At 59.4% G+C, this 41,491-nt stretch carries 38 protein-coding genes, 1 pseudogene and 1 riboswitch; of the genes and pseudogenes, 17 read left to right on the top strand and 22 right to left on the bottom strand.

The genetic code is table 11. From position 1 onward, the window contains the following. Positions 1-88: 88 nt before the first annotated feature. Entirely contained in the window at positions 89-484 is a 396-nt protein-coding gene (locus PDO_RS29450) for a hypothetical protein (RefSeq protein WP_007603029.1), read from the bottom strand. A gap of 240 nt (positions 485-724) precedes the next feature. Here PDO_RS29450 and PDO_RS14530 point away from each other — a divergent pair, with 240 nt between their 5' ends. The 5 genes from PDO_RS14530 (at position 725) to PDO_RS28640 (ending at position 6,202) form a co-directional block, all read left to right on the top strand. Beyond that, positions 725-1,390 (top strand): DUF3450 domain-containing protein, encoded by a 666-nt coding sequence (locus PDO_RS14530; protein WP_007603027.1) that lies wholly within the window; start codon positions 725-727, stop codon positions 1,388-1,390. A 7-nt stretch (positions 1,391-1,397) separates the two neighbouring features. Next, a complete protein-coding gene (locus PDO_RS14525; protein WP_007603025.1) occupies positions 1,398-4,055 on the top strand; it encodes an OmpA family protein in 2,658 nt (885 codons plus the stop codon). 15 nt (positions 4,056-4,070) lie between these two features. Further along, entirely contained in the window at positions 4,071-4,562 is a 492-nt protein-coding gene (locus PDO_RS14520; protein ID WP_007603017.1) for a Rab family GTPase, read from the top strand. Positions 4,563-4,565: 3 nt separating this feature from the next. Next, positions 4,566-5,636, top strand: a complete 1,071-nt coding sequence (locus PDO_RS14515; RefSeq protein ID WP_007603015.1) for an adenylate/guanylate cyclase domain-containing protein — start codon at positions 4,566-4,568, stop codon at positions 5,634-5,636. Positions 5,637-5,812: 176 nt separating this feature from the next. Next, positions 5,813-6,202, top strand: a complete 390-nt coding sequence (locus tag PDO_RS28640) for a hypothetical protein (RefSeq protein WP_007603014.1) — start codon at positions 5,813-5,815, stop codon at positions 6,200-6,202. Here the strand turns inward: PDO_RS28640 and PDO_RS29445 are convergent. From PDO_RS29445 to PDO_RS14470, 9 genes are all read right to left on the bottom strand, one after another. Next, the gene (locus PDO_RS29445; protein ID WP_007603013.1) at positions 6,123-6,410 is read right to left on the bottom strand and encodes a transposase; all 288 of its coding nucleotides are present in this window, start codon (positions 6,408-6,410) and stop codon (positions 6,123-6,125) included. The genes PDO_RS28640 and PDO_RS29445 overlap by 80 nt on opposite strands. A gap of 182 nt (positions 6,411-6,592) precedes the next feature. Next, a complete protein-coding gene (locus tag PDO_RS14505) occupies positions 6,593-8,044 on the bottom strand; it encodes a M20 family metallopeptidase (RefSeq protein WP_007603011.1) in 1,452 nt (483 codons plus the stop codon). A gap of 109 nt (positions 8,045-8,153) precedes the next feature. Then, positions 8,154-9,698: an ABC transporter substrate-binding protein gene (locus PDO_RS14500; RefSeq protein ID WP_007603008.1), complete on the bottom strand. Its 1,545-nt coding sequence runs from the start codon at positions 9,696-9,698 to the stop codon at positions 8,154-8,156. A gap of 37 nt (positions 9,699-9,735) precedes the next feature. Then, entirely contained in the window at positions 9,736-10,611 is an 876-nt protein-coding gene (locus PDO_RS14495; RefSeq protein ID WP_007603007.1) for a serine hydrolase, read from the bottom strand. Positions 10,612-10,613: 2 nt separating this feature from the next. Continuing rightward, positions 10,614-12,242, bottom strand: a complete 1,629-nt coding sequence (locus tag PDO_RS14490) for an ABC transporter ATP-binding protein (protein ID WP_007603005.1) — start codon at positions 12,240-12,242, stop codon at positions 10,614-10,616. Then, positions 12,239-13,057, bottom strand: coding sequence for an ABC transporter permease (locus PDO_RS14485; RefSeq protein WP_007603004.1), 819 nt, complete (start codon positions 13,055-13,057; stop codon positions 12,239-12,241). The genes PDO_RS14490 and PDO_RS14485 overlap by 4 nt, the downstream gene beginning before the upstream one ends. Beyond that, on the bottom strand, positions 13,054-13,998 hold the full coding sequence (locus tag PDO_RS14480; RefSeq protein WP_007603003.1) for an ABC transporter permease: 945 nt from the start codon (positions 13,996-13,998) through the stop codon (positions 13,054-13,056). Before PDO_RS14480 ends, PDO_RS14485 begins: the two co-directional genes overlap by 4 nt. A gap of 178 nt (positions 13,999-14,176) precedes the next feature. Continuing rightward, positions 14,177-15,082, bottom strand: coding sequence for a LysR family transcriptional regulator (locus PDO_RS14475; RefSeq protein ID WP_037074279.1), 906 nt, complete (start codon positions 15,080-15,082; stop codon positions 14,177-14,179). 55 nt (positions 15,083-15,137) lie between these two features. After that, positions 15,138-16,043, bottom strand: coding sequence for a LysR family transcriptional regulator (locus PDO_RS14470; RefSeq protein ID WP_007603000.1), 906 nt, complete (start codon positions 16,041-16,043; stop codon positions 15,138-15,140). 112 nt (positions 16,044-16,155) lie between these two features. Between PDO_RS14470 and PDO_RS14465 the strand changes: the two genes are divergently transcribed. Together PDO_RS14465 and PDO_RS14460 are read left to right on the top strand one after the other, a co-directional pair. Then, on the top strand, positions 16,156-17,565 hold the full coding sequence (locus PDO_RS14465; RefSeq protein WP_007602995.1) for an MmgE/PrpD family protein: 1,410 nt from the start codon (positions 16,156-16,158) through the stop codon (positions 17,563-17,565). 253 nt (positions 17,566-17,818) lie between these two features. Continuing rightward, positions 17,819-18,442: a pyridoxamine 5'-phosphate oxidase family protein gene (locus PDO_RS14460; protein WP_007602992.1), complete on the top strand. Its 624-nt coding sequence runs from the start codon at positions 17,819-17,821 to the stop codon at positions 18,440-18,442. A 125-nt stretch (positions 18,443-18,567) separates the two neighbouring features. Here PDO_RS14460 and PDO_RS14455 read toward each other — a convergent pair whose 3' ends face one another. Genes PDO_RS14455 through thiC form a run of 5 tightly spaced genes read right to left on the bottom strand, consistent with a single transcriptional unit; the run spans position 18,568 to position 23,016 of the window. Beyond that, positions 18,568-19,191: a thiamine phosphate synthase gene (locus PDO_RS14455; protein WP_007602990.1), complete on the bottom strand. Its 624-nt coding sequence runs from the start codon at positions 19,189-19,191 to the stop codon at positions 18,568-18,570. Continuing rightward, positions 19,188-19,964, bottom strand: a complete 777-nt coding sequence (locus PDO_RS14450; RefSeq protein ID WP_007602989.1) for a thiazole synthase — start codon at positions 19,962-19,964, stop codon at positions 19,188-19,190. Before PDO_RS14450 ends, PDO_RS14455 begins: the two co-directional genes overlap by 4 nt. Before the next feature lies 1 nt (position 19,965). Beyond that, positions 19,966-20,163 (bottom strand): sulfur carrier protein ThiS, encoded by a 198-nt coding sequence (gene thiS, locus PDO_RS14445; RefSeq protein ID WP_007602987.1) that lies wholly within the window; start codon positions 20,161-20,163, stop codon positions 19,966-19,968. Next, positions 20,160-21,182: a glycine oxidase ThiO gene (gene thiO, locus PDO_RS14440; protein WP_007602983.1), complete on the bottom strand. Its 1,023-nt coding sequence runs from the start codon at positions 21,180-21,182 to the stop codon at positions 20,160-20,162. Before thiO ends, thiS begins: the two co-directional genes overlap by 4 nt. Before the next feature lies 1 nt (position 21,183). Further along, positions 21,184-23,016, bottom strand: a complete 1,833-nt coding sequence (gene thiC, locus PDO_RS14435) for a phosphomethylpyrimidine synthase ThiC (protein WP_007602981.1) — start codon at positions 23,014-23,016, stop codon at positions 21,184-21,186. 93 nt (positions 23,017-23,109) lie between these two features. After that, positions 23,110-23,232, bottom strand: a riboswitch (TPP riboswitch). Between the two features lie 149 nt (positions 23,233-23,381). On the opposite strand from thiC, the gene PDO_RS14430 reads away from it, so the two are divergent. From PDO_RS14430 to PDO_RS14385, 10 genes are all read left to right on the top strand, one after another. After that, positions 23,382-24,530 (top strand): HPP family protein, encoded by a 1,149-nt coding sequence (locus PDO_RS14430; RefSeq protein ID WP_007602980.1) that lies wholly within the window; start codon positions 23,382-23,384, stop codon positions 24,528-24,530. A gap of 122 nt (positions 24,531-24,652) precedes the next feature. Next, positions 24,653-25,399, top strand: a complete 747-nt coding sequence (locus PDO_RS14425; protein ID WP_052023459.1) for a FadR/GntR family transcriptional regulator — start codon at positions 24,653-24,655, stop codon at positions 25,397-25,399. 36 nt (positions 25,400-25,435) lie between these two features. Beyond that, positions 25,436-26,410 (top strand): sialic acid TRAP transporter substrate-binding protein SiaP, encoded by a 975-nt coding sequence (locus PDO_RS14420; protein WP_007602977.1) that lies wholly within the window; start codon positions 25,436-25,438, stop codon positions 26,408-26,410. A 61-nt stretch (positions 26,411-26,471) separates the two neighbouring features. After that, positions 26,472-27,044 (top strand): TRAP transporter small permease, encoded by a 573-nt coding sequence (locus tag PDO_RS14415; RefSeq protein WP_007602975.1) that lies wholly within the window; start codon positions 26,472-26,474, stop codon positions 27,042-27,044. Between the two features lie 3 nt (positions 27,045-27,047). Further along, positions 27,048-28,454, top strand: a complete 1,407-nt coding sequence (locus PDO_RS14410; RefSeq protein ID WP_007602974.1) for a TRAP transporter large permease — start codon at positions 27,048-27,050, stop codon at positions 28,452-28,454. Positions 28,455-28,467: 13 nt separating this feature from the next. Beyond that, positions 28,468-29,511 (top strand): L-idonate 5-dehydrogenase, encoded by a 1,044-nt coding sequence (locus tag PDO_RS14405; RefSeq protein WP_007602973.1) that lies wholly within the window; start codon positions 28,468-28,470, stop codon positions 29,509-29,511. An 11-nt stretch (positions 29,512-29,522) separates the two neighbouring features. After that, a complete protein-coding gene (uxuA, locus tag PDO_RS14400; RefSeq protein ID WP_007602972.1) occupies positions 29,523-30,719 on the top strand; it encodes a mannonate dehydratase in 1,197 nt (398 codons plus the stop codon). 2 nt (positions 30,720-30,721) lie between these two features. Continuing rightward, positions 30,722-32,131, top strand: a complete 1,410-nt coding sequence (locus tag PDO_RS14395) for a mannitol dehydrogenase family protein (RefSeq protein WP_007602971.1) — start codon at positions 30,722-30,724, stop codon at positions 32,129-32,131. Positions 32,132-32,353: 222 nt separating this feature from the next. Continuing rightward, positions 32,354-32,830 carry a chemotaxis protein CheW gene (locus PDO_RS14390; RefSeq protein ID WP_007602970.1) on the top strand — a complete coding sequence of 159 codons (477 nt, stop codon included), beginning with the start codon at positions 32,354-32,356 and terminating at the stop codon, positions 32,828-32,830. Positions 32,831-33,052: 222 nt separating this feature from the next. Next, entirely contained in the window at positions 33,053-33,262 is a 210-nt protein-coding gene (locus tag PDO_RS14385; RefSeq protein WP_007602969.1) for a hypothetical protein, read from the top strand. Between the two features lie 11 nt (positions 33,263-33,273). On the opposite strand, the gene PDO_RS14380 is transcribed toward PDO_RS14385, so the two are convergent. The 7 genes and pseudogenes from PDO_RS14380 to PDO_RS28375 all read right to left on the bottom strand — a co-directional run. After that, positions 33,274-34,362 (bottom strand): alginate lyase family protein, encoded by a 1,089-nt coding sequence (locus PDO_RS14380; protein WP_007602968.1) that lies wholly within the window; start codon positions 34,360-34,362, stop codon positions 33,274-33,276. A gap of 4 nt (positions 34,363-34,366) precedes the next feature. Further along, a complete protein-coding gene (locus tag PDO_RS14375; RefSeq protein ID WP_007602967.1) occupies positions 34,367-37,114 on the bottom strand; it encodes a tetratricopeptide repeat protein in 2,748 nt (915 codons plus the stop codon). Between the two features lie 27 nt (positions 37,115-37,141). Beyond that, positions 37,142-37,777 (bottom strand): alginate O-acetyltransferase AlgF, encoded by a 636-nt coding sequence (locus PDO_RS14370; RefSeq protein WP_007602966.1) that lies wholly within the window; start codon positions 37,775-37,777, stop codon positions 37,142-37,144. Next, positions 37,774-39,138, bottom strand: coding sequence for an alginate O-acetyltransferase AlgX-related protein (locus PDO_RS14365; RefSeq protein WP_007602963.1), 1,365 nt, complete (start codon positions 39,136-39,138; stop codon positions 37,774-37,776). Before PDO_RS14365 ends, PDO_RS14370 begins: the two co-directional genes overlap by 4 nt. Next, positions 39,135-39,908, bottom strand: a complete 774-nt coding sequence (locus PDO_RS14360; RefSeq protein ID WP_007602961.1) for a hypothetical protein — start codon at positions 39,906-39,908, stop codon at positions 39,135-39,137. The genes PDO_RS14365 and PDO_RS14360 overlap by 4 nt, the downstream gene beginning before the upstream one ends. Next, positions 39,901-41,049 (bottom strand): alginate O-acetyltransferase, encoded by a 1,149-nt coding sequence (locus PDO_RS14355; RefSeq protein WP_007602959.1) that lies wholly within the window; start codon positions 41,047-41,049, stop codon positions 39,901-39,903. Before PDO_RS14355 ends, PDO_RS14360 begins: the two co-directional genes overlap by 8 nt. A gap of 13 nt (positions 41,050-41,062) precedes the next feature. Beyond that, a pseudogene (locus PDO_RS28375) lies at positions 41,063-41,491 on the bottom strand (MBOAT family O-acyltransferase); the annotation flags it as partial.

Below are 41,491 nucleotides of genomic sequence, written 5' to 3'. Positions count from 1 at the left end.
GTTCCAGCGTAAATCAATAACCGCTCCCATCTGATGGGGGCGGTTATTGCGTTTCCGAGAGCGGCTAAGCTGGAAGAAATGCAGGGGCTCAGGTCACCTGTGACCTGAGCCCCAATCTCCCTCCAGTTTTCGAGAGAGTCTTGGGCACAATAGAAAAGCCCGCTGTTCGATTAAATAAGTAGGTCTGCTGCGTGGTAATGCGCCGGCAGTGAATGAAGTCGTTGTCTACAGCCGTCACTAAGCAGATGAGGCTAGCGTTGACGCTATTCCTGGCGTGGACTAGATCCCCTTCTGCAACCCAGTCGCGCACGATCTGAACCGTCACGCGACCGAGCCGAACTGCATCGCTGCGTGAGCCACCATCATAGATCGATGCGGGCGAAACAAGCCGCCGCGCCTGATCGGCATCGCGTGTCTGGCGAGCTAGGCGCCGTAACCTGGCCCCCCCGTCGAAATCCGACCGCAATGAAAGCGCCGAACCCATCGCAAACCTCCTGTTTGCGCCAGAGGTTCAGATTCGTCGGCCGTTGGGAATCCCCATGAGGCCACACTTACCGACAGCTGGTATGAGCGCTCGACTGCGTCGCGAATCGGCTTGAAGGGGCTGCAATATGAATCAGTCTAGGTCAAGATGATTCCGGCTTGTGGGCCAGCTGTTTTGCTGACATTCTTCCCTGTGAACGGGGTTGCACTGTGGCACGTGTTCAAATGGAGGGATATAGGCATGGCAAAGGAGCCTTCGATTACCGCTTCTTCTACGAGTAAGGCGGATGAAAGTCTGATAGGTACTATTGAGGGAAACGGGCTGAACTTCATGGCGGCCCAAGCCCGCGAGGGCGGGATCTCCGGTGACGCTGTAGGTGTCGACAAGATACGCGATCTGCTGTTCGGCAACCAGATGCAGGACTATGACCGCCGCTTTTCCAAGCTTGAAGAACGGTTCCTGCAGCGCTTCAAGGATGTCGAATCCGAAGCCAAGCGCAATCTTGAAACCTACGAGTCAAATGCAAAGAAGCAGGTCGAGTCGCTCGCGGCGCAATTGCGGAGCGAAAAAGATGCGCGAGCCGAGGCAGACAAGGAGATTGACCGAAATCTTCGCGAGCAAAATCAGGCACTTGAAAAGCAGGTGCGCGCGTTGTCGGATCAATTGAGCGAGCTTGAGCGTGACGTTGCGGACCGGATGAATCGCATCGATCATTTGCTGCGTGAGGAAATCAAGCAAAAGAACGAAAGCATTCAGATGCTTATGGAGAAAATGTTCTCCGATCTCAATCACGTCAAGACCGACAGGAATCTTCTGGCTGGCCTGTTTGTCGAGGTTGCAAAATGCATAAATCAGGATCACGGCGGCAGCAATGGCAACTCGGAACGTAGCTGGAAAGTGAGTTGATAGGAACTTGACGTCGAGCCTCGACCCAATCAGGCTTCCTCAAAGCGCCGCCTCGATCGATACCGAAATCGATCGCGCGGCTCTGGCCCTTCTTTTGGTCGAAATTGCCCGGAACGTCGATCCGGAACATCATGCGCGTTTCGATGATGTTCCAGCCTCCGACCATCGCATGGAAACGCTGCGCCAGTTGCTGGTCGGCCGCGAAATTTCTGAGCTTTCACGCGTTACGCATCTGCTGGGCGAAGCTGAGCAGTTTGCGGACGCAGTGGGCGGCGTTCTTCCCAGTGCAACCGCACGGGCGCCTCATGTGCAACTCGGCGAGGCCCTTGCGCCAGCCGTAGAGAGGGCTGTGCAACGGTCGATCCAGAAGAGCCCGGGTACGCTGACGGATATATTGTACCCGGTGTTTCTGCCGGCAATTCGCAAGTCGATCGGGGAAAAGATCGACCAGACCTTTCAGTCCCTGAATGAAACTTTAAGGCATATATTTACCTGGCATGGACTGAAGTGGAGATTTGAATCCTGGAGAACTGGTGCCAGCTTCTCGGAAGTCGTCCTGAAGCATTCCCTCGTCTATCGGGTAGAACATGTCTTCCTCATCAACCGAAAATCGGGGCTTTTGATCGCGCATGTAACTGCCGATAATGCAACGAGCGAGGATCCCCAACTCATTTCCTCGATGCTCAGTGCCATTCAGGACTTTGTGAAAGACTCATTTCACGAGAAAGAACAGAGCGGCCTGGACACGATCCGCTTCGGGGAGCTTCGTCTCTGGTCGGAAGTGGGACCGTTTGCGACCTTGGTTGCGGTGATCCGGGGAAATCCGCCAGAGGAACTGCATGAAATAGTTCGCGATGTGTTGCTTCGAATCCATGATGAATACGCGCTAGCTTTGGAGCAGTTTGACGGCGACAACTCTCAGTTGGTTGGCATAGAAACACGGCTGCAGACCTGCGTTGACATGAAGCAGGAGGACTCACAGCAGGGATTTCCGTGGCTGGTGGTGGCTGCAGTCCTGCTGGTTTCGATCCCGGCTGCCGTTTGGCTCTTTCTTTCCTGGCAATCCGGGCAGCGCTGGCAGGCCTATGTGTCGCGACTGGAGGCTCAGGCGGGCATTATCGTTGCCGAACAAAAGGTGTACGGCGGCCAATTCTACATTTCCGGCCTGAGAGACCCGCTTGCCACCGACCCGCAGTCGTTGTTGTCCGGAACGCAGGTCGATCCCGCCCAGGTTCATTCGCAATGGCAATTCTATCAGAGCCTTGAGCCGGAGTTCGTGTTGAAGCGGCTGACGGCGTCGCTGGCTCCACCCGGATCTGTTCTGCTTTCGATCGTCGAGGGTCGCATCGTTGCCGAGGGCGAGGCTCCCGATACCTGGATAGAACGGGCGCGTGCTGCGGCCCGCCAGCTTTCGGCAGGCGGACCGGAATTCGACATCTCCAAGGTACGTGACGTGAGCCCAGAAGCCCGCGCGGCGGAGCGCTGGCAAGCCTATGTGTCGCGGCTCGAGGCCCAGCCCGGCATTATCGTTGCCCAACAAACGGCGAGGGGAGGACAATTTTACGTTTCCGGCCTGAGAGACCCGCTTGCCACCGACCCGCAGTCGTTGTTGTCCGGAACGCAGGTCGATCCCGCCCAGGTTCATTCGCAATGGCAATTCTATCAGAGCCTTGAGCCGGAGTTCGTGTTGAAGCGGCTGACGGCGTCGCTGGCTCCGCCCGAATCTGTTCTGCTTTCGATCGTCGAGGGTCGCATCGTTGCCGAGGGCGAGGCTCCCGATACCTGGATAGAACGGGCGCGTGCTGCGGCCCGCCAGCTTTCGGCAGGCGGGCCGGAATTCGACATCTCCAAGGTTCGTGACATGAGCCCAGAAGCCCGCGCGGCGGAGCGCTGGCAAGCCTATGTGTCGCGGCTCGTGGCCCAGCCAGGCATCATCGTCGCTGAACAAACGGCGAGGGGCGGCCAATTCTACATTTCCGGCCTGAGAGACCCGCTCGGCGCCGACCCGCAGTCGCTGCTATCAGGAACGCAGGTCGATCCCGCCCGAGTTCATTCGCGATGGCAATTCTATCAGAGCCTTGAACCGGAGTTCGTGTTGAAGCGGCTGACGGCGTCGCTGGCTCCGCCCGAATCTGTTCTGCTTTCCATCGTCCAGGGTCGCCTCGTTGCCGAGGGTGAGGCCCCTGCCAACTGGATCAACCGTGCGCGGGCCGCCGCGGAGCAACTTTCGGCGGACGGCGTGGTTCTGGATGTCTCGCAACTGCGTGAGTTGAACCTTGCAGAACTCAATTATTTGAGAGAGGCCATCCAGGCGACCGATATTTTCTTCTATTCCGGCAAGGCTGTGCCGGGACCAGAGCAGACGCCGGTCCTCGACAGGTTGGCGGATCAGATAAAGGAATTCGCCCAAAAGGCCCGAAAGTCAGGCGCAACAGCGCGGTTCATGTTGACCGGCCATGCGGACGCCACGGGCCGTGAGACGGCCAACGTGTCGATCAGTGCTTCCCGCGCCGAGACGGTTCGTGCGCTGCTCAACAAGCGCGGTGTCGCGCCGGAGCTGCTGGTGGTTCGGGGTGCTGGCACTTTTGAACCGGTGGTGCCTGAAAATAGTCGAACGGGGAGCTCCACCAATCGCCGGGTTTCGATTACGATAAGCTTGGAGTAGTGCGGAGCTGGGAAGTTGCAAAAGAAGATCTGCATGTTGGGTGGCTTCTCCGTCGGAAAGACGAGTCTGGTGCGCAGATTTGTGCAAAGCATCTTTTCAGATACCTACTTGACCACGGTGGGCGTGAAAATCGACAAGAAGAGTGTCGCACTCCCGAACAGAACCGTGGATCTGATTTTGTGGGATTTGGCCGGCGAAGACGACATCGGTTCCTTCCGCGTCAGCAATGTGAGGGGTGCGACCGGGCTTGTGCTTGTCGCCGATGGCACCCGCGCCGCAACTCTTGCGGTGGCGCTCACTCTGCGCGAGCGGGTCGAGGCCGAATTCGGCGCCATGCCGTTCGTACTGCTGTTCAACAAATCCGACCTGAGAGATCGGTGGGCAATATCGGATCGTGAGATTGACGAATTCAGGCAACTTGGATGGCAAATCTATCTGACAAGTGCGCTTTCGGGTGAACATGTTGATGATGCGTTTCATCAGCTTGCCTCGATGGTCACCGCATAGACCATGCGTAGATTGCCAAGAGAAGTCGGAAGCTGGATTTATGATTTCTTCTATAATGAGCACTCTGTCGCATATCTGAAAATTGACGCCCGGCTTTGCATAGCTGCCAAGGGCGGAAATGTTGAACATTACGGGCTCTCATCGCTTTGCATTGGCAAGCCTGTTGCCGATCAGCTTGAATTCATGGAAGGTTTGCTGCCTTGCCCGGAGCTCCCATGTCATATGGCCATGGTCGAGCTGCCCAACGGGCGTGTCGCGGACCTTCATCTTTTTACCGGCAATGCCTGCGTGTGGCTGCTCTTTCTTGACACCACTGCCGAACGCGACAACAAGCAGCGGCTTCAACAGAAGGCTTATGAAATGACCCTCCTGGAAGAGAGGGAGCGTCAACTCAACGAGAAACTGCAATCGACGAACGAGGCGTTGAGGAAGAGCCAGGAGGGACTGTCGCGTGAATACCAGCGCGCCGAATCCCTACTCCTCAACATCCTTCCGGCGTCGATTGCGGAGCGGTTGAAGGCTAACAAGAAAATTGCCGACAACCACGCAGAGGTGAGTGTGCTTTTTGCCGACATCGTCGGTTTTACGGAAAGAACGCGGAGCGTCGGAGCCGTGACAACGCTCGCCATGTTGAATTACTTCTTCAAGACGGCGGATCGGCTATCGGAACGATACGGCTGTGAAAAGATCAAGACAATCGGCGATTGTGTGATGGTGGTCGCCGGGCTACCCCTCGCACGATCCGATCACGCAAATGCTCTCGCGCGCTATGCACTCGAACTGCGCAAGGCGGTTAAGCGCGAACGCTTCGCAGGAGAACCGCTAAGACTCAGAATTGGAATTCACTCCGGACCAATCGTCGCTGGCGTCATCGGCAAAAGGCGGTTCGCCTACGACCTTTGGGGCGAGACCGTTAATCTCGCCTCACGCATTCAAACGTCCGCGGAGCCCGATGAGATCCGTATTTCGGATGCAACTCACCAACTGCTTGGACCAAAATTTGTTTGCGACCCTCTCGAGGAAACGGAATTGCGTGGCACAGGTCGTGTGCGGATGTGGAGGCTCTCGGCCTAGACGCGCCGTGCCGCAGCTGAATTCTCACGGAGGCGCCTTGGGATTGGTGTTCTGACCCAACGACGCTTGCAAGTTGATAGGCATCGCAATCTGCTGATTTCAGAGTTTCCGCTTTTCATGTAAAATTCCAATGCTGCCATAAGTTTTATTGTCATTGATGCAGCGGTTCGCAGCATATGCCTTTGTTCAGATATCTGGGTGACGATGCCTTTCTAATTTTTTCACGCAAGCATCGCTACCTTTATGAGGCGGCACTGCTCGACGTCTATGATCGCTTCTTCTCCAGCGGGGCGGTGTTTCCTATGCCGCAGGAGCTGGTGCACGCCATCTACAATCTCATTGCCCGGCGGCCGGATTTGCTGGCCGATGCGGAGGATCCAGTCGAAGGATTGCCGGAGGTGGTTTCGAAGGGGCGTCGCCGGCTGAAATTCACCGGTAATGGTGACGGGGCGGCCGATCGGGCGCTGAAGGTGGCGCACAGGTCTATCAGGGGCTGGTCCGCACCGGCTGGCTTGAAGGCTGGGCTGCCGGTGCGGAATCCGACACGACAACCCGCACCAAGGTAGTGGTGGACCGTTTCGCGGCCTCCTCGATCTGGCATAGCTCCTTGCGCCAGCGAAAGAGTTGACTGACCTGGATTCCGGCCGCGCGGGCAATCTCAGAGATAACCCCGTCCTGCTCAAAGCACGCCGCGACGAGGCGTTCTTGGTCTTCGCATGACCAGCGCCGACGGCGCTCTACGGACGTGATCACCTCAATTGGATGCTTCGTCATATGACTACTCCTAGTGTTGCCACTAGGACTGGCAGTCAACAGCCCATCATCGCAAGACGGCCTTCACCGTGGGCTTACGCGTTCTCCGGGAAAGACCGAGAGTCTGATCTATAGATTCGGATACATGCACCCACGCATCGGCACCCAGACGCAGGAAAAGACGATCCGCATCGGCAGAAAGCTTATGCATACACTACCGTGTCCGGCATGACAGATTCCGGTATAGGGCAGATGTAGGGCTGATCACTGATTTTCTCGAGCCACTCCGCTTTCGCGTTGGCCAGCAATTGCGGTGACGTTGCGAGGTCAAGCCCGGTTGCAGCCATTGCTTTTGCCGCATGGATCATCGCCTTGTGGGCGGCGGGGCTCCGGCCTTGTGCAACCACCTGCCAGGTATGCGGATTGGTGCCGATCGCCCAGGCAGGCGCCCAGCATTGCGCGGTCGGCGTGACGCGGCTGACATCGCCGACATCGGTCGAGCCGGCGCGGAAATGCGACTGACCCTCGAAATCACGCAGGCCCAGATGCAGCGGTGTCGAGCCATCGATCTTCTCGTTGGAAAAGACATCCTTCTTGATCTGGTAAAGCCGGATGCTGCTGCGGATCGCTTCGCCAGAAAACGTCGCCTGGATCCTGGCCGCAAAATCGATGTCCTTCTGGTCAAAAGGCACAGGGCCGATCGAAACCAGATTGTCATGGATGGCGTTTTCAAGCGTCAGATTGGGCAGGAGATTGGTCGCGGCCGTGTCGAAGACGATCTCGACTTCGGTTTCGGTCATCATCGCGGCTCCACGCGCGACCTTGTCGATCCGCTCGGCCAGTGCCAGGGCTTCTGACATTTCCGGTGCGCGCACCAGATAGAGAACCTCTGCCTTGGCCTGCACGACATTTGCGGCGCGTCCACCTGCATCGGTAATGGCATAATGCACGCGGCAATCCTGCGGCATGTGCTCTCGCAGGAAGTTGACGCCGATATTCATCAGTTCGACGGCATCGAGTGCAGAACGCCCGAGATGGGCGGCATTGGCAGCATGGGCAGCCACACCCTTGAACTGATAGTAATATTCGAGAACGGCGAGATTGTTGGTCGAACGCACGCCGTTGAAGGGGGCGGGGTGCCAGGTGAGCGCCGCATCGACATCGGCAAAGGCACCAGCCCGGACCATGAAGGTCTTGCCGGAGCCGCCTTCTTCGCCTGGGCAACCGTAATAACGGACAGTGCCCGGCAGGCCATTGGCTTCCAGATGTTTGGCAAGTGAGATGGCTGCCAGCATCGAGCCGCTGCCGAGAAGATTGTGGCCGCAGCCATGGCCGCTGGCACCCGAGGCCAGTTCTTCCTGTTTGGCAACGCCGTCCTTCTGGCTCATGCCGGCCAGCGCGTCATATTCGCCGAGAAAGGCAATGACCGGCTTGCCTTTGCCATATTCGCCGATGAAGGCGGTCTTCATGCCGGCAATGTCCTGGCGCACCGAAAAACCGTTCTGCTTCAGCGTGTCGATCAACAGATCCGAGGATTGGACTTCCTGGAACTTCAGCTCGGCGAATTCCCAGATCCTGTCGCTGAGCGTCGTGAATGTCGGCGCAAGGTGATCGATGGCCGTGGTGAGCGATTGCAGGGCGGCGGTATCGGGCATGCTATGTCCTCGGGAAATCAGGTCTGTGGCGCAGGAATTGATGTCCGCTGATTTTGACTGCGGACGAGCGGGTGGCGCGGCGTCAATGGACGCGCCACCCGGCTTCACTTTACTTGTCGAGCGAAACTTCCCAGAGGCGGGCATTCGACTGCCAGACCGGCTGACCCTTGAGTGCCTTGGTCGCGCCCCAGACGTCGATCATGTCGTAGAGGAAGATGCCGGGCATTTCCTGGAGCATCAGTTCGTGGAATTCGTCGAAGATCGCCTGACGCTTGGTCGTGTCGATTTCCGCATAGGCCGCCTTCATCAGGTCTACGGCCTTCGGGTTGTCCCACATCAGCGAGGCATTCTTGTCCTTGTCGCCGACATAGAAGCTGTACATCAAAGCCGGGTCGAGGCGCGGTGCCACGGACTGCGAGATGATCTGGTAGTTGCCGGAGCGACGGCGGTCGACCTGGGTCGCATAATCGAGCACCTCTATCTGCACGTTCAGACCGATCTGCTGCAGCATGGCCTGGGCGATGACGGCGGCCGGGAAGCTCGGCACGTTGCCGCGCTTGTTGGCGATGATGCTGATCGGTTCGCCCTTGTAGCCAGAGTCAGCCAGTTCCTTCTTGGCGGCCTCCAGATCGTAAGGCAGGCGCTTCTGCTGGGTATCGCTGAAATACACCGAGTCCGAGGCAACCATCGAGCCGTTTGCCTTGCCGGTGCCGTTCGAGGCTGCGGCGACCAGTTCGTCGAGATCGAGTGCCATGGCCATCGCGCGGCGCACGCCGGGCTTGCCCATGATCGGGTCGCGGGTCTGGATATAGAACAGGTTCTTGCCGTTGTTCTGCGAGATGATGACCTGCGCGGTTTCGCTCTTTTCGAATTCAGGGATCAGGTCGGGCGAGATTTCGGCAGTGTCCAGAACGCCGGACTGCAGGCCGGCCTTCACCGTCGAGGCATCCGGAATGACCATGAACTTGATGCCGTCGACCAGCGGCCGCTTCGAGCCGACCATGCCATCGGGCGTGCCGTCATTGGTCGGGGAGACATAACCGTCGAACTTGGCGAGATGGATATATTCACCCTTCTTCCATTCGTCCCACTGGAACGGACCGGTGCCGATCGGCTTGTCGAAGGTGCCGTCGGCAGCCACGGATTCAGGCGAGATCATGCCGGTATAGCCGCATTCCGGGCGCGACATCAGTCCGAGGAAAACCGCCGAAGGCTTGTCGAGCGTCATTTCGACGGTGGTGGTATCGGTTGCCTTGACGCTCGTGACTTTCAGGGTGGCGCTGCCATCGAAATCCTTCAGGCAGGTCCATTTGGTTGCGGGGTCGAGATAGCGGTTCCAGTTCCAGACGACGTCTTCGGCGGTCAGGGTCTTACCGTTGTGGAATTTCACGTCCGGGCGCAGCTTGAACGTATAGGTCAGGCCATCGGCTGACATGTCGACGGACTGGGCCAGAAGTGGCTTGACCTCGCCATTGTTGGCATAGCCGACAAGGCCTTCGACGATATGCAGGATCACGCCATCGGTATTGCCGTCGCGGTTGACGCCGGGATTGCTGCTGCGCAGATCGGAGCTCTGGGCGATGACGATATCGCGGGCGGTGGAAACACCGGCAAGCGACATCAGGATCGTTCCGGCCAGGAGAATGGTCTTCATGTTCTACCCTCTTTTTTGTTGAAGTTTATCAGTGTGTTCAGGCTTGGAATTCGTCCCAGCAGGCGCGTGACAGCCTGCCGATGGTTTCGAGCGACATCGTGTAGCCCGGCGTGCCGTCGGGCATTTCCTGCGGCACCTGATCGGTGAAGGCAGCGATGATGTAGAAGGGCTTGCCGTCGCGGTAGACGATGCCGGCATTCATCCGTCCGCGTTTTCCGGTCCCGCCCTTGTGGGCGACGACGGTGCCGAATGGCAGTCTTGAGGGAATGGCATACCGCAGGATCTGGCTCTTCAGCGTCTGCAGCGCATAGGCGCATAGCTCCTGCGAGCAGCCGAGTTTTGCCGCTTCCTCCGGCGATGTCTGGGCATCAAGGATAGACTGCAGCAGAAACGCCTGATCGCGCGCCGTTGTCGTGGTGACGGATTTCAATGTGTGATCCGGCGACAGGGCCAGCGGTGGAATGAGGAAACGGTGATGCGTGCCGCTCATGCCGATCGACTTGCAGTAGCTGTCGACCTCTTCCAACGTCAGCCTTTCGAAGACCATCTTGGTGCAGACATTGTCGCTCAGCACCATCATGCCGGTGATGGCGTCACGCAGCGAGATGACGATACCGGGCGTCATGTAGCGGAACATGCCGCTAGCGACTTCTTCGGCAAAGCGCGCCTCGTAGGTGATCTGCTCGTCGAGATCGAGCCGGCCTTCATGCACTGCCTTGAGCGCTGCCATCATGATCGATGTCTTGCGCGTGCTGGCAGATGGTGTCTCCTCATCCGCACCACGATCGAAAGTCTCGCCACTCACTAGGTTACGGATGCTGAAGCGCGTGATGAAACTCTGTGCGTCGCAGACGGCGTTGAGGCGTTCGGCCGTTGTGCCGGCCGGCTTTTGAATTGTCGTGCTGTTGGTCATTTTCAATTCTCCAGGCGCCATTTCAGTTTGACGCCGCCGGTCTCGTTCAGATCGAGTGCGGGGATGGCCGAGAGCAGGCGCCGCGTATAGGCCTCCTTCGGCGTGTCGAAGATCGTGTCGCGGTCGCCCTGTTCGATGATCCGGCCGTCCTGCATGACGACGACACGGTCGGCCACCTGCTCAACGACGCCGAGATCGTGGCTGATGAACAGGCAGGAAAAACCATAGCGCTTCTGCAGGTCGGAAAAGAGCGTCAACACCTGCGCTCGCACGGTGACGTCGAGAGCGGAGACCGGTTCGTCGGCAATCAGGAAGCGCGGCCGGCGGGCAATCGCACGGGCAATCGCCACGCGCTGCCGCTGGCCGCCCGACAGTTCGTGCGGATATCGCGGTGCATATTCCGGCCCGAGACCGACTTCCTCCAGCGTTTCGTAGGCACGCTTGGTCTTGGCAGCGCGGTCGATGCCGGGCACCAGCCGCAGCGCTTCCTCGACCAGCGCCAGAATGGTCATGCGCGGATCGAGCGATGAATAGGGATCCTGGAATACCATCTGGCAGTTCAGCCGGTAGTCCTGCCAGTCGGCATCGCGCTTGCGCCCCTTAAACAGGATCTCGCCCTCGGTTTCCTTGACCAGTCCGGCAATAGTCCGCCCAAGCGTTGTCTTGCCCGACCCAGAGCCGCCGACCAGCGCCACGACTTCACCTTCGTGGATGTCGATCGAGACGCCGTGCAGGGCGCGTTTGGGGACGCCCTTCTTCAGCAGGGATTTGCGGCCGGGATAATCGACGACGATGTCGTGGGCAGACACCATTGGTGCCGACGTGGCGTCGATCGTGCGAACCTCGCCGCGGATCGGCAAGGATGAAAGCAGCTTGCGCGTATAGGCATGCTGCGGCGTCTCGAGGATCTGCTCGGTGGTTCCGGCCTCAACGATCGCGCCTTTTTCCATCACGACGATGCGGCTGGTATAACGTGCCACCATTGGCAGGTCGTGGCTGATCAGAAGGACGGCCGTGCCTTCCGCCTTGGTCAGTTCGACCATCAGTTCCATCACGTCGCGCTGGATGACCGCGTCGAGCGCTGTTGTCGGCTCGTCGGCAATCAGCAGGGCCGGCTTCAGCAGCATGACCGAGGCCAGCATGATGCGCTGGCGCATGCCGCCGGAAAACTCATGCGGATAGGCGCTCAACGCCCGTTCCGGCTCGCGGATGCCAACCCGCTCCAGCATAGCGAGGATCTTTTTGCGCCGTTCCGCCGGTGTGTCGTTGGTATGCAGGGTCAGACCTTCCTCCAACTGTCGGCCGATGGTCATTGACGGATTGAGCGATGTCATCGGCTCTTGGAACACCAGGCCGATCTCGGCACCGCGCATCCGGCGCAGATCCGCTTCGCTCATCGATGTGATGTCGCGCCCCTTGTAGATGACCTGACCCGCGATCTTGCGGATGGCCGGTGGCAGAAGCGAGATCAGCGCGCGGGTGGCAAGCGACTTGCCGGAACCGCTTTCGCCGACGATGCCGAAAATTTCACCCGCCTCGAGGTCGAAACTGACATCCTTGACCACTTCGACACCGCGATGCGCGACCTCGAGCGTCAGATTGCGCAGGCTGAGAAGTTTTTCCTGTGTCATTTCAGACCTCGCATGCGGGGATCGAGTTTGTCGCGCAGTGCATCGCCGAGCAGGTTAATGCCGAGCAAAGTGAGGGCGATGCAGAGACCGGGGAAAAGCCCGAGCCAGACGGCCTGTTCGATGAAGGGGCGGCCGGCGGCCAGCATATTGCCCCAGGTGGGAGCCGGTGGCGGTACGCCGAGGCCGAGGAAGCTGAGGGCGCTTTCCGACAGGATCGCCCAGCCGAACATCGAGGTGGAGAGGACCGTGATCGGTGCCAGGCAATTCGGCAGGATATGCCGCAGCATGGTGTAGATCTCGCTATTGCCCATGATCTTCGAGGCTTCGATGAATTCGCGTTCGCGCAGCGACAGAACCGCACCACGAACGACGCGGGCCATCGATGGCGTATAGGCGATGCCGAGCGCGAAAATGATGCCATACTGGTTGGCGCCGAACACCGCGAGCAGGCCGAGCGCCAGCAGGATGCCTGGGAAGGCCAGCAGCGCATTGTTGATCGCCATGATCACGCCATCGATCCAGCCGCGGGCGTAGCCGCTGATCATGCCGATCAGGGTGCCGACGATGGTGGCGAAGCCGACGGTCAGGCAGCCGATCCAGACGCTGGCGCGCGCGCCGATCATCAGGCGGCTGGCGACATCGCGGCCGAATTCGTCGGTGCCGAGCCAATGGGCGGCGCTGGGGGCTGCAAGCCTTGCGGTGAAGCTCAGCTTCATCGGGTCGTACGGCGTCCAGATGAGGCCGATGGCGGCGACAGTCAGCAGGATGGCAACGAGCACGCCGCCGATCAGGCCGTTGAGGGTAAAGTGTTTCATTCGGCCACCACACGCGGATCGAAGAGGGGATAAAGAAGATCGACGATCAGGTTGACGACCACATAGGAGAGCGCAACGAACAGCAGGCATCCCTGGATGACCGGGTAGTCGCGCTGGAAGATGCTGTCGACCATCAGGCGGCCGAGGCCGGGGATGGTGAACACGGTCTCGATGACGGCGATTCCGCCGAGCAGGTTGCCGAGGATCAGGCCGATCATCGTCCAGGTCGGGCCGAAGGCATTCTTGAAGGCATGCTTCCAGAGAACGGTGCTTTCCGACAGGCCCTTGGCCCTTGCATGGGTGATGTAGTCCAGGCGCAGAACTTCGAGCGTCGAGGCGCGGGCCATACGAATCAGAACACCAGCCTCATGGATCACCAGCGTCATGATCGGCAGGACCAGATAGAGCAGGCCGCCGACCAGATTGTCGCTGATCGAGACATAGCCGAGCACCGGCAACCAGCCGAGCTTCAGGCCGAAGAAGAGTAGAAGCAACAGGCCGAGCCAGAAGGTCGGGATCGACAGCAGGACCGTTGCGGTGCCGACCAGCGCCAGATCGGTTATGCTGTTCTGCCGCCAGGCGGCAATTACGCCGGCCGGAACCGCGATCAGGCTGGCGAGGATCACCGCGATGATGACGATCTCGGCAGACACCATGAAACGCGAGACGACCAGCGGCAGGATTTCCTCGTCATTGACAATTGAGCGACCGAAATCGCCGGTCAGCACATTGCCGCTCCAGACGAGGAACTGCTTCGGCATGGATTTGTCGAGACCGAGTTCGGTGCGCATTTCGGCGATCTGCTCGGGCGTCGCCATGTCGCCAAGCATGAGGGCTGCCGGGTCACCCGGAATGAAGCGGATCAGCGCAAAGACGGTGATCGACACGATCAAGACGGTCGGCAGCGCCATCAGCAGACGGTTGAGTATGAATCTAATCATCGGTTCCCCTGAACGCGATTGTCGGGGCCGGATCTCGAAGTCACCGGCTGTTTATGCGGCGACTATGAGTGATGTAAAAATATTGCGCAATATTATGCAGTTTCATCATAGTCTTATGCAGATCGTGCTCGCCGTCAGGCGATACTGGATGCCTGGATTGGCATTCATGTTTTTGTTTCTATTCGACTTTCTGCGATCTTTCGATCTGGCGCTTCAACGCGGCCATCAAGGCTTTTGCGGCAAGTGACGATGGAGCGGCCGCCGGCTTGGCCAGGCCGAAATCCTGTGTCGTGACCGGAACGAAAGGTCGCTGCACGATCGGCAGGTGCCGATAGAGATTGGCAAAGAAGCTGCTCAGGATAGCAATGCCGAGCCCATGCGCGACATAGGCGCAGGCCGAGCTGTTGGTATGTGTCTCGATCTTTACATTCTGCTTCACGCCGGCGCGCTGGAACGTCTGGTCGAGCAGCATGCGGGTCGGCCGCTGCCGGCCGATATGGATCAGCGGCAGGCCGCGCAGGTCTTTCGGTGCGATTTCAGAAAGGGCGGCAAGCGGGTGGCTCTCGGGCAGAACGCAGACGCTGGTGCCTGTTGCCACCTTTTCCATTTCGACACCCGGTCCGATCTGGCCTTCATAGCGCAGGAAGCCGAAATCGATCACCTGCTGTTCGATAAGCTGGGCGATCACTGATGTTGTTTCGAAAAACGTCTCGATTCGCACTGTGGGAAATTCCCGCGCATAATCGACCAGCATGGCCGGTGCAAAATTCTCCCACATGCTGTTCGGCAGGCCGATGCGCACCACTTCCGGGCCGGCTGCACCGCTGCGCAGATCCTCGGCCAGCCCGGAGAACCGGCTCAGCCCGAGCAGAATGTTTTCCGCGTCGCGTGCCAGAATGCTCGCTTCCGGTGTTGCAATGAGCCGTCCTTTGTCGCGGTCGAACAAGGTCAGCGACAGATCGGATTCGAGCTGTTGCAGCAAACGACTGACGCCGGACTGGCTCAATCCCATGCTTTTGGCCGTTGCGATGGTCGAGCCGGTTGCAAGCAGGGTCTTCAACACTTCCAGCTGTTTGAAGTTGATCATCGGTGGGTGTGGTCCTGTGGCCAGTCGTGGCGGAGAAACAGCATGTCGCCTCTCATGTCCACTCCGCCAGATAGCGCAAAATGGGGCCCGCGGATTTTGGTAGCGGCACACGGTCGGAACTGACAATTGCATAATCGACGCTCAGGACCGGTTCGAGCGGCACGAAGGCCAGCGGCATCGTCCGGTATTCCAGCGCGAGCAATTCGCTGACGATGGCGATGCCCAGGCCCTCCGCCGCCAACGCGCAGGCGCAGCCGACCGAATGTGCCTCTATCGACGGTCGCTGGCGCAGCCCCTGCTGGTAGAACAGCGCTTCCAGTTCATGCCGGACCGGCCGTTCACGGTTCAACAGGATCAAATCCTGCGCTTTCAGGTCGGGCACAGTCAGTATCGGTTTTCCAGCCAATGAATGGTCGCGGTGCATGACGCAGATATTGCGCGACGACAGCCGGTGTTCCTCCCGCAGTCCGGGTGTTGGCGACGGCAGGCGGGTGAAACCGAGATCCGCATGACCGTCCGCGACCATGCGCTCGATCGCAACGTAGTTGCCGGAGGCGACCTCGATGCGGACAGGCCCGTTCTCGGCGAGGAAGCGCTTGATCAGGCGGGGCACCAAAGTCACAGAGAGGCTGGCCGGGAAGGCGAGGCGCAGCGGGATCTCAAGAGATCGACCATTTTCGAGCTCCAGTGCCGTCACTTTCAGCGCGGTCAGGCGGTCGGAGATCGCCCGGATTTCGGGGCCGAGCTGCAGGCCTTCTCGGGTGGCCGAAAGCCGGTTCTTGTCGCGGTCGAACAGGCGTACGCCAAGATAGAGTTCCAGCTGGTGCAGCAGGCGGCTGGCATTGGATTGGGAAATGCCCAGATCGGCAGCTGCTGCAATGGTCGAGCCGGTGGCGGCGATCGCGTCATAGGCGTGGATGTGCTTGACGCTGATCGTGATCTCGTTGCCCTGCGTCATTCTTTCTCCCAAAAACGAATAGAACCACCCGCAAACTGCATAAGATTGAACGACAGGTCTGAGCCTTCCATTATTGCAGCCAGTCTCAAAGACATTGCAAGGGTATTGGTGAATGGCAACAGTATTGGAAAGAATCGCAACACAGGTGGATTCAAGAACGACCTTTTCAGGTCTCGCCACAACTCGCGCTCAGCAGGCCATCATCGATACGATCGGCTGTATGGTGGCAGGAGCCTTTGATCCGACACCTCAATCTGCCGCGAAGGCCTTTCCCAACGAAATCGGTTCAAACGGGGTCTCGCTGGTGTTCAGCGGTGGGCGGGCATCGCCCTCGATCGCCGCTTTGGTCAATGGAACTGCTGCACATTGTCTGGATTTCGATGATAATTTCCATCCCGCCCGTGCCCATGCATCGGCGGTGCTGGTGCCAGCATTGCTGGCTATCGCATCGGCTGACGGTGCCATATCCGGTCATCAGCTTGTCCGGGCCTATCTTGCCGGCCTGGAAGCGCAGGCCGCTGTCGGTTTCGGCGTCAACCCGTCCCACTACAACAAGGGATGGCATGCGACCTCGACAGTCGGTTGCATCGGAGCGGCAGCTGGCGTGGCAGTTCTGCTTGGTCTCAATGACCTAGGTGTGGCGCAGGCCATGAGTATAGCGACCAGTTTTGCAGGCGGTCCGAAGGGCCAGTTTGGAACACCTGTGAAGCCACTCCATGCTGGAATTGCAGCGCGCAATGCGGTCGATGCGGCGTATCTTGCGCGCGCGGGGATAACCGGCAAACTGGACATCCTGGAGGGCTCACAGGGATTCCTTGGTCTGTTTGGTGGCGCGGAACAAGCGGGATGGAGTGCGCTCTCCTGGGACGAGAGCCATATTATAGAAACGCGGGGATTGGTGACCAAACTCCATCCTTGTTGCGCCTCTACGCATCGTGTGATCGACGCTGCCCGCGATTTGCAAAAGGAGCACGGATTCGTGCTCGATGATGTGCGGCGTATCGATACGAAGGTGGGTCGGTCTGCCGTCGACAATCTCGCTTATCCAGATCCCGCGGATGAAATGCAGGCACGGTTCTCGATGCAATATTGTCTTGCCGCTGCTCTTCTTCAAGGCAGGCTTTCTCTTGCGGATTTCACGCGAGACGCAATTTTCCGACCGGAGATCCGCCGCCAGATGCCAAAGATTTTTATGAGTGCCTTCAGCGTAGAGGAAGAGCGCGGCGTTGAACGTGTTGCGCACCAGGTTGCCGTGACACTGCTTGACGGGCGGACGGTACGGACCGAGCGACTTCATGCCAACGGTGCCATTGCGATGCCTCTGACGGACGCTGAACGCCAGTCAAAATTTTTGGATTGTCTGCGTTGGGCCGGCATAGAGGACGACCGTATCGCGGGAGCTCTGGCGGATATCGGATGTGTCACTTCCGTCAGGGAGAGGCTGGCATCCCTGGCAGATCTACTGAGAGCACGCCAGAGGCCTGCCAGTTCTCCATTACCCGCTTCGCACGGGGCGATCTGAAACTCATCAAGGCCAATGCTGTGGTGTGGGAACTGCATCACATATGGGCTGCGTCCAGAGGCCGCTGAGCTTGGCCAGTTCTACAGACTGGTTGCCCTCAAATTATGATGCGGTGATGGAACGTTAACAGCGTGCGCAGCAAGCCCACGAGGTGCTGGCTGAGAGTATTTGCGGCATGGCCTCGGATGCTTGGAGCATGATATGACACTGCAGCCAGCAGACTTGTGTCCTAAACGGTGTAGGGAGAAAATCAGTGCCATACCATTTTCTGGAGGTGGCTGTGACCCCGAGCGTTCGGGCAGCGCAGGCCGACATGGGCGCCGACCAGATCTGGCTGGGGGACCACGATCGTCCCTCCGATCGCTTCACGGAAAACGAGGTCGCCTTTATCGAGCAGCGTGACAGCTTCTACATCGCCTCCGTTTCCGAAACGGGTTGGCCCTATGTCCAGCACCGTGGCGGTGCGCCCGGTTTCCTCAAGGTCATTGATGACCAGACCCTGGCCTTTGCGGATTATCGCGGCAACCGCCAATATATCAGCACGGGCAATTTCGAGGAAAATGATCGTGCCTGCCTGTTTCTGATGGACTATCCGCGCCGGGCTCGTCTCAAGATGTACGGGCATGTCGAACGGCTGGCGCTCGATGCAGACCCGGCGCTGACAGAGCGTGTTCAGGATACTGGCTACAAGGCAAAAATCGAACGGATCTTCAAAATCCGTCTCGAAGCCTATGACTGGAACTGCCCGCAGCATATCACCCCCCGCTACACACAGCAGGAGGTCGAGCAGGCGGTTGATCCGCTGCGGCAACGATTGGCTCAGTTGGAAGCGGAGAATGCAATTTTGCGCTCACGGCTGGAGGGCAATGAAAAATGATGGCTGCAGCGCGACCACTCCCGGCTCCATGATGCGCGGCGGCTTCTGTTGTCCACAAGGCCTCAGGTCTCCGTGGGACGGCCATAGTCATTTTGCCGATTTCAACCGATCGTTCCTCACTGTCATCATTCCGGTCCGCTATTCTGCCGAATGGCCGAGGTCTGCTCGATCCATCGTTTCGTTTGCGCTTTCGGATCCTGGTTTTGCGTGATGTCGGTCACAACGGCGGCGATATCCGCGCCGTTTGCAAACACACCCGCAAGCCGATCGACGCGCAAGCCGCCGATTGCGACAAGCGGCATGGTGCCGATCCTGCTTTTCCACCGGGCGAGTTTTTCCGGACCTTGCGCTGACCATTTCATCTTTTTCAATATTGTCGGATAGATCGGTCCAAGTGCGACATAGTCGGGGGCAAGGGCCAGCGCGGTTTCCAGCTCAACCTCGTCATGGGTCGAAATGCCGATTTTCAGGTTGGCCTTGCGGATCGCGTTGATGTCTGCGCCGGCCAGATCTTCCTGGCCGAGATGGATGAAGTCGCATCCTTCGTCGATGGCAGTCTGCCAATAATCGTTGATGATCAGCTGGCAACCATGCCGCACGCAGATTTGCCTGGCGCGGCGGACATGATCGATTAACGTGGGCGGATCGATATTTTTCATGCGCAACTGCACGAGTTTCACGCCGCAGGGCACCAGCCTTTCGATCCAGTCGGCGCTATCGACAATCAAATAGAATGGGTCGAGCTTCACGCAAATACTCCCTTGCCGATGACCGGGGTCGAGGGAACGGCCATGTCGCGCGGCTCCAGCATGCCCGCCTGATAAGCTTTTTGCCCGGCAGTGATCGCTCCCGCGAAGGCCTGTGCCATCATCGGGGGATCCAGTGCGCCTGCGACCGCTGTGTTCAGAAGCACGGCGTCATAGCCAAGTTCCATGACGGTTGTCGCATGGGAGGGCCTGCCGATGCCGGCATCGACGATCAGCGGGATATCGGGAAACTCGGCCCGCATGGCCCGCAATGCGGTCTTATTTTGCGGCCCCATGGCGCTGCCGATCGGTGCGCACCAGGGCATCAGGACGCTGCAGCCGGCGGCCAGCAGTTTCTCCCCGACGACCAGGTCGTCGGTCGTGTAGGGAAAGACCTGGAAACCTTCCTGGTTGAGGATGCGTGCAGCGTCAACCAGGCCGAAGACATCGGGCTGCAGCGTGTCCTGGTGGCCGATGACCTCCAGCTTGATCCAGTTGGTGGAAAAGATTTCACGCGCCATTCTTGCTGTCAGCACGGCTTCTGATGCGCTGTGGCAGCCGGCGGTATTCGGCAGGACATGCATACCCAGATCCTTAACCAGCTGGAAGAATGCGCCGCCCGCCTTGCCGCCGGCCGTTTCGCGACGAAGCGATACGGTGAGGATCTCGGTGCCGGATCGGCGGATTGCCTCGGCGAGAATGGCCGGCGATGGATAGCGCGCCGTGCCGAGCAGCAGGCGCGATGAGACCTCAATGTCGTAGAGTGTTAGGGGCATGTCACCCTCCCTGCATCGGCGAAAGGATCTCGATCCGGTCGCCTTGCTTGAGTTGGTGTCGTGGCCGATCCTCGCGATGGACAAGGTCGCCATTGACCGCGGTTGCCAGCCAGTCGCCTTCGTATTCGAGTGCGATAAGCAGTTCGGCGAGTGTTGTGGCCGGGCAGTCCTCCGGCTCGCCATTGACGATCAGCATCATGCGATTTTCCTTTCCACGCTGGTGTGGCGGCGTTCAAGCCGATCCGCGACCTCTTGTGCCATGGCGGGTGCCAGCAGAAAGCCGTGGCGATGCATGCCGGCAACGGCCAATCCCTCCGGTGTTTCGAAAATGCGAGGGATATTGTCTGGTAAGGCGGGACGGATGCCCGCGCCTGTTTCCGTGACACGCGCCTCGCCGAATGCAGGGTGCACGGCATAAGCCATGTTGAGCAGTTCCATCAGCGATCGGACAGTTATGGGACCGCTGTCTGCGGCCTCGATCATTGTTGCGCCCAACATGAACAGACCGTCGCCGCGTGGCACCACGTAGAGAGGATGGCGCGGATGGAGGAGGCGTATTGGCCGCGACAGGGTGATATCCGGAGTGTGCAGATAGAGCATCTCGCCGCGCACGCCGCGCAGGCCGTCAATGGTGCCGATGGCTGCTGCACCGGTGCAGTCGACAATACAACTGCCGGTGTGGCCGAGGGTGCCGTCGCCGGTACACTCGGGTGGGGGAGGCGCCATAACGTCATCATATGAGAGACGGAATACGGCGCCGTGTTTTTCCAGGGTCTCATGCAGTCTTCGCATCACCCGGCGTGGGTCCAGATGCGCCTCGTCGGCAAAGAACAGGCCCTTTTGGAAACGTCCCGCCAGGGCTGGCTCAAGGGTGGCGATGGCTTCAGCGTCGACCCATTCATAGGCTCGCGTGCGCGCTGCAAAGCGGCTGAGTTCGGCCATGTCTCTCGGCTGGGCAAGCACGAGCGTGCCCTTGTTGACCACCTCTGAGGGCAAGGTCTTTCGCCACCACTTCAGGCCCTGAAGCCCCAGCTGCAAAACTTGTTCCGGCGCGGCCTCCCGCTCGCAATAGGGCGCAAGCATGCCGCCGGCGTAGTGGGACGCGCCTTGTCCGACAGCATCGGCGCGCTCGTGCACTTCGACGGAAAAGCCACGGCTCACCAGTTCATGGGCGGTGACGAGGCCGGCAATGCCGGCCCCTCTTATGACAAGGCTCATGTCACTCTCCCGCCTTTGGCTGTGCCGTATCGTCCAGCGGCATGTAGAGCTGGCCACCCTGTCGAAACTTCTCCGCCATCGCGGCCAGGCCTTCCTTCTGCGCTTCCGCGCGGATGTCATGCGAGATCCGCATCGAGCAGAATTTGGGGCCGCACATCGAGCAGAAATGCGCGACCTTGTGTGCCTCCTTCGGAAGCGTCTCGTCGTGGAAGGCGCGGGCGGTATCGGGATCGAGCGACAGGTTGAACTGATCCTCCCAGCGAAACTCGAAGCGGGCGCGCGACAATGCGTCGTCGCGAACCTGCGCTGCCGGATGGCCCTTGGCGAGATCGGCGGCATGGGCCGCGATCTTGTAGGTGATGACACCGACCTTCACATCGTTGCGGTCCGGCAGGCCGAGATGTTCCTTCGGCGTAACGTAGCAGAGCATGGCCGTGCCGAACCAGCCAATCATGGCGGCACCAATGCCGGACGTGATGTGGTCATAGCCGGGAGCAATATCGGTGGTCAGTGGTCCGAGCGTATAGAAGGGGGCCTCGCCGCAAGTCTTCAACTGCTTGTCCATGTTTTCCTTGATCTTGTGCATCGGCACATGGCCGGGGCCTTCGATCATCACCTGGCAATCCTTGGACCAGGCGATCTGAGTCAGTTCCCCCAGGGTTTCCAGTTCGGCAAACTGGGCGGCGTCATTGGCGTCGGCGATCGAACCGGGACGAAGCCCGTCGCCGAGCGAGAACGACACGTCGTAGGTCCGGCAGATGTCGCAGATTTCGGCGAAATGCTCGTAGAGGAAGCTCTCCTTGTGGTGATGCAGACACCACTTGGCCATGATCGAGCCGCCGCGGCTGACGATGCCGGTGACGCGATTGACGGTGAGCGGAATGTAAGCGAGCCGGACGCCGGCATGGATGGTGAAATAGTCGACGCCCTGTTCGGCCTGTTCGATCAGCGTGTCGCGATAGACCTCCCAGGTCAGGTCCTCGGCAATGCCACCGACCTTTTCCAGCGCCTGGTATAGCGGCACCGTGCCGATCGGCACCGGAGAATTGCGGATGATCCAGTCGCGGATGTTGTGAATGTTGCGGCCGGTAGACAGGTCCATGACGGTGTCGGCGCCCCAGCGGATCGCCCATACCATCTTTTCAACCTCCTCCGCCATCGAGGAGGTGACCGCGGAATTGCCGATATTGGCATTGATCTTGACGAGGAAATTGCGGCCGATGATCATCGGCTCGAGTTCCGGATGGTTGATGTTGGCCGGGATGATCGCGCGGCCTGCGGCAACTTCCTGGCGGACAAATTCCGGCGTGACATAGTCTGGAATGTGGGCGCCAAAACTTTCGCCGTCCCGAACCATTGGCTCGCTGGCCGCCTTGCGGCCAAGGTTTTCGCGGATTGCGATAAATTCCATTTCCGCCGTGATGATCCCGGCCCGGGCGTAGGCGAGCTGTGTGACCGCTTTGCCGTCGGTTGCACGCAAGGGCGGGTGGCGCACGGGAAATTCCGGGGTCAACCTGTCGCCGGAGACGAAGCCGTTGTCTTCCGGCTTGATATGCCGGCCGGCATAGATTTCGACGTCGGAGCGGCCGGTAATCCAGGCGGCGCGGTTGCGGGGAAGGCCTTTGTCAATCGCAATCGTCGTCGCCTGATCGGTATAGGGGCCGGAGCTGTCATAAAGGTTGACGGGCGGCTCGCCCGAGGTCGGATGAAGCGCGATCTGGCGCATCGGCACGCGAATGTCCGGGTGGACTTCGCCTTTCAGATGGATCTTCGTCGAGGCCGGAAGTGGGCCGGTCGTGACTTCGGGTTTGGCAAAATTTTGGGCAATGTTCATCGTGAGGCTCCAAGTTTGATTTGGAGACCCAGTCATGTCAGCCGGAAAGATGGATAGACGCCTGCCGCACGCCCATTCAGATGGACTCGTGGCATTGCAGCGCTCGCACCGTCCCTACGCCAGTATGAACTGGATCAGGTTCAACGGGTCACTGCGCTGCTTTCGAAAAAGCTCAGCAGACTCTCAGCCCCTTGCGGGACCCCCCTGGTGAATGCGCTCAGGTTACGAAGATATAGCTTGCCGCGTCAAGTGCCGATCGGACGTGCGTTTGGAGGGTGCCAGATCAGCCACGCCTTTGGCAGTGACGGTGGAGGCTTGTCTGTGCTAAGCGCGCGACGGTTCCTCTCGTTTGTACCGGGCACGTCATGGCGCAAGAGCATCACTGGTTAATTCGATTGATCCCCGAAGCGGTGACCGTCAGCTACCGGGAGCGGGCGCGGGCGGTTGCCGGCGCATTTATCGGCATCCTGGTGACCGGTCTTATCGGCCATTTTTTCGTCAATGGAAGCCCAGGTCTGCCGGCGCTGATTGCGCCGATGGGGGCATCCGCGGTGCTGTTGTTTGCCATACCATCCAGTCCGCTGGCCCAACCGTGGTCGATCATGGGTGGCAATATTGTCTCTGCACTTCTAGGCGTCACGGTGGCCAAGCTGGTGGCAGATCCTTATCTCGCCGCTGCCTTGGCGGTCGGCCTGGCGATCGCGGCCATGATGGCACTGCGCTGTCTGCATCCGCCGAGCGGCGCCATTGCCCTCACTGCCGTGCTCGGGGGGCCGCTTGTACAGGGCCTGGGTTATGAGTTCGTCGTCTGGCCGGTCGCCGGGAACTCGTTGCTCTTGTTGTTGCTGGCGCTTGCATTCAACAATCTGACCGGCCGCCGCTATCCGCATATGCCGAAGCCGGCGGTGTCCGAACACGGTACGTCCGATCCGCCGCCGGCCGAGCGCATCGGCTTTACTCGCGCCGATCTCGACGCGGTGCTGCGGGACTACGACGAATTTCTCGATATCGATCGGGACGATCTCGAAAATATCATTCGGCGCACGGAACTCCGCTCCTACCAGCGGCGGAGCGGCGATACCGTCTGTGCGCAGGTCATGTCGCGTGACGTTATTGCCATTGCGCCGGATGCCTCCTTGCAGGAGGCTTTGACGCTGTTGCGCCGTCACCACATCAAGGCTTTGCCGGTTACCGACGACAATGCCCGGGTCATCGGCATAGTCACGCAGACGGATCTGCTCGACAAGGCCGAATGGAGCAAGGGGCGGCCGGTCATCGGCTTTCGCCGGCGACTGCGTCTTGCGCTTTCCGGTGCTTCCGCACCAAACGGCACGGTGCGCGATATCATGACCACGCCGGTCCGTACGGTTCTTCCCCAATCTCCGGTTTCGGCGGCGATTGTCACATTCGCCGAGGAAGGTCTGCACTATTTGCCGGTGATCAATGGCGGAAACCGTCTGGTCGGAATCATTTCGCAGACGGATGTCCTGGTGGCCATGCTGGCCGACAAGTAGGCTGTTGCTGACTTGCGCGGAAACTGGACTGGAATGCGATTGACAGCTATCGGGTCGCGGGTGTACGACTGACTAAATTGGTATGACCACTTGGCCACCTGTCCAGAAGGCACATGCAGACCATGATTTTTTCTGCCGTGGAATCGCGCCGCCTGTATCGCCAGGTGGCGGACCAGATGCGAGGCCTGATCGAACGCGGCGAATTGCCGGCGGGATCCAGGCTGCCGGCCGAGCGTGATCTGGCGCAAAAGCTCGGCGTCTCGCGCCCGACCATTCGCGAGGCATTGATCGTGCTGGAAGTCGAAGGTTTCATCGATATCCGCATGGGCTCCGGCATCTATGTGACGGCACGCAAGGTGCCGCCTGCCGATTTGCCGCCGGAAGATTTCGAAGGGCCGTTCGAATTGCTGCGTGCGCGGGCCGTAGTCGAGTGCGCTGTGGCAGAGGAAGCCGCAAGGCTGGCCAAGCCCGAGCATATTCTGGTGCTCGACGACAATCTCGCACAGATGGCGGCAGCGCTGGATGATCGTCGCCTCGCTCTGGCGCTTGATCGCGATTTCCATGTGATCGTGTCGGGTATCATCGCGAATGCCACGCTGAACCGTTTCGTCGGCAGTATTCACGATATGCGTATGACGCCGTATTTCGAAAAGCTCGCCAGCTATTTCGAAAATAGCGATACCTGGCGGGCCGCGATGGAGGAGCATCGTGCCATTCGGGATGCGATTGCAGCCGGTGATCCTGTCGCAGCCCGGGCCGCCATGCGTGCCCATCTTGATCAATCACAGCTTCGCCTGTCGGAAAGTTTCGAGGAGGAAACGACCGACGGTTCGATACCGGCCGCATGGAGGCGTGCCGGCGGCGTCTAGCCGATCCACTGACTTTCAACCTGGGAGGAGAATGAAATGAAGTTCAGACTGAAAATGCTATTGGGCGCGACCGCCGCCGTTCTGGCCACTGCTTTCACCGCACATGCGGAAACCGTGCTGAAGTGGGCGCATGTCTACGAGACGTCGGAACCGTTCCACACCGAATCCGTCTGGGCGGCCGAGGAGATCGGTAAGCGCACCGAAGGACGCTACAAGATCGATGTCTTCCCGGCATCGCAGCTCGGCAAGGAAGCCGACCTCAACCAGGGCCTGAAACTCGGCACGGTCGACATCATCATTTCGGGTTCGAGCTTTGCGGCGCGCGAATATGCACCGATCGGCGTGACCTATTATCCCTATACGTTCCGTGATCCGGCACATCTGATCGCCTATACCAAGAGTGATGTGTTCAAGCGTCTTGCCCAGGGCTACGAAGAGGCGTCCGGCAACCACATTGTCGCCGTTACCTATTACGGAACACGCCACACCACCTCGAACAAGCCGATTGCCAAATGCGCCGACATGGCCGGCCTGAAGATCCGCGTGCCGGACGTGCCTGCCTATCTCGCCATGCCGCGTTCCTGCGGTGCGAACACCACACCAATCGCTTTTGCCGAGGTCTATCTTGCCCTGCAGAACGGCACGGTCGAAGCGCAGGAGAACCCGCTGACCACGATTGAAGCGAAGAAGTTCTACGAAGTTCAGAAGCACATCGTGCTCACCGGCCACATCGTCGATCATCTCAACACGCTGATTTCGAAGAGCCTGTGGGCGCAGCTCTCGGATGCCGACAAGCAGATCTTCACCGAGGTGATGCAGCAGGCGGCCGAACGCAGCACCAATATCATTGCCGAGCGCGAGCAGGCGTTGGTGGCGACGTTCAAGGAACGTGGGATCGATGTTGCTGAAGTCGACAAGACCGACTTCGAAAAGACCGTGATGGAAAAAGCGGCCATGGAAGATTTCGGCTATGTCAAAGCCGACTGGGAGGCGATCCGCGCCGTCAAGTGATCCGTGCGCCGGCTCTTCCAAGGATGAGCCGGCATCTCTTCCTCTTTCGCGGATGTCTGTCATGTCAAAAGAAATCCATACGCCGATTACAGCGGAGGAACTTGCTCATTCCTTCGATGAAGCTGCACCCGATATCGATATCTCGCATTACGCTATCGAAGACTGGGTCACGCTTGCCATTTTCTGGCTCATGGCGGGGTGCGTCTTCCTGCAATTCTTCACCCGCTACGTGCTCAACAATTCCTACGCCTGGACGGAAGAAATTGCGATCAATTGCTTGATCGCCGTGGTCTTTCTCGGGGCAGTGATGTGTGTGCGTGTGTCGCGCCATATCCAGGTGGACGTGCTCTATCACTACGTTCCGGTGAAGGTGGCTCGGGCGCTTGCGATCTTTGTCGATCTCGTGCGGATCGGTTTCTTTGTCTACGCCTGCTGGCTGATGTGGCGCTACGTGTCGATTGTCGCCGACGAGCGCATGGTCACCGTCAACCTGCCGCGCAACATCGTCTTCTACAGCGTGATGGCCGGCTTCGTGCTGATGTTGTTCCGCTCCATCCAGGTATTCATTGCCAATCAGCGGCGCGGCTATTCCGTGCTCGAGCGGCCGGAAGAATTTCAGAAGATCGAGGATTGATCCATGCTTCTGCTCGTTGGTTCCTTTCTTGTCCTGATGGTCGTGGGCGTGCCCGTCTCCATCTCCATGGCTGTCGCCTCCGTCCTCTATCTCGTCTTTTATAATGTCGCGCCCGATATCATTGCCGCGCAGCGGATGATTGCCGGCGTCGAGAGCTTTCCGCTGCTCGCCGTCCCCTTCTTCATCCTCGCCGGAAACCTGATGAATTCCGCAGGCGTCACCGGCCGCATCTACTCCTTCGCGGTCGCGCTTGTCGGCTGGATGAAGGGGGGGCTGGCGCAGGTCAACATTATCGGCTCGGTGATCTTTTCCGGCATGTCGGGGACCGCTCTGGCCGATGCCGCCGGCATTGGCACAATCGAGATCAAGGCGATGAAGGATCACGGCTATCCGGTCGAAGTCGCCGTCGGCGTGACGGCCGCGTCGGCCACCCTTGGCCCGATCTTTCCGCCGTCGCTGCCCTTCGTGATCTACGGCATGATGGCTAATGTCTCCATCGGCGCCTTGTTCATGGCGGGTATCGTACCGGGTGTCGTTATGACGGTGTTGATGATGATCACCGTGGCGATTTTTGCCTATCGGCGGGGATGGGGTGCCGACACGCCTTTCGAAATCAAACGACTGCTTTCGGCATCCGTCGAGGTGATGGTGGTGCTGGCCGTGCCGTTTTCGATCTATGTGCTGATGCTGGCTGGCCAGTCGATGAACGTGGCGGTGGCCGTTGCACTCGTCGTGTTGCTGGCAGCAGACTGGTATTTCGATTTTTCGGCCGTCATGGCGCTGATGACGCCGGTCATCCTGATCGGCGGCATGACCATGGGGTGGTTCACGCCGACGGAGGCGGCGGTCGCGGCGGTTCTGTGGTCACTGTTCCTTGGCTTGGTGCGCTACCGGACAATGACGCTTAAGTCACTGTCGCGTGCGACCTTCGACACGATCGAGACAACCGCATCGGTCCTGTTCATCGTCACGGCGGCATCGATCTTTGCCTGGCTTTTGACGGTCAGTCAGGCCGCACAGATGTTGTCCGGTGCGATGCTGTCGATCACCGACAACAAGTGGGTGTTTCTCATCCTGGTCAACCTGCTGATGCTGTTTGTCGGCTGCTTTCTCGATACGATCGCGGCGATCACCATCCTGGTGCCCATTTTGCTGCCGATCGTGTTGCAGTTCGACATTGATCCGGTGCATTTCGGTTTGATCATGACGCTCAACCTGATGATCGGGCTGTTGCATCCGCCGCTCGGCATGGTGCTCTTCGTGTTGTCGCGCGTTGCCAAGCTTTCCGTCGAGCGGACGACCATGGCGATCCTGCCCTGGCTCGTGCCGCTGTTCATCGCCCTCATCCTGATCACCTTTGTTCCGGCCGTCACGCTCTGGCTGCCAACAGAGCTCGGTCTGATCCGCTGAAGGGAATAGAGTGATGCAAACGCGCCTTGCCCGGCTTTATGGCCAACGTGATCTCAAGGTTGAAACGGCGGATGTTGGCGAGCCGGGCGAGGGAGAAATCCTGATCAAGATGTCGGCGGGCGGCATCTGCGGCTCCGATCTGCATTACTATCAAGATGGTGGTTTCGGTCCGGTGCGGGTTCGCGAACCGATCATTCCCGGCCATGAAGCGTCAGGCTATGTTTCTGCCCTCGGTGCCGGTGTCTCGGGTCTTGCAATCGGCGATCTGGTCGCGATCAATCCCAGCCAGCCCTGCGGCCATTGCCGTTTCTGCCGCGAGGGTACGCCCATTCACTGCCTCAACATGCAGTTCATGGGCAGTGCGATGCGTCTGCCCCATGCGCAGGGCATGTTTCGCGACTGGATGATCGTTCCGTCGCTTCAGTGCTTCCCGGCAGGCTCCCTGGTCACAGCCGGAGAAGCCGCCTGCGCCGAGCCGCTAGCAGTTTGTCTGCATGCGGTGGCGCAGGCTGGCGATCTTTCGGGACGCACCGTCCTGGTCACCGGCGCCGGCCCGATCGGAGCGCTGGTCGTGGCGGCTGCGCGCCATGCCGGTGCTAGCGCGGTGGTGGTTACCGATCTTGCTGATGCCGCGCTCGAAAGAGCCAAGGCGATGGGTGCCACGAGAACAATCAATGTTCGCCACGATCCGGGCGCGCTCGCTCCTTTCGAGGCGGACAAGGGGCAATTCGATGCGGTCTTCGAATGCTCGGCTGCGGAGCCGGCGCTCAGAACCGCAATCGCGACGGTGCGGCCGCGCGGCCTGATCGTGCAGGTCGGCGTGACGGGCGACATCACGCTTCCACTCAATGCACTGGTGGGCAAGGAACTTCGTCTCGTCGGATCGCAGCGTTTCGATGTGGAATTCGGCGAGGCCGTCCGACTGATTGCCGACCGACGGATCGACGTTCGGCCGATCATTTCGCACAGCTTTCCTATCGATCAGGCGGTTGCGGCCTTCGAACAGGCGGGCGACCGTTCGGCTGCCTGCAAGGTGCAGCTCAGTTTTCTTCGCTGAAGGAGTTTTCCATGCGACATACATGGCGTTGGTTCGGTCCGGTAGACCGGGTGAGTGTGCAGGATGCGGCCCAGGCTGGTGCGCTTGGTATCGTCAGCGCTCTGCATCACATTCCGACAGGGGAGGTCTGGCCGGTCGAGGAGATCGCCAAGCGCAAGGCCGAAATTGCGGCGGGCGGGCTGCAATGGGATGTGGTGGAAAGCATCCCGGTCTCCGAGAGTATCAAGACGCAGACGGGGCCGTGGCGCGAGCACATTACCCACTGGCAAGAGAGCCTGCGGCGAGTGTCTGCGGCCGGCATTAAAACCGTCTGCTACAATTTCATGCCGGTGCTGGACTGGACCCGCACCGACCTGCGCTGGACGGCACGACACGGTGCGAAAGCCATGCGCTTCGACCGCATCGATTTCGTTGCTTTCGATATACATCTGCTACAGCGGCCATCGGCGCCAGACGACTATGATCCGGAAACCCGTGAACAGGCCTTGCAGCGCTTTCAAGGGATGGCCGACGAACGCAAGCTCAGCCTTTCCCGCAATGTCGGTGCAGGGCTTCCCGGTTCGGCCGACGGCTACAGCCTGCCGCAGCTTCGCGCGCATCTTGAGACCTATGCCGGCATCGATCGCGACAGGCTGAAGGGACATCTCGTCGACTTTCTCGCGGAGGTCACTCCCGTTGCCGAAGAGGTCGGGATCAATATCTGCGCCCATCCGGACGATCCGCCATGGGCGCTGCTCGGTCTGCCGCGCGTTCTGTCGACTGCCGACGACTACGCCGATATGTTGAAGGCGGTTGACCGTCCCGCCAATGGCATGACCTTCTGCACAGGTTCGCTCGGGGCGCTGGCTGCCAATGACCTGCCGGCCATGGTGCGCCGGTTTGCACCCCGTATCCATTTTGTCCATCTGCGCAATGTCCGGCGCGAGGAGGATCGCACGCCATGCTCGTTTTACGAGGATGAACATCTCGAAGGGGACACCGATATGGTCGCGGTGATTGCCGGACTTGTTGCAGAAGAAAAGCGCCGGAAGGCCGAGGGCCGCCCGGATCACCAGATTCCGATGCGCCCCGACCACGGGCAGGAAATCCTCGATGACCTGACGCGTGGTGCCCAGCCCGGCTATCCGGCAATCGGACGGCTCAAGGGTCTTGCCGAGTTGCGCGGTATCGAACGGGCTTTGTCACATCTTACTTACGGATTGTCCTGATCATGCAGCTGTCTTCATCCTCTCCATTCGCCGGCGGGGTTCTCTCACCGCAATACGATCGCGCCAAACTGAAACCCGGTATCGTTCATATCGGCTTTGGCGCCTTTCATCGCGCGCACCAGGCGGTCTACACGGACACCGCACTTGCAGCATCCTTCGGCGACTGGGGCATTGTTGGCGTGAGCCTGCGCTCGTCTGAGCCGATCCGCGATTTGAAGATGCAGGATCATCTGTTTTCCGTGATTGCACGCGATGCATCGGGGGCCGAGCCGCGCGTAGTCGGGTCGGTCGTTGGCGGTATTTCGGCTGCAAACGATCGCGACGGCCTGCTGGTCCTGCTCGCCGATCCGGCAATCCGCATCGTTTCGCTGACGGTCACGGAAAAGGCCTATGGTTTCGATCCGGCATCGGGAGGACTTGATCGTCGTCATCCCGCCATTGCCGCCGATCTGGTGGCGCCCGGTGCACCCGTTGGTGTGATCGGCTTTCTTGTCGAGGGCCTGTCGCGGCGCAAACGTGCGGGTCTGTCGCCCTTTACAGTATTGTGCTGCGACAACCTGCCAACCAACGGTCGGGTGGTCGAACGGCTGGTGCTGGAAATGGCTGAGGCCCAAGATCCGGCGCTTGCCAGCTGGATCGCGGCGGAAGGTGCGTTTCCTTGCACGATGGTGGACCGTATCGTTCCTGCGGCAACGGATGAAACCCGCCGTCGTGCGGCGGATCTCCTCGGAGTTGAAGACAAGCTGGCGCTGGATACGGAACCCTTCATGCAATGGGTGATCGAGGATCGCTTCGTTTCCGGTCGACCTGAATGGGAAAGTGCGGGCGCTCTGTTCGTCGCCGATGTCGAGCCGTATGAGAAGATGAAACTCCGGATGCTGAACGGCCCGCATTCGATGATTGCCTATCTCGGCCAACTCAAGGGCCTTGAGTATGTCAAGGATGTCATGGCGGTGCCGGACTATGCTGAGCGCGTGCGCCAGCATATGGCAGCAGCAGCACTGACGCTAGATCCTGTGCCGGGCATCGATCTTGATGAATACCGGGAGCAGTTGATCGAGCGGTTTTCCAACCCGACAATTGCTCACCGCACGAAACAGATTGCTATGGACGGAAGCCAGAAGCTGCCGCAGCGTATTTTTGCAGCGGCAGTCGATGACCTGGCAGCGGGGCGTGATGCAGCCGTCTTTGCCGAAGCAACAGCGCTCTGGATTGCCTACGTCATGCAGAACCCGCAGATCGAGGATCCGCGGGCTGCGGAGTTATGCCAAGCTTCTGCGGCCGTGGATTCTGCCGATCCATCCGGCTGCTTCTTGGCTCTACCCGGTTTGTTTCCCCCGCGACTGGCCGCGGATCGCGATTGGCGTGACCTTGTCAATGCTGCGCTAAATCTGGAGTTGCGGGCAGCGTAGAGGTGCCGGATTGCCCTTGGCCGGGTTATTCGGCGCGGGCATTAATGGCTTATCAATGGATTTATCATTTACTAATCCTAATAGACCGATTCGTTTTGCGGCTTCGAACGAACAAGGGCTCTCTGTCACGGACGGCGGAGACGGAGTTGTCTCGAGAGTGCACGATTGAGCTGGCATTTTGGTCGCGGCTGCACGTCGGCAGCACCTTGGGAGGACATGTACATGAATTTGACTTCAAACTCGAATGCCGCCGACTCGCTTGAGATCATTGCATTTCGTCTGCATGATCAGGAGTTCTGCGTGAAGACGACGTCCATTCGCGAGATCCGTGGCTGGGCGCCGGTTACCCCCATTCCACATTCGCCGTATGAAGTGCTTGGTGTCATGAACCTGCGCGGTACCGTGATCCCGATCGTCGACCTTGCGGTCAAGCTCGGCATGCCGGCAGCACAGGCAACCGAGCGGAGTGCCGTTGTCGTGACCGAAGTCAACGGTATGACCGTCGGGCTGCTGGTCGATGGCGTCTCGGATATTCTCACTGTTGCCGGCAGCACCCTGCAACCGCTTCCAGCCGCCACGGGCCCGAGTTCAGCCTTCTCGGACGGCATCATCGCCCATGACAAGAGCATGATCTGCTTCCTCAGCCTTGAGCGCATGTTCGGCGAAGACGACCCCTCCGGTTGGGGCATGGCGGCATAAGCCACCCCCTTAAACTTTCACCTGTTCCAGGTTGACGCGGTGCGCAGAGATTGCGCGCCGCTGTTTGGATTTTGTTTGCCATTTTGGCAAACATGTTGCCACCGGTCCCGCGCCATCCACGAAGAATTGCGACTTTTTTAAGTGTTCAGGGCCATTGTTGGCTTCTGGACGCTAGAAAAACACCCATCTTTGGCGCATGATATTTTCGGAGGAACCGGGAAGGTGACGCAGTCTATTCATACTGATGCCGAAGATCTGATTGGCCGTCTGCAGGAGGCGCTTGCGGGCACGCATGGTCGTGATTTCTCGCTCGATGCCGTGCGTTCCCTCGTCTCCATGGAAGTTGGAGAGTGGAATAGCGACCGTGGTCCGCAACCGATCAAGCAGGTTGCCCCGCTGATCAGCCACAAGATCCGTCTCGTTTCCGAATAAGTCGTTCTCCTTCAGCGAATGGCTGTTATGACGCAGCTTGTTCGCTTGTTTCCATACAACGCTGTGACATTGCCGCCGAGCTTGGAGTTCGACAGCGGCCGGAGGTCGGCGAACTCGGTTTCCATCTTCTTGTCATTGCTCAACGCGACATAGGGTTCGAGCCACCCGAGCGACGATGTGTTGTCCTTCAAGCCAGGCTCGACCGTCTGTTTGACGCCGGTGATTTTCTGAACAATCGTTGGATCCTTGACGGCATTGATCGAGAAGCGTGCCATTGTGGCCAGCTTCGTCAGGTCTGCCCCGCCTTTTCCATAGCCCGCAGAGCAAAGCCGTGCGATCGACGTGACCAGCGGCGACATGGCATGCAGCTGGTAGTGCAGGGCATATTGCTGCCGGTTCATCTCAAGAGGCAGGCTGCCATCAGGAGAGGCATCGGTAATCATCGTCCGGTTGCTGAGAATGGCCCAGTCGGTCAGCGGTTTGTCCTCATTGAGGATGCCGACCTCTCCAACCGCAAGGCTCGCCCAGGCGCGCAGGTTGTTGCGGGCCGCCCCCTTCGTTGCATCATTGTCGAAGAAGTGGACCGTTGCGCGAGCCCGTTCCAGCAGCCATTTCTCGATGACGCGCTGCCTGTCGGCCACACCGCTCACCTGGTTACGGCTTTCTGCATAGGCGATGGCGATGCCGCCGACACGCGAAGGAACGGAGAGTTTGGCATTGTCCGTCTGCATGTCGCTGAGTGCATTGGCCGAGGCCCATTGGTACACGGCATTTATGACGCAGCGCTGGTAGTCGGCACGGCTGGTTGCGTCGGTTTCCTTGCCGGCCTTGGTCACCTGCTTGGCCAGGTTCTGGATAAATAGATCGATCGGCTTCAAGGCCTTGGTCACGGCCGCGTCGGAATCATCGTCCAGATCGGATCGGGTTTTGGAGTCCGCTTCATAGCGACTGCCGAAGCCGAGGCTGATCACGGGGGCGGGAATCGAGAAGCAGGTCTCCTCTGCAGCATTCGCAATGGATGCCGTGCCACCCAGCGCTGCCAGGGCGAGCAGTGATACGGCGGTAACGCCGCATTTCCGTGAAGTGGTGAAATCGGTCAAAGGCTCAGCCCTCCGTTCCAGCTTTGGTCAGCATCAAGACATGGGCGGCTTCGGGATAGCCAGCCTCGGCCGACTTCGCCATCCAGTATTGAGCGGCATCAAGCGCGGGCTTGGTTCCTGTGCCGAATGCATAAGATTGCGACAGCAGATACATGGCTTCGGCATCGCCCGCTTCTGCCGCCTTCTTCAGCCAGGCAAATGCATCGATAATTGCCCGACTTTCCTTCGGATCATTGCGCAGGAGCTTGCCCAGTTCGCGCATGGCCACCGGCTGGCCGGTGTCGGCAGAACGCTGATAAAGATCCCTGACATTGATCCTGAGGCTTACTTGACGCCTGATTTCAGGCTTCATGTTGGCCAGCATGAGGAGTTTTTCGGGCATGCTGTTGAGGTCGGAGCGCTGAACGAGATCAACGAAGATGTCACTTGCCGCCTTCGGATCGTAAGCGTCACCGGCATTGTTGGCATAGTATTTCACCAGACGGTAGAAGGCAGCCGGTTCGCCGCCGCTGCGTGCCTCGGCGTAAAGGTCGAGCGCTGTCTTGTTGGTGTCCGGTGTGTCGAGTTCCATGTACATGTCGGCGATCTTGACCTTGCGCCAGGCGTCGTCGGTCGCGATATGGGATGCGATTGCCAACCAGCGCTTGGCATCTTCGCGGTTGTGGCGCATGGCGAATTCGGCGAGTGACATCGAGTCATCGTAGTCGCAGCGTTGCGAGCCGATGGCACGCTGATAGAAGAGCTCACGCGTCGCGTTGTCTTCGGCATTCTCGGCAAGCAGCAACTGGGCGGCCATGTCGCCCTTCTGTTTCATCACGTCGCCGTAGTAGCTGACGGTTGAGGAAAGTGGGTTGAGGCCTTCGCCATCCAGTTCCTCCAGAAGCCGAACGGCACGGCCGTAACCGCCAGCCGCCAATGGCTTCAGTATCTCCTTGGCAAGTTGCACACTGTCGCGGTCGCTGGCGTAGTTTTCGATAAGGAAGCGTGCAAAGCTCAGACCGGCATCGACGCTCATCGCTTCGCTGGTCAGCCGTATACTCTGCTTGGCTTCTGTCATCCGACCTTTCTCGACGTTCTGTTTGAAATCAAGCAGGACGGCTTCAACTGTTGCGCCACGACGGACCTCGGCTCGCTGTTCCCAGAATTTCAGCACCTGATCTGAGTAACCGGCGCTTTTCAGATAGCGCTGATACAGGGCAAGCGCGCTGGCGCGGCCGTAAAGCGCCTGGGTTTGGATCGCCGCGATCACCAGCGGATCCTTAAGCTGCGGAAGCTGGTCTATCTGATCGGCTTTGAGATTGAGGGTCTTGTTGCCCGCGCCGGCTTCAATATCCGACCAGTAGGCAGCGGCCTGCAGATCGGGACCCTTGGGATCGATGCAGAGGTAGATGCGTTGGAGTTTGGCAATGGCATTGATTTCGCCATTGCCTTGGATTGCCTGGCTGAGAAGATCGGTCGAGCGGGCAAGGGTGGCGGCATTCGGGCTTTCGCGCACGAGAAGCTCGGCGAGATCAATGCCGCCTTCGATGTCGCCGCGCTTTACCGCTTCTTCCAGCAAGGGTTTGGCCTTTTCTGCCGATTGCCAGAGGCCCTCCCGGTTCTGGACCAGACGTGCAAGACGAGTGAACGCCCAGGGTGGCGGGTCGGCTCGTTCAATGAGCTGGCGGAGCGTGGTCTCGTAAGCCGCTGCGTCTGCCGGAGAGGTATCCTTTGTCTGCTCGTAGAGCTGGGCTTGCTTCACCAGTCCCGCCTGGTTCCCGGATTTTTCCGCGATGGTATAGTAGTAGAGTGCTTTTTCACGATCCCGTTCGACGATAGCACCTTCTGCATAGAGGCGGCCGAGTTCCAGAATCGCGGCCATGTTGCCGCCGTCTGCTGCCATCGTCAGATATTTGACCAGGACATCGTTGTCCTTGACGATTTTTTCGCTGAGAAGGTTGTACTCGGCAACTTCCCAGGCGGCGGACGTATCGCCGAGGTCGGCGGCAAACCTGTACCAGGCAAGGCTGACATTCGGATCGTTCGTAACGATCTCGCCACCATCATATTCGCGTGCGACGCGGCCGATACGGTCGCAAATGCCTTCGTCGAGAACGCCGACCAGCGAACCGAAGGCCATGTTGACCGCCAGTTCCGGTTCGATTTCCCATTTGGCGATCTTTTCGCCGTTCTTGCTCATGCGGGCGAGGTCAAGGATGGCGTCCGCATTTCCGCCATAGGCAGCCTGGACCTTGAGTTCGAGGCCGCTGGTCCGATCGGTTTCGATGCCTTTGCCGTCGATCAGGTAGTCGGCAAGGGTGTTCAGCGATCCGGCAGGATGCTCCTTGTTTTCCAGAAGCTTCTTGACCAGCCCTTGGCCACGGACTTTTTCACCTTCGCCCATGGCCAGCATCAGCTTGACCGTGTCGAACAACGCATCCTTCTCGCTGTAATCCGGCTTGATGCTCGGCAAAAGCTGCTGCATGCGGGTGAGGATCGGCTCGAAACGCCCTGCATCGATATCGCGCAAACGGTTCATGTCGCGGGTGATTGAGTAGGTTTCACGCTTGGGCAGCGATTTGCGGTCCCATGCCGTCCAGTCGGCAATCATGTCTTCGTCGCGGATGCGCGGCGTGCAGACTGCCGATTTAGGGACGTCGATGTCCGGCGGCAAAAACCGGACATCGATCGGCTCGCTTCTTCCCGGAGTTCCGGTGGCAACCGTCATCACACCTGCCATGAGCAGCGATTTAACCAGTTTTCCAATCGTCATGATAAACCTCCGGACCTATTTCAGGAATTAACGCGCAATGGTGCTGGGAACCGCGACCGCGGTGACATCGTCGCCCGTGCCGGTCACCACAATGGTGACACCGGCAAGCCGCTTGAATTCGACCGCGTCGATCTTGGCGATTTCCTTTTCGCCATCGCGGACCACAAGATCGACTTTCAGCGGGGCTCGAAGGGCAACTGACTTCGATGCGCCACTGTCGACATCCGAGACAGCGTCGGATCCGGCCTGTGGAACGAAGAGATCGAGTGCCGCTTTTTCCGTCAGATTGTAGAGGGTCAACGTCGCCTTGGAAGGATTTTTCGTCATGTCGTCTTCGACCGTGACCACACCATCCTGAGTGATGACGGCCGAATAGAATTTTCCGGCTGCCGCTTCGACACTTGCCTGGCGGAAGCTGGATGATACCGAGATGTCGCCGGGTGCCACCGCCACATAAGGTGAGACGCCGTCGTTCAGCTGGCTGAACGAACTGTTCTTGACCGAGGCAATCGATGAGCCGGGTGCGATGACCCTGACAAAGGCCGAATTCGGGTCGATCGGCTTTTCATACAGACCACCATCGTCGGCCAGGGAAGGCAGAGCGAAAGCGAGGGTTGCGGCCATCGATACCAAAGCGAGGTTGAAGTGGGTTTTCGTCATCATGACTCTTCTCCGAGTTTCGTCTTGCAGACAGAGAGGGAGGTGTCTTCGCCGACAGGAGCATCGAACGAGACGGCGACCTTGCTGAACGATCCCGCAGGAAAGCCGCCCAGCGAGAAGTAGTAGCGACCAGTCGTGCGCAGACGGTCGCCGCGATCCATGGCACGGGTGCGTATCTGGCCATCCGCGCCTGTGAATTTGAAGGTAACGCTGCGGCTGCTGTCGGAGCCGATGTCGGCCAACAGGACATCGTTGCCGCTCAAATTGACTTGTGTGAGATCCGCTTCAACGGTTTTTCCGTCGACGGAAGCTGTCGTCAGCGGCGGGCTGCATTCGCCCAGTGACGCGGCGATGATTTCCTTCCAGGGTGCTGCACCAAACTGACCGAGATTGTTGTAGATGGGGTTCTCCCAGATCAGGAAGCGTGGACGTTGCTCCTGGAACTCTCGCGACGTGATGTAGGACAGGATCGAGCCGAACTGGTTTCCGCCCGAGATCGAATAGTTGTCGATGGGAATTTGGGCCCAGTGTTCGAGGTAGCCGGAAAAGTTGCTGATCGGCTTGTCGGAGTAACTGGTTCCGATCAGTGCAACTGTGGCTTCGTCACCTCCACCAAAAATGTCTACCGAGGCGCCGTCGGTGGCGGCTTCTTCGTTGCGCACCGCGCGGTAGGCATGAGCGGTGACAGTCGGGACATTCGAAGTGCAGTGCTTCTGCAGAAGCTCGCGCATGCTCGAATACTCGGGGTCCGGCTTGACCTCTTCCATGTTGAACGGCACCGGCGTCACATCGGCATAGGCAGGCAATTGCTTCATGCGTTCGGCGATCGCTTTCGCGGCAACGCTTGCACCATGGGCCGTCCAGTGGAAGTCCGACTGGAAGAACGAGTGTTCGCCGAAGCCGTTGATGTTGTCCTCGCGCATGGGTGACGCGATATCGACCGCCGCAACATCTCTGTCACTCAGGCGGCGAATGACATCGCTGTAGATCTGCATTGCGATATCGGCGTCAAAGCCATAGAGCGAAGCCCGTGCCGGGACGAGTTCCGGAAGGACCTGGGATTTCGTCGGCAGCGGCACATAGATCAGTGTCGTCCCCTTCTGTTCCAGCGCCTTGGACATGGCCGCGAGATTGTCGGCGGTCTGGTCGGTGAAAGCATGTTGAAGGCGAAGATCCGCCAGAATACGGAAGAACATGCCGTCCTTGCCTTCGATCATCTGCAGTTCCGAAATTTCCTCCAGATTGCGGCAACCGTAGGAGGATGACGGATCCGCATCGGCCTGCGCCCATGCCGCCGAGCTACTGCAAAGAGTGACTGCGGCGAGCACGCCAGCCAGATAGCCGTATCTACGTGTGGTGGTCATGGTTGTACCTCCGCGTGTTCTTCCGAGGGTGGGTTCTTCAGCATCGCCATTATGTTGCCGGCGGCAGCCTTGACGCCGATGCTGCCGGTCTGCTGCGCAATGACAAGATAGCGGCTTGCCTGAGCGGTCTGTTCGGGAGTACGGCCCTGCCCGGAAAGCAGCATGACCGCCAGCTTGAACGCTGTATCGCCGTTCTTCTTGCTGGTGCCGGAGGCGAGCAGTGTTTCAAGCTCGCCGCGCCTGTCACCGAAGGGGCGACCTTCGCTGTAGAAACGTATCAGGCCATCCACGGCCTTCTCGTTGCCCTTCTTGGCCTGGGCTCGCAACGCGATTTCCGCGCTTTTCAGATGCGCTGGCCGGAACTCTGCCTGCGTATCTGTCAACAGATCCAGCATGTGTCGCACCGCATGGCCGCGCCCTTCGGAGACGGCGATGGTGAAATAATGCAGGGCATCTGTCGTGAATTTGGGATCACCATCCTTGACGATCCTCTCGGCAAGCCGGAACGCCCCGATGCCGTCACCGGCATCGGCGAGAGCCTGCAGTTGCCGGTAGCTGACGCGCTTGCCGGCGAGCAGATCCTTGCGGACCGCCTGCAATTCCAGGGGCAGCTTTGCAGCCGGTCCCGTTGGTGCGGGTCTGGGGGGCGGTGCTGGCTCCTCCGCCTTCGGGCGAGGGAAGAACGGCTTGACGCGAGCCGCACTCGGTTGGGCGGCGAGCGTACCGACACAGACAGCGAGAATGGCGAGCGGATACAAACGCTTAGACATTGCCTTCTCCAACCGGGCCGTGATGGCCGCCGTTGCCGGCATTCGTCTTGCGCGTCCACAGTGTGTCAGTGCCGAGGTAGCGGACGGGAAATTCCCAGACGATGACGCTTGGTGGCGTATCTGCCAGCACCTGGCCTTCGAGCAGGTCCATCATAGGGACGCCGGGGCCGAGACCTTCCTTGGCGACATTGACCACATCGGAGGACAGCGTCTGGCGCAGGAAATCGGTGAAGGACCAGTTTTCATTGGCGCTGTAGCTGGTGCCGACCAGCATGACCGGAACGGATGCATCATTGCCGAAAATGTCACCGCTGCCTTCGGCCTCGGCAACCGAGGTCCGATAGATCGGAACACTTTCCGGCTTCAGGCCGACGCGCGGTGCGTAGTCGGGAGAGGTGATGTATTTGGTCAGGTCACCCCAGACATCGACCGGTGTTTGCCAGGAGGCGGTAACCTGCTCGGATGCGAGCAGGATGCCACTTTGCTGGAACGTCTTCTGCACGGCTTCCGCCGTCACCCTGGCCCCGGCAGGGGTCCAGTGGGTGTCGGATTTCAGGAACACATCGTCATGCGGCTTGGCTGCGAGCATGGCGGTGCGCGTATCGACAACCGTCATGCCGGCCTGCTTGAGAGCGGTCGAGAAATCGCCGTAGGCTGTCATCATTGCGTCGTTGCGCATCATGTCCGGCAGGTGCTCGGTGTAGATGTCGGACTTGGCCGGCAGCGGCACCATGACCAGTTCGATACCCGCGTCGGCCAGTTTCTTGCGGACCTCGCCAATCTGGCTGACCGCAGACTCGATTTCCGTCGGTTTGACGCGCTTGAATTCCTCGCCGGTGAAAAACCAGCCGTCGTCACCAACGATCACACCTTTACGACCGGAGCCGAGCAGGGCATAGCGGGCGTTGCCGATGACGCCGACAGCGGCATCGCGGTGCGGCAGTTCACTCTTGTAGAGCGCGTCCAGATCGCGAGTGGCTTCACCGTCGATGACGTAGGAGAGCGACAGGTCGTTGACCTGGGCTGCTTCCGCTTCGCTGCCGGCGGCAGCAAAGATCATGGTCGAGTTGGCATAGATTGCGTAACCGAAGAAGACCGTCGGAAGAAGCAGTGTCGCTGTGTGCTGGCGAATGCTGGCCATGTCTTATCTCCTGTCAGAACTGAAAGTAGAGGAAGGGTGAAACCGACTGTTCCGACAGGCGCGCCACGGTCACGACCAGCAGCAGGCTCATGGCAATCGGATAGGCGAGCGAGGGAATGGCAACGGCTGTTCCATTCGGAGAAACCGAGAAGCCATGCGCCTCGATCCCGTTCTCCGCATCGGTCAGCTTCTTGAAATACGGCTCGGCAAAGACCGCGAAGATGGCGAGAACCAGGAAGAGCAGGTTTTCGCGGGTGACATTGGCGAGGAACTCGATGCTCGGGGTGATGCCGTTGAGGCCGATCATGCCGCCATAGACGGTGAAGGCGTCTCCAACATTGGCAGCCCGGAACATGACCCAGCCGATCAGGACGAGAACCAGGGTAACCGGAAGGGCGATGGCGCGGCTCGGGACGTTCCTGGCCCAACCGGTGTAGCGTTC

Source organism: Rhizobium sp. PDO1-076, assembly GCF_000247475.1.
Classification (GTDB): domain Bacteria; phylum Pseudomonadota; class Alphaproteobacteria; order Rhizobiales; family Rhizobiaceae; genus Allorhizobium.
The sequence above is the reverse complement of the archived record's forward strand: the minus strand, read 5'-3'. Positions and strand labels throughout refer to the sequence as shown.

Excerpts from the sequence above, each read along its gene's own strand:
- PDO_RS29450 (WP_007603029.1), bottom strand. The coding sequence starts at position 484 with ATGGGTTCGGCGCTTTCATTGCGGTCGGATTTCGACGGGGGGGCCAGG.
- PDO_RS14530 (WP_007603027.1), top strand. The coding sequence starts at position 725 with ATGGCAAAGGAGCCTTCGATTACCGCTTCTTCTACGAGTAAGGCGGAT.
- PDO_RS14515 (WP_007603015.1), top strand. The coding sequence starts at position 4,566 with ATGCGTAGATTGCCAAGAGAAGTCGGAAGCTGGATTTATGATTTCTTC.
- PDO_RS28640 (WP_007603014.1), top strand. The coding sequence starts at position 5,813 with ATGCCTTTGTTCAGATATCTGGGTGACGATGCCTTTCTAATTTTTTCA.
- PDO_RS29445 (WP_007603013.1), bottom strand. The coding sequence starts at position 6,410 with ATGACGAAGCATCCAATTGAGGTGATCACGTCCGTAGAGCGCCGTCGG.
- PDO_RS14505 (WP_007603011.1), bottom strand. The coding sequence starts at position 8,044 with ATGCCCGATACCGCCGCCCTGCAATCGCTCACCACGGCCATCGATCAC.
- PDO_RS14500 (WP_007603008.1), bottom strand. The coding sequence starts at position 9,698 with ATGAAGACCATTCTCCTGGCCGGAACGATCCTGATGTCGCTTGCCGGT.
- PDO_RS14495 (WP_007603007.1), bottom strand. The coding sequence starts at position 10,611 with ATGACCAACAGCACGACAATTCAAAAGCCGGCCGGCACAACGGCCGAA.
- PDO_RS14490 (WP_007603005.1), bottom strand. The coding sequence starts at position 12,242 with ATGACACAGGAAAAACTTCTCAGCCTGCGCAATCTGACGCTCGAGGTC.
- PDO_RS14485 (WP_007603004.1), bottom strand. The coding sequence starts at position 13,057 with ATGAAACACTTTACCCTCAACGGCCTGATCGGCGGCGTGCTCGTTGCC.
- PDO_RS14480 (WP_007603003.1), bottom strand. The coding sequence starts at position 13,998 with ATGATTAGATTCATACTCAACCGTCTGCTGATGGCGCTGCCGACCGTC.
- PDO_RS14470 (WP_007603000.1), bottom strand. The coding sequence starts at position 16,043 with ATGACGCAGGGCAACGAGATCACGATCAGCGTCAAGCACATCCACGCC.
- PDO_RS14465 (WP_007602995.1), top strand. The coding sequence starts at position 16,156 with ATGGCAACAGTATTGGAAAGAATCGCAACACAGGTGGATTCAAGAACG.
- PDO_RS14450 (WP_007602989.1), bottom strand. The coding sequence starts at position 19,964 with ATGCCCCTAACACTCTACGACATTGAGGTCTCATCGCGCCTGCTGCTC.
- thiS (WP_007602987.1), bottom strand. The coding sequence starts at position 20,163 with ATGATGCTGATCGTCAATGGCGAGCCGGAGGACTGCCCGGCCACAACA.
- thiO (WP_007602983.1), bottom strand. The coding sequence starts at position 21,182 with ATGAGCCTTGTCATAAGAGGGGCCGGCATTGCCGGCCTCGTCACCGCC.
- thiC (WP_007602981.1), bottom strand. The coding sequence starts at position 23,016 with ATGAACATTGCCCAAAATTTTGCCAAACCCGAAGTCACGACCGGCCCA.
- PDO_RS14430 (WP_007602980.1), top strand. The coding sequence starts at position 23,382 with ATGGCGCAAGAGCATCACTGGTTAATTCGATTGATCCCCGAAGCGGTG.
- PDO_RS14425 (WP_052023459.1), top strand. The coding sequence starts at position 24,653 with ATGATTTTTTCTGCCGTGGAATCGCGCCGCCTGTATCGCCAGGTGGCG.
- PDO_RS14420 (WP_007602977.1), top strand. The coding sequence starts at position 25,436 with ATGAAGTTCAGACTGAAAATGCTATTGGGCGCGACCGCCGCCGTTCTG.
- PDO_RS14415 (WP_007602975.1), top strand. The coding sequence starts at position 26,472 with ATGTCAAAAGAAATCCATACGCCGATTACAGCGGAGGAACTTGCTCAT.
- PDO_RS14410 (WP_007602974.1), top strand. The coding sequence starts at position 27,048 with ATGCTTCTGCTCGTTGGTTCCTTTCTTGTCCTGATGGTCGTGGGCGTG.
- PDO_RS14405 (WP_007602973.1), top strand. The coding sequence starts at position 28,468 with ATGCAAACGCGCCTTGCCCGGCTTTATGGCCAACGTGATCTCAAGGTT.
- uxuA (WP_007602972.1), top strand. The coding sequence starts at position 29,523 with ATGCGACATACATGGCGTTGGTTCGGTCCGGTAGACCGGGTGAGTGTG.
- PDO_RS14395 (WP_007602971.1), top strand. The coding sequence starts at position 30,722 with ATGCAGCTGTCTTCATCCTCTCCATTCGCCGGCGGGGTTCTCTCACCG.
- PDO_RS14390 (WP_007602970.1), top strand. The coding sequence starts at position 32,354 with ATGAATTTGACTTCAAACTCGAATGCCGCCGACTCGCTTGAGATCATT.
- PDO_RS14375 (WP_007602967.1), bottom strand. The coding sequence starts at position 37,114 with ATGACGATTGGAAAACTGGTTAAATCGCTGCTCATGGCAGGTGTGATG.
- PDO_RS14370 (WP_007602966.1), bottom strand. The coding sequence starts at position 37,777 with ATGATGACGAAAACCCACTTCAACCTCGCTTTGGTATCGATGGCCGCA.
- PDO_RS14365 (WP_007602963.1), bottom strand. The coding sequence starts at position 39,138 with ATGACCACCACACGTAGATACGGCTATCTGGCTGGCGTGCTCGCCGCA.
- PDO_RS14360 (WP_007602961.1), bottom strand. The coding sequence starts at position 39,908 with ATGTCTAAGCGTTTGTATCCGCTCGCCATTCTCGCTGTCTGTGTCGGT.
- PDO_RS14355 (WP_007602959.1), bottom strand. The coding sequence starts at position 41,049 with ATGGCCAGCATTCGCCAGCACACAGCGACACTGCTTCTTCCGACGGTC.